This window comes from Microvirga sp., from assembly GCF_014699075.1.
In the GTDB taxonomy this organism is placed as follows: Bacteria; Pseudomonadota; Alphaproteobacteria; order Rhizobiales; family Beijerinckiaceae; genus Microvirga.
This window is the reverse complement of record NZ_JACXAB010000015.1, coordinates 1-55,706: the sequence shown is the minus strand read 5'-3', so window position 1 is coordinate 55,706 and position 55,706 is coordinate 1. Positions and strand designations below refer to the sequence as shown.

Genomic DNA, 55,706 nt, shown 5'->3' with positions numbered 1-55,706 from the left:
CGGAATAAGCCGCACTGCAACATTGGGACGATTGGTCACGTGGACCATGGCAAGACGTCTCTGACGGCGGCGATCACGAAGGTTCTGGCGGAGTCGGGCGGAGCGACGTTTACGGCGTACGACCAGATCGACAAGGCACCGGAAGAGAAGGCGCGCGGCATCACGATCTCGACGGCTCACGTGGAGTACGAGACGAAGAACCGGCACTATGCCCACGTGGACTGCCCCGGCCACGCCGACTACGTGAAGAACATGATCACGGGTGCGGCCCAGATGGACGGCGCGATCCTGGTGGTGTCGTCGGCTGACGGCCCGATGCCGCAGACCCGCGAGCACATCCTGCTGGCCCGCCAGGTGGGCGTGCCCGCCCTGGTGGTGTTCATGAACAAGGTCGACATGGTCGACGACGCCGAGCTGCTCGACCTGGTTGAGCTCGAGGTGCGCGAGCTTCTGTCGAAGTACGACTTCCCCGGCGACGACATTCCGATCGTGAAGGGCTCGGCTCTTTGCGCCCTGGAGGACCGTCAGCCTGAGATCGGCCGCGATGCGGTGCTCAAGCTGATGGCGGAAGTCGATGCCTACATCCCGCAGCCGGAGCGTCCGATCGACCAGCCGTTCCTGATGCCGATCGAGGACGTGTTCTCGATCTCGGGCCGCGGCACGGTGGTGACGGGTCGCGTGGAGCGCGGCGTGGTCAAGGTTGGTGAGGAAGTTGAGATCGTGGGCCTGAAGGCCACGGTCAAGACGACGGTCACGGGCGTTGAGATGTTCCGCAAGCTGCTCGACCAGGGCCAGGCGGGCGACAACGTGGGCGTGCTGCTTCGTGGTACGAAGCGCGAGGACGTGGAGCGCGGCCAGGTGCTGTGCAAGCCGGGCTCGATCAAGCCGCACACGAAGTTCAAGGCCGAGGCCTACATCCTGACGAAGGAAGAGGGCGGCCGTCATACGCCGTTCTTCGGCAACTACCGTCCGCAGTTCTACTTCCGCACGACGGACGTGACGGGCGTGGTGACGCTGCCTGAGGGCACCGAGATGGTGATGCCGGGCGACAACATCACCATGGAGGTGACGCTGATTGCGCCGATCGCCATGGAAGAGAAGCTGCGCTTCGCCATCCGTGAGGGCGGCCGCACCGTCGGCGCCGGCGTCGTCGCCGCCGTGATGGATTGATTTTTAGAGGATCAAAGGACAGCGGCCGGGTCACGGCTCGGTCGCTTCCCTTGTTGAATGGATAAGCCATGAACGGTCAAAACATTCGTATTCGCCTTAAGGCGTTCGACCATCGGATCCTCGACGCTTCGACACGGGAAATCGTGTCGACTGCGAAGCGGACCGGCGCTCAGGTTCGCGGGCCCATCCCGCTGCCGACGCGCATCGAGCGCTTTACGGTGCTTCGCTCGCCGCACATCGACAAGAAGTCGCGCGAGCAGTTCGAGATGCGCACTCACAAGCGTGTTCTCGATATCGTGGACCCCACCCCGCAGACGGTTGATGCCCTTATGAAGCTCGATCTTGCTGCTGGTGTGGACGTGGAAATCAAGCTCTAAGCCGTTGGGCTAGGAGCTTTCGGTAGACACGCCGAGAGGATACGCACATGCGCTCAGGCGTCATTGCACAGAAACTCGGGATGACCCGCATCTTCACGGATGCCGGCGAACACATCCCCGTCACGGTTCTGAAGGTCGACAGCTGCCAGGTTGTCGCCCACCGGACCAAGGAAAAGAACGGCTACACCGCGCTGCAGGTCGGCGTCGGAAAGGCCAAGGTGAAGAACGTTTCGAAGGCCGAGCGCGGCAATTTTGCCATTGCCAAGGTCGAGCCGAAGCGCAAGCTCGCGGAGTTCCGCGTCTCCGAGGATGCTGTCATCCCGGTCGGCGCCGAGATCACCGCTGATCACTTCATTGCCGGTCAGTTCGTGGACGTCACGGGCATCACCACCGGTAAGGGCTTCGCCGGCGGCATGAAGCGCTGGAACTTCGGCGGACTGCGCGCCACGCACGGCGTGTCGGTCTCCCACCGCTCGATCGGTTCGACCGGCGGACGCCAGGATCCGGGCAAGACGTTCAAGAACAAGAAGATGCCAGGTCACCTGGGTGTCGAGCGCGTCACCACGCAGAACCTGCGTGTGGTGTCGACCGACGTCGAGCGCGGTCTGATCCTCGTCGAAGGCGCCGTTCCCGGCGTTGCCGGCGGCTGGATCTTCGTCCGCGACGCGGTGAAGCGCAAGCTGCCTGCAGAAGTGCCGATGCCCGGCAAGTTCCGCACGGCCAACGATGCTGCGCCGGCCGCCCTGGCTGAGCAGGCCCAAGAGGAGAATGCGTGATGAAACTTGATGTCACCACGCTTGAGGGCAACACCGCTGGTTCGGTCGACCTGAACGAGGCCATCTTCGGTCTCGAGCCGCGCGCCGATCTTCTGGCCCGTTGCGTCCGCTGGCAGCTCGCAAAGCGCCAGGCCGGCACGCACGCCGTGAAGAACCGCTCGCTGATCGATCGGACCACGAAGAAGGTCTACAAGCAGAAGGGCACCGGCAGCGCCCGCCACGGCGCCGCGAGCGCTCCCCAGTTCCGGGGCGGCGGTCGTGCCTTCGGCCCGCAGGTCCGCAGCCATGCTCACGACCTGCCCAAGAAGGTTCGCGCTCTCGCTCTGAGGCACGCGCTCTCGTCCAAGGCCAAGGACGCTTCCCTTATCGTCATCGATGATGTGAAGCTCTCCGAGGCGAAGACGAAGGCTCTCGTCGAGCGCTTCGGCAAGCTCGGCCTCGGCAACGCCCTGATCATCGGCGGCGCTGAGATCGAGACGAACTTCCAGCGGGCTGCTCGCAACATCCCGAACATCGACGTCCTGCCGGTGCAGGGCATCAACGTCTATGACATCCTGCGTCGCGAGAAGCTCGTTCTCACGAAGGCGGCTGTCGATGCGCTGGAGGCGCGCTTCAAATGAGCCTGGACCCGCGCCATTACGATGTAATCGTGAGCCCGGTCATTACCGAGAAGGCCACGGCCCTGTCCGAACAGAACAAGGTCGTCTTCAAGGTTCGACTGGATGCGACGAAGCCGCAGATCAAGGAAGCGGTTGAGAAGCTGTTCGATGTCAAGGTGAAGAGCGTCAATACGATCCTCACTAAAGGCAAAGTGAAGATGTTCCGCGGCACCCGCGGCCAGCGGTCGGACGTGAAGAAGGCGGTTGTAACCCTCGCTGAGGGCCAGACCATCGACGTCACGACGGGCCTCTGATCGGTTGAGAGAGTGATCCGATGGCTTTGAAAACATTCAAACCAATCACCCCCGGCCTGCGCCAGCTGGTGATCGTGGACCGCAGCGAGCTCTACAAGGGCAAGCCGGTCAAGAAGCTGACGGAGGGCAAGAGCTCCTCCGGCGGCCGTAACAACCTGGGTCGCGTGACCGTCCGCTTCCGTGGCGGTGGTCACAAGCGCACCCTGCGTCTGGTCGACTTCAAGCGTCGTGCCCGTCTGGGCGATGTGGCGACCGTGGAGCGGATCGAGTACGATCCGAACCGCACCGCCTTCATCGCGCTCATCGGCTACGCTGACGGCGAGCAGGCCTACATCCTGGCCCCGCAGCGTCTCGCTGTCGGCGATCAGGTGTCGGCCGGCGAGCAGGTCGACATCAAGCCGGGCAACGCGATGCCGATCGGCAACATGCCGGTGGGAACGATCATCCACAATGTGGAGCTGAAGGTCGGCAAGGGTGGCGCACTCGCCCGCTCCGCCGGCACCTATGCCCAGATCGTGGGTCGTGACCAGGGCTACGTGACGGTCCGCCTGAACTCCGGCGAGCAGCGCCTGGTTCATGGCCAGTGCTTCGCCAGCGTCGGTGCGGTGTCGAACCCGGACCACATGAACACCTCGATCGGTAAGGCTGGTCGTAACCGCTGGCTTGGCAAGCGTCCGCATAACCGCGGTGTTTCCATGAACCCGATCGACCACCCGCACGGTGGTGGTGAGGGCCGTACCTCCGGTGGTCGCCATCCGGTGTCCCCATGGGGCGTTCCGACCAAGGGCAAGAAAACCCGTTCGAACAAGCGGACCGACAAGTTCATCGTGTCGAGCCGTCACGCTCGGAAGAAGTAAGGATAGAGGCACGTCATGGCACGTTCGCTTTGGAAGGGTCCGTTCGTCGACGGCTACCTCCTCAAGAAGGCCGAGGCTGCCCGTTCCTCGGGCCGCAACGAGGTTATCAAGATCTGGAGCCGCCGCTCCACGATCCTCCCGCAGTTTGTGGGCCTCACGTTCGGGGTCTACAACGGTCAGAAGCACATTCCCGTCAACGTGAGCGAGGAAATGGTGGGTCACAAGTTCGGCGAGTTCTCGCCGACCCGCACCTTCCACGGCCACGCGGCGGACAAGAAGGCGAAGAGGAAGTAAGATGGGTAAGGCCGCGACTCCTCGCGCACTGAGTGACACAGAGGCACAAGCCGTCGCTCGCATGCTGCGCGTCAGCCCCCAGAAGCTCAACCTTGTTGCGGCCCTTATCCGCGGCAAGAAGGTTTCTGCGGCTCTCGCCGATCTCGAGTTCTCCCGCAAGCGCATCGCTCGCGACGTGAAGAAGTGCCTCGAGAGCGCCATTGCCAATGCCGAGAACAACCACAATCTCGATGTGGACGATCTCGTCGTGAGCCAGGCCTTCGTCGGCAAGGCGCTTGTCATGAAGCGCTTCCACGCCCGGGCCCGTGGCCGGGGTGCTCGTATCGAAAAGCCGTTCTCGAACCTCACTATCGTGGTTCGGGAAGTTGCCGAACAGGCATAAAGGAGAACCAGATGGGTCAGAAAGTTAACCCGATCGGTCTTCGGCTCGGCATCAACCGGACCTGGGACTCGCGCTGGTTCGCCGGCAAGGGCGAGTACGCCAAGCTGATGCACGAGGATATGGCGATCCGCGAAGCGCTGATGAAGCAGCTGAAGCAGGCCGCCGTTTCGAAGATTGTGATCGAGCGTCCGCACAAGAAGTGCCGCGTCACCATTCACTCGGGTCGTCCGGGCGTGGTGATCGGCAAGAAGGGTGCCGACATCGAGAAGCTCCGCAAGCTCGTCGCTAAGATGACCGACGCGGATGTGGCGATCAACATCGTCGAAGTCCGCAAGCCGGAAGTTGACGCGACGCTGGTGGCCGATTCCATCGCCCAGCAGCTCGAGCGCCGCGTTGCGTTCCGCCGCGCCATGAAGCGCGCCGTTCAATCGGCGATGCGTCTGGGCGCCGAGGGCATCCGTATCAACTGCTCAGGCCGTCTGGGTGGCGCTGAAATCGCCCGCCTGGAATGGTACCGCGAGGGCCGCGTTCCGCTGCACACCCTGCGTGCGGACGTGGATTACGGAACGTCCACGGCTTTCACGACCTATGGCACCTGCGGCATCAAGGTCTGGATCTTCAAGGGTGAAATCCTTGAGCACGATCCGATGGCCCAGGACAAGCGGATGAACGACGAAGGAGGCCGCTCCGGTGGCCGCCGCGAGCAAGCGGCGTAACCGAGAGGTCAGGAGAGGTTTGCCATGTTGCAACCGAAGAAAACCAAGTTCCGTAAGCAATTCAAGGGCCGCATTTCCGGCACTGCGAAGGGCGGCACGGACCTCAACTTCGGCCAGTTCGGCCTGAAGGCGATGGAACCCGAGCGTGTCAACGCTCGCCAGATCGAGGCGGCTCGCCGCGCCATCACCCGCGCCATGAAGCGCGCGGGCCGGGTGTGGATCCGCATCTTCCCGGACGTGCCGGTGTCGTCGAAGCCGACCGAAGTGCGTATGGGTAAGGGTAAGGGCGCTCCCGAATTCTGGGCGGCCAAGGTGAAGCCTGGCCGTATCATGTTCGAGATCGACGGCGTGCCGGAGGATATCGCTCGTGAGGCCTTGCGCCTCGGCGCTGCGAAGCTTCCGATCAAGACGCGCTTCATCCAGCGCATCGCCGAGTAAGGAGGGGATCATGAAAACGAAGCAGAGATTCTCTGACCTTAAGGCAATGTCCGCCGACCAGCTGTCGGATGAGCTGCTGAACCTGAAGAAGGAGCAGTTCAACCTCCGCTTCCAGCGCGCCACGGGCCAGCTTGAGAACACCGGACGCGTCCGTGAGGTCCGTCGGGATGTCGCCCGCGTCAAGACACTGCAGCGCCAGAAGGCCGCTGCGGCCAAGGCTTAAGAGGAAATCAAGATGCCAAAGCGCGTTTTGCAGGGCGTCGTTGTCAGCGATAAGCAGGACAAGACGGTCGTTGTGAAGGTGGAGCGTCGCTTTACGCACCCGGTTCTGAAGAAGACCGTGCGTAAGACGAAGAACTACCATGCTCATGACGAGAACAACAATGCCAAGGTGGGCGACCAGGTCTTCATCGAAGAAACCAAGCCGTTCTCCAAGCTCAAGACCTGGGTGCTCGTCGACCAAGCGAAGGCCTAAAAAGCTTTCTTTTGGGGTTGTCCGATAGGGGCGGTTCGTGTAATACGACCGCCTCTCTCGACATTTGAAGGGCAGGGGACATCAGATCCCCGTCAGGCGTAGTCCGGGGGGCAATCGTGCCTATGCCCGGAAACCTGTCTGAAACAAAGGAAAGGATCAAAGCCATGATCCAGATGCAGACGAATCTTGACGTCGCCGACAATTCCGGCGCCCGTCGCGTGATGTGCATCAAGGTTCTCGGCGGTTCGAAGCGTAAGTACGCTTCCGTGGGCGATATCATCGTCGTATCCGTGAAAGAAGCTATCCCGCGCGGTCGCGTGAAGAAGGGCGACGTCATGAAGGCGGTCGTCGTGCGCACCGCCAAGGACATCCGCCGCGCTGACGGTTCGGTCATCCGTTTCGACCGCAATGCCGCCGTTCTGATCAACAATCAGAAAGAGCCGGTCGGCACCCGTATCTTCGGCCCCGTTCCGCGTGAGCTGCGTGCCAAGAACCACATGAAAATCATTTCGCTTGCGCCGGAGGTGCTCTAATGGCCGCGAAGATCAAGAAGGGCGACAAGGTCGTCGTCCTGACCGGTCGCGACAAGGGCAAGACCGGTGAAGTTGTCCAGGTGCTCCCGAAGGAAGAACGCGCGGTTGTCCGTGGCGTGAACGTCGTGAAGCGCCACCAGCGTCAGACGGCAAGCTCGGAAGCCGGCATCATCTCGAAAGAGGCCGCCATCCACCTGTCGAACCTGGCCTACGCAGACCCCAAGGACGGCAAGCCGACCCGGGTTGGTTTCAAAGTTCTCGAAGACGGCCGCAAGGTCCGTTTCGCCAAGCGTTCGGGGGACCTGATCGATGGCTAAGGCTCAGGTGGACGGCTACACGCCGCGGATGAAGAAGCACTACGAGGAAGTGGTGCGTCCGAAGCTGATTGAAGAATTCGGCTACAAGAACCCCATGGAAGTGCCGGCGATCGAGAAGATCGTCCTCAACATGGGCGTTGGCGAGTCGACTGCGGACTCGAAGAAGGCTTCGGTCGCCGCTGCCGATCTCGCTCTCATCGCCGGCCAGAAGCCGGTGATCACAAAGGCCCGCAAGGCTATCTCGCAGTTCAAGGTTCGCGAGAACATGCCGATCGGTGCCAAGGTTACGCTGCGCAAGGCTCGCATGTACGAGTTCCTTGATCGCTTCGTGACCATCGCGCTCCCGCGCGTCCGCGACTTCCGGGGCCTGAACCCGAAGTCGTTCGACGGCCGCGGCAACTACGCAATGGGCATCAAGGAGCACCTGGTGTTCCCTGAGATCAATTACGACAGGGTCGAGCAGGTTTGGGGCATGGACGTCATCATCACCACTACGGCGAAGACTGACGACGAAGCCCGCGCCCTGCTGCGTCACTTCAACTTCCCGTTCCGGCAGTGAGGATAACTGTCCTCAAACGCGGACACTGGAGATAAAAGCATGGCTAAGAAAAGCGCTATTGAGAAGAACAAGCACCGTCGTGAGCTGGTGAAGAAGTTCGCCGGCCGCCGTGAGCGCCTCCTGGCGGTCGCCAACGACGAGTCGAAGTCCATGGAGGAGCGCTTCGAGGCGCGCCTCAAGCTGGCCGAGCTGCCGCGCAACGCGAGCCCGACCCGCATCCGCAACCGTTGCGAGATCACGGGCCGTCCCCGCGCTTACTACCGCAAGCTCGGCATGTCCCGTATCGCTCTGCGCGAGCTCGGCAACAAGGGCCTGATTCCAGGCCTCGTGAAGTCCAGCTGGTAGGGGGGAGGGCATCATATGATCAACGATCCGTTGGGCGATATGCTCACCCGTATCCGCAACGCGCAGATGCGCCGTCGCGGTACCGTCTCCACCCCTGGCTCGAAGCTGCGCGCTCGCGTTCTTGAGGTTCTCAAGTCCGAGGGCTACATCCGCGACTACTCGCAGACAGAGTTCGGCAACGGCCGGACCGAGTTCTCGATCGAGCTCAAGTACTATGACGGCCAGCCGGTGATCCGCTCCATCGAGCGCGTCTCCAAGCCCGGCCGCCGCGTGTATGCCTCCGTCGATACCATGCCTCGCGTGGCCGACGGCCTGGGCATCACCATTCTCTCGACGCCCCAGGGCGTGATGGCCGATCACGAGGCCCGGGAGAAGAACGTGGGCGGCGAAGTGCTCTGCAAGGTCTTCTAAGGCCAAGCACCCGCACAGAACCACGAGGATTCGAAAATGTCACGAGTAGGCAAGAAGCCCGTTCCGGTTCCGTCAGGTGTGACGGCGACCGTTGACGGTCAGATGGTGAAGGTTAAGGGCTCGAAGGGCGAACTCTCGTTCCTCGTTCCCGAAGAAGTCTTGGTTGCTTTCGAGGACGGCGCCGTGTCGGTGAACCCGCGCGATGAGTCCAAGACGGCCCGTGCGAAGTGGGGTATGTCCCGCGCCCAGGTGGCGAACCTGGTCGAAGGCGTGTCCAAAGGCTTCGAGAAGCGCCTTGAGATCAACGGCGTCGGCTACAAGGCCGCCGTTGCCGGCAAGGTGCTGAAGCTGTCGCTGGGCTACAGCCACGACATCGACTATGCGATTCCGGCCGGCGTGACGATCACGACGCCGAAGCCGACGGAAGTCGTTGTGGCCGGCATCGACAAGCAGGTCGTTGGTCAGACTGCCGCCGAGATCCGCGAATACCGCGGTCCGGAGCCCTACAAGGGCAAGGGCGTCAAGTATGCCAACGAGTTCATCTTCCGCAAGGAAGGCAAGAAGAAGTAAGGACGACGTATCATGGCTGAGAAGAAAGGCGCTGAAGATCGCCGCAAGGCTCGTGTGCGCCGTGCGATCAAGAAAGCAGCGAACGGTCGTCCGCGTTTGTCGGTCTTCCGTTCGTCCAAGCAGATCTATGCCCAGATCATCGACGACGTGCGCGGCCATACGGTCGCTGCGGCTTCGACCCTCGAGACTGACCTGAAGGGCAAGCTCAAGACCGGCGCCACTGTCGATGCGGCGAAGGAAGTGGGCAAGCTCGTCGCTGAGCGCGCGGTTGCGGCCGGCGTCAAGCAGGTCATTTTCGACCGCTCGGGCTACCTCTATCACGGTCGCGTCAAGGCCCTGGCTGACGCTGCCCGTGAAGGCGGTCTGGATTTCTAACGGCGGGTTTAATCCAAGCAACCCTTAGCGAGCGGGCCCGCCGCCCGCGCAAGTGAGAGGTCTCATGGCTAGAGAACCAAGAGAACGTGCTGATCGCGAAGAGCGCGACAGCGAATTCGTGGACCGCCTGGTCCACATCAACCGCGTCGCCAAGGTGGTGAAGGGCGGCCGTCGGTTCGGCTTTGCTGCTCTCGTCGTCGTCGGCGACCAGAAGGGCCGCGTCGGCTTCGGTCACGGCAAGGCCCGTGAAGTGCCGGAAGCCATCCGCAAGGCCACGGACGCTGCCAAGCGCTCCATGATCCGCGTTGCCCTTCGCGAAGGCCGCACCCTGCATCACGACGTGAACGGCCGCCACGGCGCCGGCAAGGTTGTGCTCCGTGCTGCTCCCCAGGGTACCGGCATCATCGCCGGCGGCCCAATGCGCGCCGTCTTCGAGGTGGTGGGCATGCAGGACGTGGTTGCCAAGTCGCTCGGCTCGTCGAACCCGTACAATCTCGTCCGCGCAACCTTCGATGCGCTCAAGAACGAGGATAGCCCGCGTTCGGTCGCCGCTCGCCGTGGCCTGAAGGTCTCGACGCTGCAGGCTCGCCGCCGCGATGCTGATGTCAGCGAAGCCGCTGGCGCTGAAGCGTAAGGAAGGCTGTAACCATGGCACAGAGGCCTGCTGCTGCAGCATCCACCGTCACCGTTGAGCAGATCGGTTCGCCGATCCGCCGCGAGTCCAAGCAGCGCCAGACGCTGATCGGCCTCAAGCTCAACAAGCTTCACCGTACTTCGACCTTGGAAGACACGCCGGCAATTCGCGGTATGATCGAAAAGGTCAAGCACCTCGTGCGCGTTGTCGACGGGCAGTGAGGAGAGCGTCATGAAACTTAATGAAATTCGTGACAACGAAGGTTCTACCAAGAACCGCATGCGTGTCGGCCGTGGTATCGGCTCCGGCAAGGGCAAGACCGGTGGTCGCGGCGTGAAGGGACAGAAGTCCCGTACCGGCGTGTCCATCAAGGGCTTCGAAGGCGGCCAGATGCCTCTGCATCGCCGTCTGCCGAAGCGCGGCTTCAACAAGCCGAACCAGATTGACCTCAACGAGGTCAATGTCGGCCGCATCCAGCAGGCGATCGAAGCCGGCAAGCTCGACACGGGCGCTGCCATCACGGTCGAGACTCTGGTGGCTGCCGGTGTGGTCTCCAAGCCGCGCGACGGCGTGAAGATCCTCGGCGTCGGCGAGCTCAAGACGAAGCTCTCCTTCCAGGTCCACGGCGCCTCGAAGTCGGCCGTCGAAGCGATCGAGAAGGCTGGTGGCTCTGTCACCCTGCTGGGTGGCGTTGCGCAGGCGTGAGCCAGCGCCCACATTGACTAAGATCCAAGCGGCGGCCCGCGTTATGATCGCGTGGCCGCCGTTTGCGTGATACTGTCACGGTTCAAGTATTTCGGGGACACCATTATGGCCTCAGCAGCCGAGCAACTTGCGGCAAATATCAATTTCGGCGCCATTGCCAAGGCCGATGAGCTGAAGAAGCGCATCTGGTTCACCTTGGGCGCCCTGATCGTCTATCGTCTCGGCACCTACATCCCGCTGCCCGGCATCAACCCGGAAGCCCTGGCGCAGAGCTTCCAGAACGCCAGCGGCGGCGTGCTTGGCCTCTTCAACATGTTCTCGGGCGGCGCCGTGGAGCGCATGGCGATCTTCGCCCTGAACATCATGCCGTACATTTCAGCCTCGATCATTGTTCAGCTCCTGACCTCCGTTCTTCCTTCTCTTGAAGCGCTCAAGAAGGAAGGGGAGGCCGGCCGCAAGATCCTGAACCAGTACACCCGCTATCTCACGGTGATGCTGGCTGTGTTCCAGTCGTGGGGCATTGCCGTGGGCCTGCAAAGCTCCGGCACGATCGTGGATGCACCCGGTCCGTTCTTCCTGATCTCGTCCGTGATCACCCTGACGGGCGGCACCATGTTCCTCATGTGGCTGGGCGAGCAGATCACGTCCCGCGGCATCGGCAACGGCACGTCGCTGATCATCTTCGCCGGTATCGTGGCCAATCTCCCATCGGCGATCGCCGGTACCCTCGAGCTCGGCCGTCAGGGGGCTATCTCCACGGGCCTGATCATCGGCGTGATCGTGATGGCTGTCGCCATCATCTACTTCGTGGTGTTCATGGAGCGCGCCCAGCGCCGCCTCCTCATCAACTATCCGAAGCGTCAGGTCGGCAACCGCATGTACGAGGGCCAGACCTCGTTCCTGCCGCTCAAGCTGAACACCTCGGGCGTGATCCCGCCGATCTTCGCCTCCTCGCTTCTGCTGCTGCCGGCGACCATTGCCAGCTTCCAGAGCAACGCGGACGGGACGGGGTTCATTGCCACGCTAACAGCCTATCTCGCCCACGGACGTCCTGCCTACATGTTCCTGTATGCGGCCCTGATCGTGTTCTTCGCGTTCTTCTACACGGCTATCGTCTTCAATCCCACGGAGACAGCGGACAACCTGAAGAAGCAGGGCGGCTTCATTCCTGGCATCCGTCCTGGTGAGCGGACAGCGGACTTCATCGACCAGGTTCTGACCCGCATCACGGTGCTCGGTGCGATTTACCTGGTGATCATCTGCCTTATTCCCGAACTGCTGGTGTCTTATGCGGCTTTGCCATTCTACTTTGGCGGGACTTCGCTTCTGATCGTCGTGTCTGTTACCATGGACACGGTTGCTCAGGTGCACGGTCACCTGCTCGCCCACCAGTATGAGGGCCTCGTCAAGAAGGCGAAGCTCAAGGGTGCACGCAGACGCTAACAACAGATATCTCGCCCGAAGGCGAGCATTCTCGACGAAGTCAGGGGGGCGTCGATGAGGATCATCCTGCTGGGGCCGCCGGGGGCCGGTAAAGGCACTCAGGCTGTACGTCTGGTCGAGAGGCTGGGGATTCCCCAGCTTTCGACGGGCGATATGCTCCGCGCAGCCGTGGCGGCCGGCACGCCGGTCGGCCTCAAGGCCAAGGCCGTCATGGACCGGGGTGAGTTGGTGTCTGACGACATTGTCGTCGGCATCATCGCCGATCGGATCGAGGAGCATGACGCCAAGACCGGCTTCATCCTCGACGGCTTTCCCAGGACTGTTGCCCAGGCCGAGGCTTTCGACCGGATGTTGGCGGACAAGGGCCTGAAGCTCGACGCTGTCATCGAGTTCAAGGTCAACGAGACTGAACTGGTTGAGCGGATCGTCAAGCGGGCCAAGGAAACCGAGGCCCGTGGTGAACCTGTCCGTAAGGATGACAACCCGGAGGTCTTCAAGACCCGGCTTGACGCCTACAGAAATCAGACGGCTCCGCTCTCGGCCTACTACGAGCGTACGGGCATGCTGAAGACCGTCGATGGCATGAAACCCATCGACGATGTGACCCAGGCGATCAGGGAAATCCTCGGCCGCTGAAGGGCAGGGGCTTGACGGACGGGTTAATTTCCGTTAGGGGCAAGCTCTTGCACAAGAACCTGCATATCCAGAGGGCTTCATGAGAGGCCGCTCTGGATTGTTGTGTTTTTCGCATAAGGAACCCGCGCAGGGGCCGGCCTCCACCGGACGCGCGATAATCATAACCCGAAGCTTTTGCTTCTTATATGGAGACGGACGATGGCCCGTATAGCAGGCGTCAACATCCCGACTGCCAAGCGCGTTGTAATCGCGCTTCAGTACATCCACGGCATTGGGCCCAAAAAGGCCCAGGAGATCGTCGAGAAGGTCAACATCCCGGCCGAGCGCCGCGTGAACCAGCTGACCGACGCCGAGGTTCTGGCCATCCGCGAGACCATCGACCGCGACTACATCGTCGAGGGCGACCTGCGCCGCGAAGTGTCCATGAACATCAAGCGCCTGATGGACCTCGCTGCCTACCGTGGCCTGCGCCACCGACGCAGCCTGCCGGTCCGCGGCCAGCGCACGCACACGAATGCCCGCACCCGCAAGGGCAAGTCGAAGCCGATCGCCGGCAAGAAGAAGTAAGGTTTTGCGGCCACCCCTGGCGGGTGGCCCTTTCTCCCGAGCGCCTGGCATGACGGGCGCGCTTGAAGGATCTTTGGAATGGCTAAAGAAGCTACCCGCGTCCGCCGCCGCGAACGCAAGAACATCGTTTCCGGCGTGGCGCATGTGAACGCCTCGTTCAACAACACCATGATCACCATCACCGACGCCCAGGGCAACACGATCTCGTGGTCCTCGGCCGGCGCGATGGGTTTCAAGGGTTCGCGTAAGTCGACCCCTTATGCGGCTCAGATCGCCGCTGAAGACGCTGCCCGCAAGGCTTCCGAGCACGGCATGCGCACCCTTGAGGTCGAGGTGTCGGGTCCCGGCTCCGGCCGCGAGTCCGCCCTGCGCGCCCTTCAGTCGGCCGGTTTTACCGTCACCTCGATCCGTGACGTGACGCCGATCCCGCACAATGGCTGCCGCCCGCGCAAGCGTCGCCGCGTCTAAGGTTATCCTGCGCGTGGGGCACCCCCACGCGCGTTCCGGTTTCAAGGGCTGGCCCCGAGGCCTTCCCTTCAAGCCGTACCTCGAGAGGTGTGGTTGTGATCCAAAAGAACTGGCAAGAGCTGATTAAGCCGAACAAGCTCGAAGTCTCCCCAGGCGACGATCCGAAGCGTATTGCGACGGTTGTTGCGGAGCCGCTCGAGCGTGGCTTCGGCACGACGCTCGGAAACTCCCTGCGCCGTGTCCTGCTGTCGTCCCTCCAGGGCGCCGCCGTGACGGCCGTCCATATCGACGGCGTGCTGCACGAGTTCTCGTCCATTCCGGGTGTCCGCGAGGACGTGACGGACATCGTCCTCAACGTGAAGACGATCGCCATCAAGATGCAGAGCGAAGGCGCCAAGCGCATGACGCTCCGCAAGACCGGCCCTGGCGCCGTGACGGCTGGCGACATCAACACGGTCGGCGATGTGCAGATCCTGAACCCCGAGCTCGTGCTCTGCACCCTCGACGAGGGCGCCGAGATCCGCATGGAGTTCACGGTCGACACCGGCAAGGGCTACGTTCCCGCCGAGCGCAACCGCACCGAGGACGCGCCGATTGGCCTGATCCCGGTCGACTCGCTCTACAGCCCGGTGAAGAAGGTCTCCTATCGTATCGAGAACACCCGTGAGGGCCAGATCCTCGACTACGACAAGCTGATCATGACGGTGGAGACCAACGGCGCTGTGACGCCTGAGGATGCCGTGGCCTATGCCGCCCGCATTCTGCAGGACCAGCTCCAGGTCTTCGTCAACTTCGAAGAGCCCCGCAAGGAAGAGGCTGCCGCCGCTGCGCCGCAGCTGCCTTTCAACCCGGCGCTCCTCAAGAAGGTGGACGAGCTCGAACTGTCGGTCCGTTCGGCAAACTGCCTGAAGAACGACAACATCGTCTACATTGGCGACCTGATCCAGAAGTCCGAGGCGGAAATGCTCCGCACCCCGAACTTCGGCCGCAAGTCGCTCAACGAGATCAAGGAAGTTCTGGCCGGCATGGGCCTGCACCTGGGCATGGACGTGCCGGGCTGGCCGCCGGAGAACATCGAAGATCTCGCGAAGCGCTTCGAAGAGCACTACTAAGAATCCCGAAGCCGCTCCTCATTCGTGATGGGCGGCTTCGATACAACCCCGTCGGAAACCGGCGGATCAAAAGAGAGACGGTCCGTCCCTTGGCACGGCGGCCGGAAAACCAAGGAGAAAGCCAATGCGTCACGGATTCCGTGGTCGTCGCTTCAACCGCACGACCGAACACCGCAAGGCCATGTTCGCCAATATGGCGGCTGCCCTGATCAAGCACGAGCAGATCGTCACGACGCTCCCGAAGGCCAAGGACCTGCGTCCGGTCGTGGAGAAGCTGATCACCCTCGGCAAGCGCGGTGACATGCATGCCCGCCGCCTCGCCATGTCGAAGCTGCGCGACGAAACCATGGTCAAGAAGCTCTTCGACGTGCTCGGCAAGCGCTACGGCGACCGCAACGGCGGCTACACCCGCGTCCTAAAGGCCGGCTTCCGCTACGGCGACAACGCCCCGCTGGCCGTGATCGAGTTCGTAGACCGCGACGTGGATGCGCGCGGCCAGGATTCGGGCCCGACCATGAAGGAAGAGATCATCGAGGCCGCCGAGTAACTCTTGGTGCAGGCGATCTATCAAGGGCGGCTTTCGAGCCGCCCTTTTTGTTTGCGCGCCTGTGTCCCCAGGTGCCCGGTGGAGCTTGGACTTTCGCGCCCGGCGTTCTATCGAAGGGCATCGCTGAATGAGGGATTCCTGGCCATGCGCTTCTCGCTGCTTCGCCTTGCTGTGACTTTTGCCGCGCTCGCTCTCGGAGCAGGCGGAGCTCAGGCCCAGACGCAACGGGTCGTGCCCGAGAGCAAGGCCCAGGTCCAGCTCTCCTTCGCGCCCATTGTGCGGCAGACCGCGGGTGCGGTGGTCAACGTCTACGCCAAGCGGAACGATCGCCGGCAGAATGCCGCCATCGAGGAGTATTTCCGCCGCTTCTTCGGCGACAACGCACCTGGCGTTCCCCGGGGTCGATCCCAGAGCTCCCTCGGCTCGGGGGTCATTGTCGATGCTTCGGGCCTCGTGATCACGAACAACCACGTGATCGAGAACATGACCGAGGTGAAGGTGGCGCTTGCCGACCGCCGGGAGTTCGAAGCCGATATCCTGCTGCGTGACTCACGCACGGATATCGCCGTGCTCAAGCTGAAGGACGCCACCAACCTTCAGGCGGTGGAACTGGGCGACTCCGAGGCCCTGCAGGTGGGCGACATCGTGCTCGCGATCGGCAATCCTTTCGGTGTGGGCCAGACGGTAACGCAGGGCATCGTCTCGGCCTTGGCACGAACCCAGGTCGGGATCTCCGACTACCAGTTCTTCATCCAGACGGATGCGGCTATCAACCCGGGTAACTCAGGCGGCGCCCTCATCGACATGAACGGCCGGGTGGTGGGCATCAATACGGCCATTTATTCGCGCTCCGGCGGCAGCATCGGCATCGGCTTTGCCGTGCCGTCCAGCATGGTCCGGGTGGTGCTCAATTCCGCCAGGGGCGGCGCCAAGAACGTGGTGCGGCCCTGGCTCGGAGCGCGCCTCCAGCCCGTCGACGGCGATATCGCCACTGGATTGGGCCTGGAGCGCCCGACCGGCGTTCTGGTGACCGCCGTCTATGACAAGGGGCCGGCGGCCGAAGCCGGGCTTAAGCGGGGCGATGCCATCCTGGAGGTCGACGGGCAGCCGGTCGATAATCCTGATTCCTTCGGCTACCGATTCACCCTCAAGGGAACACAAGGGCAAGCGCCTCTGACCGTCCTGCGCGGCGGAAAGCAGAGTACGATCCAAGTGCGGCTCATGCCGCCGCCCGAAAACCCGCTGCGGGATCCGGTGCGCAGCCGCGGACGGACGCCATTCACTGGTGCGACTCTCGTCAACATGTCGCCGGCGGTCGCCGACGAGCTGCAGATCGATGTGGCCGATGACGGTGTCGTCGTGGCCGAACTGGAGGAGCGCAGCGTCGCCGCGAGCGTCGGTTTCGAGAAGGGCGACCAGATCGTCGCCATCAACGGCGAACGTGTGGCCAATACCCGTGACGCGGATCGCCTGATCAACCGGAACGGCGGCTATTGGGAGATCACCGTCAGCCGTGGCGGGCGGACCTTCACGACGGTGCTGGGCCGCTAAGCGCGACGGCGGCGTCCGGATCGGCTATGGATGACGGGTCAATTTGAGTCCCTGTTCATCATGAGCGACCTGTTCTCCTCCGCCGGCCTTGACCAGAACGCACCCCGCCCGCTGGCGGACAGGATGCGGCCGACAAAGCTCTCCGAAGTGGTCGGCCAGGATCATCTCGTGGGGCCGGATGGCATCCTCACCCGGCTCATCGCCTCGAAGTCTCTTGGCTCGCTGATCTTCTGGGGACCGCCCGGCACAGGCAAGACCACGGTCGCCCGGCTGATGGCGCATGAGACGGATCTGCATTTCGACCAGATATCAGCAATCTTCTCCGGCGTGGCGGATCTCAAGAAGGTCTTCGAGGCCGCCCGGCATCGCCGGTCCATGGGCACGGGCACGCTGCTCTTCGTCGACGAGATCCACCGCTTCAACCGGGCCCAGCTCGATGCCTTTCTCCCTGTCATGGAGGACGGCACAATCACCCTGGTCGGCGCCACCACGGAAAACCCGTCCTTCGAGCTGAACGCCGCGCTTCTCTCCCGCGCCCGGGTGCTCCTGTTCAAGTCCCTTGACGAGGATGCCATCGGAAAGATCCTGGTGCGCGCCGAGGAGATCACGGGCAAGAGCCTTCCGCTCGACGAGGAGGCAAGGGCATCCCTCGTGCGCATGGCGGACGGCGACGGCCGGGCCGTGCTGACGCTGGCGGAGGAAGTCTGGCGCTCGGCCAAGCCCGGCGAGGTCTTCGACGCGGAGCAACTGCAGGAGATCATCCAGCGCCGCGCGCCCATCTATGACAAGGGGCAGGAGGGGCACTACAACCTCATCTCGGCCCTGCATAAGACCATCCGCGGCTCCGACCCGGACGCCGCGCTTTATTATCTGGCCCGGATGCTCGACGCGGGCGAGGACAGGCTCTTCATCGCCCGCCGTCTGGTGCGGGCGGCGGTGGAGGATATCGGCATGGCCGATCCGCAGGCCTTGGTTATTGCGAACGCGGCCAAGGATGCCTTCGATTTCCTCGGCTCGCCGGAAGGGGAGCTGGCGCTCGCCCAGGCGGCGGTCTACCTCGCCACCGCGCCGAAATCGAATGCGCTCTACACGGCCTACAAGGCGTCCATGCGAGTGGCGAAGGAGCACGGCTCCCTCATGCCGCCGAAGACAATCCTGAATGCTCCGACCAAGCTCATGAAGCAGATCGGCTACGGCGAGAGCTATGCTTACGACCATGACGAGCCGGATGCCTTCTCAGGCCAGGATTACTGGCCGGACAAGCTCGGGCGGCAATCGTTCTACGCACCCGTGGATCGTGGCTTCGAGCGGGAGATCCGCAAGCGGCTGGACTGGTGGGAGAGGCTGCGCCGAAATCGGTGGGGCGAAGGTGGCGAGGACTAGCCCATGAAAGCCTATCTCCTCGTTTTCCTCGGCGCCGGCATCGGCGGAGCTCTGCGTCATGGGGTGAATGTCGGCTGCGCCCGTCTGGGCGGAATGGCGTTTCAATGGGGTACGCTGACGGTGAACGTCGTCGGCTCCTTCCTCATGGGCGCCATCGCTGCATGGCTCGTCCTCAAGGCGGGGGAGGAGTGGAGCCAGCCGTTGCGGCTCTTCCTCACCACCGGCATTCTCGGCGGCTTCACCACCTTTTCGGCCTTTTCCCTGGATGCGGTGCTGATCTGGGAGCGGGGACAGATGGGGCTCGCTATGGCTTACGTGGGCGCTTCGGTGGTGCTTTCGATTGCCGGACTGCTCGCCGGTCTGGCGTTGGTCCGGACGTTCACGGCTTAAACCTCGATTGCCGCCCGCGCGGCGCTCTGGTACCCACAGATCATGAGAAAAAGTGGTTCAGGACAGAATGGTGCCCACGGCGGGCGGAAGGAATCTCGGCAGGGCTTTCGCTCGCGCGAGGACAAGCCCGCGCGCAAGGCAGCCCCGGCGAAGCCGCGCGGCGTGAAATCGGCTGCGGCCAAGACGCGGGCGCCCTCAGCGGTGCGAGAAAAACCCGTCGCGGCACGGCCGCAAGCAAAGCCTGCGATCACGGAGGCTCCGCGCCAGACCCGCGCGCAAGCCAGGGCGGACGCCCAGGAGGTTCTGGCGACCGGCGTGCAGACCCTCGTGGTCGAGCCCGATGAAGCTGACATGCGCGTCGACCGCTTCCTGGTCGCGCGGTTCCCGCAGTTGGCCTTCACGCATATTCAGCGCATCGTCCGTAAAGGCGAGCTGCGCATCGACGGCAAGCGGGCGCAGCCCAACGAGCGGCTTGTGGCTGGCCAGAAGGTCAGGGTGCCGCCGCTCAAGCTCGACCAGCAGCGCCCGGTCTCCCGCAGCCCAGCCAAGGATCAGGACGAGCGCGATTTCCTGAAGTCGATCACGCTCTATGAGGACAAGGACGTCCTCATCATCAACAAGCCGATGGGGCTTGCCGTTCAGGGCGGCTCGGGCACCAAGCGGCATGTGGACGGGATGCTTGATTCCCTCGCCGGCGAAGATGGGCAGAAGCCGCGTCTCGTGCATCGCCTCGACAAGGATACGGCGGGCTGCCTCGTGATCGCGAAGACCCGCTTTGCCGCCTCCACCATGGCGAAGTCCTTCCGCGCCCGCACCACGCGCAAGATCTATTGGGCGCTGGTTGCCGGCGTGCCGCGCGTCCGGCAGGGCAGGGTCTCCACCTATCTCGCCAAGGAAGGCGAGGAGGGCGACGCACGCATGAAGGTGGCCCAGCACGGCGACGAGGGGGCAAGCCACGCGCTGACCTATTACGCCGTGATCGACACGGCGGCGCAGAAGCTCGCCTGGCTGTCTCTGAAGCCAGTGACGGGGCGCACGCATCAGCTACGCGCGCACGCGGCACATATCGGCCATCCCATCGTCGGCGATCCGAAGTACTTCGACATCGAGAATTGGGAGCTGCCCGGCGGCATCCAGAACAAGCTGCATCTTCTGGCGCGCCGCATCGTCATCGCCCATCCACGAACGGGCAAGCCTATCGATGTAACGGCGCCTCTGCCGCCGCACATGCAGCAGAGCTTCAACCTGCTCGGTCTCGACACGAGCCAGTACGATCCCATCGTCGAGGCGCCCGAAGACTAGGGCATCTTGTCGACAATCCGAGCCTACGGCGCGGCGCCTGCGGAAGCGGGCTCCCGTGCGGCTCTCCGGAACAGCCAGGCCGATAGGAGCCACAGGGCGGAAAAGAACCCGGTCAGGACCACGATCACGCGCGGCCAGTTCTCCCCGGTGGAGCCTAGCCCGGCACTCAGAGCGATGACCCCAACCAGTGCTTGAGCAAGCGCCGTCGCGACCAAGACGTGTGCCATGCGGCGAGGGTCGAAACGCACGATGAGGCCACCGAGAACCGCGACGGCGAGCACGCCGGCGTACATCAGGTTGGCCGGGTTATTCTCGGACCCAATGATGCCGACGGCAAGGTTCATCCAGATGAGGATGAAGGCGGCCACGAAAGCAACACCGACGGCGGCTCGGTAGGCGGTGTTTCCCGTCATCCTGGCCGCCAGCTCGTAGGCACCGCATGCGCCGAAAAGCATGGCGCCGAACACGATGAAGTCCGTCTCGTCCCAGTTCACCTCATCGGTGAACCGCATCGCCGCCAAGGGAAAAGCCAGGAGGAGCGCTGTGACCATCCAGGGTGCCAGCCGCCACACATGCCAGCGCTGTCCGCTGCTGTTTTCCGAGCTTCCTGCCATGGCCCGCTCCCGTATGCGCGTGGGACCCTCAAATTAGCTCAAGGCTGGTCGATTTCCCATCCTGTCGCACTTTCGCCGCGCGGCCAGCGCAGCATCGGTCATCTCACTCAGCCATCCGGTTGTCTGAGCATTGAGCATCGGATGGATCCGGAACGTGCAAGTCCACATTCCGGTTCGATGCTCGGCAAGGAGGGAGATCGATGGAACACAAGCATCTTGATCAGCTCCGTAGCGTAGCCGACGTTCAGCCGAGACCTTTGTCCCGTGAGGAACGACTTCAGCGTTGGATCGCCCTGCTCGAAAGCGACCCGAAACGCTCCCTGAACTCCCTTGGTGAAATCGAGTACAAGCCACCGTCCGAGAGAGCATTGATCCGCGAGGACAATTCTCCGCTCACGGTCGCTTACGAGGATCCGGTCCTACGCGCCGATGGCCTTGCAAGCGACAGGCTCGGCGATGTCATGCGCTATTTCGCCCTCTCGGACGGTCAGGCTCATTACGCGCTCTGCTCATGCCTCAGCGGGCGCACGATGGATGCTTCGACCTGCGCACAGAGACTGCGGAATGCGACCGGCAATGTCGCCTGGGAATCGGCTTTGGGCGCCTGGGCGCTGGCCGCTCTCGCGGTGAGCCTGCCGGGCCTCGTATACCTGCTCGGCTGACGCAAATTGCATCACCTGCCGACCCATACATCAGGAGGCCCATCGTCTCCTGATGCTGCCTTGGCCGTTGCAGGCTCGCTCTGAATCAGGGACAAAGCAGCAGATCGGATAAAGGCACTTCCATCATGCTGCATATCGCGCCTGTGACCCTCTCGACGGACCGTCTGACCTTGCGTCCCTTAAGCCCCTCCGACATTCCGGCGCTGACAGAGGCTGCGAGCGATGGTGAACTCTGGGAGAAGAAGACCACGACCGTGCCACGGCCGGAGGGCTTTGATGCTTATGTGCAGAAGGCTTTGGAACTGCAGGAGGCCGGTCTTGCGCTGCCCTTCACCACGGTCGTGAACGAGGGGAGTCGGGTCATCGGCTCGACCCGGTTCATGAACATCGACGCTGCCAACCACCGGGTCGAGATCGGCACCACCTGGATCGCGAGATCCTGGCAGCGGACCTTCGTCAACACCCACGCGAAGTTCCTCATGCTGCGGCACGCCTTTGAGGTCCTGGGCTGCAACGCAGTGGAATTGCGGACTCATCGTCTCAATGATCAATCCCGCGCCGCCATCGAGCGCCTCGGCGCCAAGCTCGACGGCATCCTGCGCCAGCACATGGTCATGCCCGACGGGCATATTCGCGACACTGCGGTCTACAGCATTGTGCGGGACGAGTGGCCGACGGTGAAAGCCGGGCTTGAGCGGAAGATGGCCTTGAAGTGAGGTGGTATCGGTCTCAGATGAAGCTGTGTTCCCGCAGACTTCGGATGGAGGTGGCTGCATTCCTGTGGTGAATGAAGACGCCGCCCGCACCCTCCCAGAGGTGGCGGTACTTGTCGCGGTCGTCGACCAGCGCATCGCCGGGGCGGCAATGCTCGCGCTTCAGGGCCGCGGTCGTTGTGATCACCTCTGTGCCCGGGAAATGCCGCGTGGCCCAGCGGCGTTTCTGCGGCTCGGCCCAGTTGCCGCGGGGCAGGCCCGTCAGGATCACGGGATGGAGGTGCTTCACGGCCTCGAACAGCTCCATGGCATCGGGCAGGGGGGCCAGGCTGTTGAAGAAATCCTCGGCGGAGGCCAGTTCCGACCAGAACCGCTTCAGGCCGAACCGGCGCTCATATTCGGCGGGTGGCATGCCAAAGATCTGGGCTGCGCCCTTGTCGAAATCCGCCAAGACCCCGTCGCAGTCAAGGAACACGGTCGGCATGCTGGCTGGTCCTCCCTTCGATCCGCTAGGCCGAAACCCGGCCGGGATCCGGATTGTTCCTGGTCCCCATAAGCTCGATCCTGGCCGCTTTCGGAACGCTGCCTGGGGGATTACGTTGGAATTTCAAGCAGTGTTCATCAGATGAGTTGAGCCATGAGCAGCGACGTTCGTGACAATGTGGATCGGCATCGGTTCGAGCTGGAGCGCAATGGGCAGCTGGCCTTCGCGACCTATGAGCGGCGCGGGTCCGATCTCGTGATCCGGCATGTGGAGGCTGCCATTCCGCTACGGGGCACGGGTGCCGCCGGCGAACTGATGAAGGGTGTAGCCGAGATTGCCCGCTCCGAGGGGCGAAAGATTGCGCCTCTGTGCAGCTATGCCTTCACCTGGATGCGCCGGCACAAGGAATACAGCGACCTTCTGAACTGAGTGCTTGAACCCCCTCCATTCGACGGGTGTGCCCATTCGCCGTACTGCGGACTGCGTCAAAATAAACTACACAGCGGCTCCTCCAAAAAATTCAAACTGCGCTATGGGGGCGCCGCCGGTGACAAACGTTCTCGAAAAAGCAAGACAACTCTTGGCCAAAAGAAGCGTGGCCGTTTCGGCTGCCATCCTTGCCCTGATCATTGCCGCGGCTGTCTTCCTCGCGCCCCGTTATCTGACCCAGCCTGTGGCCGAGATCACCTATTCCGAGTTTACGCGTGAACTGGCGCAGAAGAAGGTTCAGAAGGTTCTGATCGAGAGCGGCGGCCTCTCCGTCTCCCTGGCAGATCGCAACGTCTTCGTCCGCATGCCGAATGGTCTCGTCAGTGCCGATTATATCGAGCGTGTCACCGCCTCCGGGGCCGAGGTCGATTTCAGGAAGCCCGGCTTCGATCCGGCCCATATGGCGAGCATCATCGTGCCCATCGTGCTGGTTCTGGCTGTGCTCGCCATGCTGGCGATCCAGACAGACTTCAAGCCGACCTCCCGCTGGCCCAAGGTGGTTCGCAGCATCCCGAATCGCTTCGACGACGTGGCAGGCCAGGAGGAGGCCAAGGCCGAACTGCAGGAGGTGATCGCCTTCCTGAAGGACTCGGATGCCTTCACCAAAGTCGGAGCCCGCATCCCCCGTGGGCTGCTGATGGTAGGCCCTCCGGGGACGGGAAAGACCCTGATCGCCAAGGCTCTGGCCGGTGAGGCGGGCGTCTCCTTCATGGCCGTATCGGGCAGCGATTTCTCGGCGCCGCTGATCGGCATCGCCAAGGGCCGCGTATCCAAGCTCTTCGAACAGGCCCGCAAGAAGGCTCCCTGCCTGATCTTCATCGATGAGATCGACGCCATCGGCCGCAAGCGTGGGGGCGGGGGATCGGCCGCCGACCGGGAGTTCGAGTCCACCCTGAACCAACTCCTGGTGGAGATGGACGGCTTCAACACCACGGCGGGTGTGATCGTCATCGGTGCTACGAATCGCGTCGACGTGCTCGATCCGGCGCTCCTGCGCCCCGGACGCTTCGACCGGCAGGTCCATATCGGGCTGCCTGACATCTCCGGCCGCGAGGCGATCCTCAACGTTCACGCCCGTAGCGTGAAGCTGGCCCAAGGAGTCAGCCTTGCCTCCATCGCCAAGGGGACGCCCGGCTTTTCGGGTGCCGATCTCAGTAACCTTCTGAACGAGGCTGCCATCTTCGCGGCCCGCGAAGGCGTCGCGGAGGTGACCCGCGAGCATCTGGAGGCCGCCCGCAACAAGATCATCATGGGGCTTGAGCGCCGCTCCCTCGTGATTACGGACGAGGAGCGCAGGCTCGTGGCGGTGCACGAGGCCGGACACGCCCTCTGCGCGACCCTGCTTCCAGCCTCCGACCAGGTACACAGCGCTACCATCATTCCCCATGGCCAGGCGCTCGGCCTCGTCATGCGTCTGCCGGAGCATGACCGTTTCTGCATCCCGGTGGAGCAGCTCGAGGCGGATCTCATCGTCGCCATGGGCGGCCGCGCAGCCGAGGAGGTCGTATTCGGGCCGAAGAAGGTTACGACGGGCGCCGCCAGCGATATTGCGCATGCCACCAACATCGTGACCCGGATGGTCACCGAGTGGGGCATGAGCCCGGCGATCGGCATGGTTCGCGTCACCCGCGCGGGTGACAATCTTCCGAGGGAAGTCGAGCAGGAGATTCGCCGTATTATCGACGAGATGTATGAGGCGGCGAAAGGCTGCATCGATGACAATCGCGATGCCCTTGATGCCCTGACGGAGGCGCTGCTGGAGCAAGAGACGCTCGAGGGCGACGAGGTCCGCCGGATCGTTCATAAGCAGCAGGCGAGATTGGCTGCCTGAACCGGCCACCTCCCAGCCTCATCTGGTTGCTGACAGTGCCCGCAATTCACTTGCTGGCAGCAGAGCGTGATTTTTCCTATGGTGCACCACAAGGGGCCTTCGCATGAAAAAACTCGTCCGCGCCGCTTGCGTCATCAGCATCGGTTTCCTCGTCACGGCCTGCGACAAGTGTGGCAACTGGAGTATCAATACCCCACAGGTTTGCCACGAGACCAAGCCGCAAGGGTGAAAGGCTGAACTTCAAGCGTCTTGCGGCAGGGTGTAATCTGACGTCGATGACGCGGCATTATCGCGCCCGCAACTCTCCATCGCCCCAAGTTTCGCGGGTGACTGTAAGGCCGAGTTGCTCCTCGAGCAGAGCCACGTAGAGATCCGGCCGCGACACATAGGGAAAGTGCCCGCCCGATTCAAAACGGTAGGCGACCGACGGTTTCAGGCGCGTTCTCACGACTTCGCGCATCGCTGGTGGAATGAGAGGGTCGTCGACGCTCTCGATTGTCGCAATCCGCTCCCGCGGCAGATCGAGGGGCGGCAGCTCCGGCCCTTGTTTCAGAGCGTTCAGCCGTGCGCGCAGTTCCGGCTCGGGAATTCTTCCGCCGACTTCCGCCATGAGCAGATTGACCAGTTCCGCCTGATCCGGATGAGCATCGCGCCACGCGTCAAGACCGCGACCGAACCCAGCGCGGAGTTCCTCGATCGGTGCATTGTCGAGATCGGAGGAGTAGGGCGGCCGGGCGGCGATTCCAGCAACCGAGTGCAGTGTGTTGGCTGCAATAAGCCTCTCGGTAATGTGCGGATACGCGGCGGCGAAATATTGCGCCAGATACCCTCCGAGGGAGGAGCCGAGCACCGTGACGCGGCCAAGGCCGAGCCTGTCGCACAACTCCGCGAGATCGCTCGCCCATTCGGCCACGCTGCCACTGCTGGGATAGGACACAGCGATGATGCGGGCGCGATCCTCCAAGGCCTCGATCTGCTGCCAGAAGATGTCGCCGCGGCCCAAGGTGCCGGGAATGAGCAACAGGGCTGGGCCAGTACCACCTGTCTGGAGATACCCCCACTCGCGGCTGCCGATGAGGATCCGCTGCTCAGGGTGGCGAGCCGCAAAACGGTCTCGGGCTGCGATCAGGCGATTGACCATGCGAACACCTCCTTCAACTCAGGCCGACGACAGGTTACGGCACGCACAGGCTGCCGTAGGTGACGTCCAAACACCAGGGGCGGAGCGCGGCTATACTGTTGAAGTGTCTATGGAGAAGTGGTGGCTCCAAAGGCCTGATCAGGTGCTCCGCCGTTCGATCAGAACATGGCCGGTGTCGATGATGCGGGAGGCGCCTGCAGGCTGTTCACCATGAATGCCGGCGAGGATCAGGCGTGCAACTTCCTTGCCAATCAAATCTCCGGAAGGGCGGATTGTTGTCAGGGAAGGAATGCATGAAGCGCTGAAATCGAGGTCCCCGAAGCCCACCACGGCGATTGTGTCCGGAATAGGGATGCCTTGGCGCTGGCACTCGAAGAGCGCGCCCAAGGCGATCAGGTCGTTTGAGCAGGCAATACCATCGAGGTCCGGGATCTGCTGGAGGGCACGGCTCAACAGGAGCGATCCGGCCTCGACCGTGGCGGCGCCTGGATGATTGATAACCTCGCAGGTTACGTGCTCCGCCGCACGCTTGGCTTCTTCGGCAAATCCGCTCGCCCGTTTGGCAGCGCGATGATCCTCCTGCATGCGGGCGCCCAGGAATGCGATTGAGCGGCGTCTCTTGGCCAGGAGATGGCGGGCGGCGGATGCGCCTACATGCGGGTGTGAAAAACCCACGGCCATATCAACTGGCTCTCCGCCGATCTCCCACATCTCGACAACGGGCACGCCGCTCGCCTGCAGAAGCTTGCGGGTCTCGGCGCTGTGTGACAGGCCCGTCAGAACGACGGCGGCCGGAGCCCAGGCGAGGGCCGTTCGAACAAGGGCCTCTTCCTGATCCTCTCCATACTCGCTATGGCCAAGGATGACCTGCAGGCCCTCCGCGGCCAGTTCGGCCTGAAGAGTGGACACCGTCTCGGCGAAGAAGGCGTTGCGAATCGACGGTACGATGATGCTGACCACTTTCGATGACGCGGCCGCGAGTCCCCCTGCGACCAGATTGGGAACATAGCCCAAGGTTGAAATGGCGCGGGCGATCTCCTGGCCTGCCGCCGGGGAAACAGCGGAGGGCTTGCGCAGGTAGAGCGACACCGTGGAAGGGGAGACCTGAGCGAGCCTTGCCACGTCCATCATCGTCACGCGCTGCATCTTGCGCCGCTTCCGCGGCACGCGATTCTGCAAGCTGCTGCCAGTGTCCATTCGTCTGTCTTTCGTAGCGCTCCGAGAGAATAGTTTCCGGCAGTATAAGGTTCAAGAGGTGATATCCCAAGCGAAAACGCCTTAGGTATGGCCAAAAATTCGCTTTCTCATTGCTCCTGGACTCGCCCGAAAGCTGCTTGCATCGAGTTCATCGTAGCGCTATGATAGATGCAATGAGCCTTACGCCTGGGACTTATCGCCAGGGGATTATGTGCAGGCGCGCCACCTTCGAGCACGCTGCAAAGCAACAGGGAGGGAGCATGTCGTCCGTCAGCTTCCGCAAGCTTGAGAAGAGTTACGGTGCTCTAAAGATCGTCAAGGGCATCGACTTGGAGATTGCCGACCGCGAGTTCGTGGTGCTGGTGGGCCCGTCGGGTTGCGGTAAGTCGACGACCCTTCGCATGCTGGCGGGCCTGGAGAGCATCAGCGGCGGCGAGATCCGCATCGGCGAGCGGGTGGTGAACAAGCTGCCGCCCCGGGAGCGCGACATCGCCATGGTGTTCCAGGATTACGCGCTCTACCCGCACAAAACCGTCTACGAGAATATGGCCTTCAGCCTGAAGGTGCGCGGGATTCCTTCCGCCGAGATCAAGCCGCGCATCACCCAGGCGGCCGAGATGCTCGGAATCACCCAACTCCTCGAGAGGAAGCCGAGCCAGCTTTCCGGCGGCCAGCGCCAGCGCGTTGCCATGGGCCGCGCGATCGTGCGCCGTCCCCAGGTCTTCCTGTTCGACGAACCGCTTTCCAACCTCGATGCCAAGCTGCGCGGTCAGGTTCGCACGGAAATCAAGCGCCTCCATCAGGCCATCGGCACCACCATCATCTATGTGACCCACGATCAGGTTGAGGCGATGACGCTCGCCGACCGCATCGTGATCCTCAAGGGTGGCGAGATTGAGCAGGTCGGCACCCCGGACGAGGTCTACAACTCGCCAGCCAGCGTCTTCGTCGGCGGCTTCATCGGATCGCCGGCCATGAATTTCGCCAAGGGTACGATCCGCGGCGGGCAGGTGATGTTCGACGGCGGGGCCAGCCTTCCGCTTCAAAGCCATGCCGCCGGGAAAGCCGGTGGCCTCGAAGGGCGCGATGTGATCGTCGGCATTCGTCCGGAGCATTTCGTGCCAGCCGGCGAGGGCCATGCCCTGTCGGGACGGGTGCAGGTCGTCGAGCCGCTTGGCTCCGATACGCTCATCCACTTCGTCCTCGGTTCGTCCACGCTGACGGCGCGTGGTGCGCCGGAGATGCGCCCGAACCCTGGCGAGGATCTCACCATCGGTGTCGATCCTTCGCGGATCCACCTTTTCGATGCGGCAACGGAACGGGCCATCGCCTGACAGGCGCAGGTCAATAAAGGATGTCGGCAAGGAACCGGCATCGTCAAACTTCCATGGAGGAAACGATGACTTTGAAAACAACCATGACACTGCTTCTCGCAGGTGCGGCCATGACCCTGTCCGCATCCGCCGCGACGGCGCAGACCAACCTGCGGGTTTTCGTGTCGAGCCAGCACCGCCCTGACGTGTGGCGCAAGGCCTTCGACATGTACGAGGCGAAGAACGCGAACGTGAAGGTGACGATCGAGACCGGCGGCAACACCTCCGAGCAGCAGGCGCAGTACCTCAACACCGTCATGACGGCGAAGGACCCCTCCCTCGACATCATGATCCTCGACGTGATCCGTCCGGCGCAATATGCAGCAGCCGGTTGGACTGTGCCGTTCAACGACGTGCTCGGCAACGATGCCGCCAGCGCGATGAAGCGTTATCTCCCGGCTTACGCCGAGGCCAACACGGTCGACGGCAAGGTCGTGGCGCTGCCGGCTTTCGCCGATGCCATGTTCCTCTACTACCGCAAGGATCTTTTGGAGAAGCACGGCATCCAGCCGCCGCAGACCTGGGGCGAACTCGCCGCGGCTGCCAAGAAGGTCACTGAGGCCGAGAAGGATCCGAACCTTCAGGGTCTGTCCTTCCAGGGCAAGGCGATTGAGGGCGCCGTGTGCACCTTCCTCCTGCCGTACTGGAGCATGGGCAAGCAGCTTGTCTCCGACGGTAAGCTCTCCTTCGACAAAGAAGCGGCCGTGAAGTCACTGAAGCTGTGGAAGGACTTCGTCGATCAGGGCGTCGCCAAGAAGAACATCGCGGAAGTGGCGACCGACGATACCCGTAAGGAGTTCCAGGCCGGCAACGTGCTCTTCGCGGTGAACTGGTCTTATGCCTGGGGTCAGTTCCAGGGCGCTGAGTCGGCCGTGAAGGATAAGGTTGGAGTCGTGAAGCTTCCGGCAGTGCAGGGCGGCCAGCCGGCCTCCTGCCTCGGCGGCTGGGAATGGGGCGTGTCCGCCTATTCCAACAACAAGACCGAGGCGCAGAAGTTCGTCCAGTACCTGTCGAGCCCGGAAGTCTCGGAGTTCATGGCGATCAATGCAGCCCTGCTCCCGCAGTTCCCCGAGGTCTACACGGACGCTGACGTGACCAAGGCCGTGCCGTGGTTCGCGAATGCCCGTCCTGTGGTCGAGACCGCCAAGGCTCGCCCCGTGACACCGCGCTACAACGAGGTGAGCGAGATCATCCGCACCACCGTCAATGGTGTTCTGGCCGGGCAGTCGACGCCCGAGGAAGGCGCCACGCAGATGGAGGGCCGCCTGCGTCGCGTGCTGCGCTAAGGCACACTACAATAGCTCTCCGACGGACGCCCACGGGCGTCCGTCACCCCAATGTTGCAAACGGGCAGGATGACACGATGGCAACGGTCAGCGAAACGACCCTAGTGGCCCCGCAAAACGAGAGCGGCACCAAGTGGTGGACGCGGTTCCTTGATCCGAGCGAGCGCACCCTGGCCGTGCTGCTGCTGATGCCGGCAGCCCTCCTCCTGACGCTCATCATCGTCTATCCCGTCTGCCGTTTGATCTGGACTAGCTTCCAGAACCTGTCGCTCACCTCCGGCTTGCCTGCGACCTTCGCCGGGCTTGAGAACTACAGCCTCATGCTGGATGACCCGGTGTTCTGGGAGACGACCCGGAACACGGTGCTCATCACGCTCATCACCGTTCCGGGGGCGTTGTTCGTCGGTCTGGCGCTCGCCCTGATGGCCAACCTGCCGTTCAACGTGAAATGGCCGGTCCGTCTCTCGCTTCTCATTCCCTGGGCGCTGCCGCTTTCGTTCGCCGGCCTCATCTTCGCATGGTTCTTCCATTCCGAATACGGCGTGGTGAACGACGTGCTCCGGCGCCTCGGCATCGAAGGGGTGATCTGGTTCAACTCCGCCAATTGGGCCTTCGCCGCGATCTGTCTCACGATCATCTGGAAGACCTCGTCCTTCATGGCGCTCATCATCCTCGCAGGCCTCCAGACGATCCCGCGCTCGCTCTATGAGGCAGCCGATGTGGATGGGGCAGGGCGCCTCAGGCAGTTCTTCGAGATCACCCTGCCGCTGCTCAAGCCTGCCATCGTTGTCGCCCTGATCTTCCGCACCATCACGGCGCTCCAGACGTTCGACATCCCGTTCACCATGACACGCGGCGGCCCTGGCACATCCACGGCGACGCTTGCCATGTACATCCACCAGAACACGGTCGACTTCCTCGATCTCGGCTACGGCTCGGCGCTCGCCGTCGTCATGTTCGCCCTCTCCATGGCCGTGACGGCAGTCTACCTGCGCATGATCCGGGCCAAGGGATGACAGCCATGAGCCACGATACGACTGCCAGCCGCTCGCTCTTCTCCGGCACGCCCCTGCGTATCCTGATCGGGTTCATCCTGGTCGTGAACGGTATGTTCCCGGCGCTGTGGATCCTGTTCACGTCGCTCAAGACGGAAGCCGAGCTGACCGTGAAACCAATCACCTGGCTGCCGCATGCGCCGACGGTTGCAAATTATCTGCGCGCCTTCACGGACCAGCCCCTGCTGCTGTTCCTGTTCAACAGCTTCATGGTGGCGATCCTCTCCACCGCGCTGACGCTCTTCATCTCCGTTCTCGCTGCGTATGCGCTGGCTCGGCTCCAGATCCGCGGACGGGATCTTATTCTCTCGGCCATCATCGCCGTTTCGACCTTCCCGCTCGTCACGCTGCTGGTGCCTCTCTTCGAGATCATGCGGGCGCTTGGCCTCCTCAATACCTGGGTGGCCCTGATCCTGCCCTACACGGTGCTGAGCCTGCCGGTCTGCACCCTGATCCTCGTGTCGTTCTTCGAGGGCATTCCGCGCGATCTGGAAAACTCCGCCATGATCGACGGCTGCACCCGCATTGGTGCCCTTTTCAAGGTCGTGGTGCCGCTCTCGGCGCCGGGTGTGTTTACGGCAGGAATTCTCGCCTTCGTGAACGCCTGGGACGAGTTCCTGCTTGCGCTATCTTTCAACTCCAACCCGGCCCTGCGCACGCTCCCCGTAGGCATCACGCTCTATCAGGGTGAGTTCGCTTTCCCCTGGCCGGTGATCTCGGCGGCGCTCGTCGTCGGCATCGTGCCGGTTGCGGTTCTGATCGTGATCTTCCAGGAGCGCGTCGTGTCCGGCCTGACCTCCGGCGGCATCAAGGGATAAGGATCGTTTCGAGATGACACGCCGAACAATCGGGGAATTGCGGAGCCAGCGCTGGTATGCCTCCGACGACATGCGCGGCTTCGCCCATCGGCAGCGCACGCAGCAGATGGGCCTGCGGCGGGAGGAATTCCTCGGAAAGCCCGTTGTTGCCATCGTCAACACTTGGAGCGAACTCAGCCCCTGCCACTCGCACCTGCGCGACCGCGCCGAGGCGGTGAAGCGCGGCGTCTGGCAGGCGGGCGGCTACCCGGTTGAGCTGCCGGCGCTGTCAGTCGGTGAGGTGATGGTGAAGCCAACCACCATGCTCTACCGCAACTTCCTTGCCATGGAAGTCGAGGAGCTTCTGCGCTCGCATCCCATCGACGGCGCCGTGCTGCTCGGCGGCTGCGACAAGTCTACGCCCGGCCTCCTCATGGGGGCGATCAGCATGGACATTCCGGTGATCTACTGCCCGGCAGGCCCCATGTCGAACGGACAGTGGCGCGGGCACAAGACGGGTGCGGGCACCCACACGAAAAAATACTGGGATGAGCTGCGTGCCGGCAATATCACCCAAGACGATTGGGTGGATCTCGAAAGCCGGATGACCCGCTCCATCGGCACCTGCAACACCATGGGCACGGCGTCCACCATGACCTCCATCGTGGACGCTATGGGTCTCACGCTCCCGGGCGCATCCTCGATCCCTGCCGCCGACAGCGGCCACCCGCGCATGGCATCGGCCTGTGGCGAGCACGTCATCGAGATGATCTGGGAGGACTGGAAGCCCTCCCGATTCCTTGATGCGAAGAGCTTCCGCAATGGCCTTGTCGCCTATATGGCCCTTGGCGGGTCGACCAACGCCGCCGTTCACCTGATCGCAATGGCACGCCGGGCGGGCGTTGATCTGACCCTTGACGACATGTCAGACATGGCCGGACGGGTGCCCGTCTGCGCGAACCTCTTTCCATCGGGCGAGTACCTGATGGAGGATTTCTACTTCGCCGGCGGAATTCTGGCGCAGCTCAAGAAGCTGGAGCGGCATCTCGACCGTGACGCCATGACGGTGAACGGTAAGACACTTGGCGAGAACATCGCCGGAGCCGAGTGCTGGAACGACGAGGTCATCCGGGGCGAGGACAACCCGGTCGTGCCGCTTTCCCGCGGCAAGACGCTGGCGGTGCTGCGCGGCAACCTCGCTCCCAACGGTGCCGTCATGAAGTCCTCGGCGGCCAACCCGAAATTTCTCAAGCATGTAGGCCCTGCGCTTGTCTTCGACAGCCCCGCCGAGATGAACCGCACCATTGACGATCCCGATCTCGACATTACGGAGGACACGGTCGTCGTGCTCCGCAATGCCGGTCCAGTTGGCGCACCCGGCATGCCGGAATGGGGCAATCTGCCGATCCCGAAGAAGCTGCTGAAACAGGGCGTGCGCGACATGGCGCGCATCTGCGACGGGCGCATGAGCGGAACCCACTACGGCACCTGCATCCTGCACGTGGCGCCGGAAGCCGCAATTGGTGGACCCCTCGGGCTTCTCAAGACAGGCGACCTCGTGGAAATCGACGTGGAAGCCGGGCGCCTGGACATGAAAGTTGATGACAAGGAGCTGGAGCGCCGCCGCGCCGAGTGGAAGCCCGGAGCCCTGCGCTACGAGCGATCCTTCGCGGCCCTCTACCAGCGCCACGTCTCTCAAGCCGATGAAGGCTGCGACTTCGACTTCCTGTCCACACGCGGCCTCGTGGCCGAGCCGTCGATTTTCTGAAAGTTCTGTCATGATCAGCATCGAGAACCGCTTCAAAAGCTGGCTGAAGGGGCAAGGACCCAAGCCGCCGCTCGGCACTTGGCTCATGGCGGCCGCTCCGGCGACCGCCGAGGCTATGGGCTATAGCGGCTTCGACTTCCTCGTGGTCGACATGGAGCACGTGCCGATCGAGGTGTCGGATCTGGCGCATATCCTGCGAGCCGTCGGCTGCACGCCGGCCGATGCTGTGGTGCGGCTTGCCTGGAACGATCAGGTGCTCGTGAAGCGCGTGCTCGATGCGGGCGCCCAAACGATCATGCTGCCTTTCGTGCAGACTGCCGAGGAAGCGCGTCTGGCCGTCTCGTTCGCGAAGTACCCGCCGCACGGCGTGCGTGGTGTCGCCGCCGTGCATCGTGGCTCGCGCTTCGGCCGCGCGGCGGATTATCTCAAACGAGCCAATGATCAGGTTGCTGTCATCGCCCAGCTCGAAACGCCGGAGGCGATTGAGCGGTTGCCGGAGATTGCGGCAGTTCCCGGAATCGACGCCCTATTCGTTGGGCCTGGTGATCTTGCGGCCGCCATGGGCCATATCGGCAACATCGCGCATCCTGATGTTCAGGCGCTGATCGAGAAGGCAGCCAGGATGGCGCAGGAAGCCGGTAAGCCGGTCGGCATCGTCGGGCCTAATCCAGACATGGTCAAGCGCTTCATCAGCTACGGCTACAGCTACGTAGCGGTGGCTTCAGATATCGCCATGATGACGAGCCGCGCCTCCGAATGGCTCGGCGCTCTCAGGGGCGAGGCTGCCCCGGCTCCCGCCGCGCCCGCCGCAGCTTATTAGAGACGTGAGGAGGCCATCCTGATCGTCACGCTCAGGAGCAGTGCGCTGAAGCTCGATCTGGCGCCAACCATCGGCGGCGCCATCGCGGGCTTCCGGCATGGCGACGTGGCGCTGATGCGCGAGACCCCCGAGCAGGTCTTGCGCGACGGGTTGGTGCGGCAGACCTGCTGCTACCCGCTCATCCCCTACAGCAACCGCATCGCTAAAGGACGTTTCACGTTCGAGGGCATTGAGCATCGGCTGGCGCTGAACTTCGGCGATCACCCACATTCCATTCACGGCAACGCCTGGCAGAGGCCCTGGCAGGTTGTGGAAGCCGATGATGCACGCTGCCGTCTTGCGCTCCTTCATCGGCCGGATGGAGATGCGGCGAAGGAGTGGCCCTTCGCCTACCGCGCCGAGCAGCTTTTCGAACTCTCTCCGGATGGATTGACGCTCACGTTGATGCTTGAGAACGAGGATCATCGCGCCATGCCGGCCGGCTTGGGATTGCACCCGTTCTTCCCCAAGCGCCCTGGCGTCCGCCTGCAGTTCGCGGCTGAGCGCGTCTACCCCAATCGCGAGGATTCGCTTCCGATGGACAGCATCCCTGTTCCGGATCTTTGGAGCTACCGAGCTATGCGCGAAGTGGGTGAGCCGCGTCTCGACAACTGCTTTGCCGGCTGGGATGGGAAGGCTCGTATTGTCTATCCTCAGGAGAACGTCGCCTTGAGCATCGAGGCCGATCCGCTTTTCGGCCACCTGGTGGTGTATGTCCCCACAGAGCGGAATTTCTTTGCAGTGGAGCCGGTGAGTCATATGAACAATGCCATCAGCCGGCGTGATCCATCACATCATGGGCTCACGGTGCTGAGGTCTGGCGAGCGCCTAACCGCGCGGGTGCGGTTCGGCGTGGAGGCCCTGTCATGAGCCTGAAAGTTGCGTTGGATGTTCGTGCCGAGCTCGGGGAGTGCCCGATCTGGTCCGTCGATGAGCAGGCGCTCTACTTCGTCAACATCAAGGGTAGGGCGCTCCACCGCTTTGAGCCCGCGAGGGGCGAGCACAGGACCTTCGTGATGCCGGAGGAAATCGGCTGCATCGGGTTCAGAAAAGGCGGCGGTTTCATCGCAGGCTTCCGCTCAGGGCTCTGGCTGCTGGCTGCTGACGGCAACCGCACGCGCAAGCTTGCGGACAATCCGGAGGACCAGCGCACGAGCCGGTTCAACGACGGGCGTGTCGATCCGGCAGGACGCTTCCTGGCCGGTACCATCGATGAGCCTAAGGACGGCGGCAAGGCGCATCTCTACCGCTACGACTCTCGCGGACTTGCAACACTTGCCGGCAATCTTCTGACCTCCAACGGCGTCGCCTTCTCGCCCGATGGGCGCACCCTCTACCACTCGGACACGCCAACCTTTACGGTGTGGCGCTACGCCTATGATCCCGCAACAGGCGAAGTCACGGACAGGACCCTGTTCGTGCGTCTTCATCCCACCGAAACGGATCGCGGACGTCCCGATGGCGCGGCCGTGGATGCGGAAGGCTGCTACTGGACGGCCTTGTTCGAAGGCGGGCGGATCCAGCGCTATTCGCCGGACGGGCGCCTGCTGGCTGAATATCTCGTCCCGGCTCGCTGCCCCACCATGGTCTGCCTCGGCGGTCCCGATCTGAAGACCCTGTACGTGACGTCCGCCCGCACCGGCCGTTCCGATGATGAACTGAAGACATATCCGCATTCCGGCAGTCTCTTCGCCATGCCGGTCGATGTGCCGGGCCTGCCGGAATACGAATTCGACTCTTTTCTTTAAGGCTACATTGCCATGTCGTTCGATTATGCAACCGCTCAATACCGCTCGCTTTCAGGCAGATCCGTCATCGTCACTGGCGGTGCATCCGGAATCGGAGAGGAGATGGTCAGGGCCTTTGTCGCACAGGGCGCGCGCGTCTCCTTCATCGATATTTCGAAGGGTGCAGGCGAAGCTCTGGCGGGCGAAACGGGCGCGGGCTTCCATGCCTGCGATGTCACCGACATTCCGGCCCTACGCGAGGCTCTGTCCCGGATCGAGGACGATCACGGCAGCGTGGATGTTCTCGTCAACAATGCGGGCAAGGACGACCGGCACGACCTGGGCGAAGTAGAGCCCGATTACTGGCGGCGCGCGCTGGCGCTCAACCTCGATCACCAGTTCTTCGCCACGCAGGCGGTCTCAAAAGGCATGGCCGCACGCGGTGCCGGCTCCATCATAATGCTGGGCTCCATCTCGTGGATGCGTGGGCGTCCCGGAATGGTGGGTTATACCACCGCCAAGGCGGCAATCAACGGGATGACGCGCACTCTTGCCCGCGAATTGGGCCCGGCCGGGATACGAGTGAACTGCATCGTGCCCGGTGCGATCCTCACGGAGCGGCAAAAGAAGCTCTGGTTGACGCCGGAGCTGAACCAGCAGTTCCTCGATCTCCAAGCCTTGAAGTTCCGCCTCGATGCCAGCCATGTGGCCAGGATGGCGCTATTCCTTGCTTCCGACGAGAGTGGCGGCTGCACAGGCGCGAACTTCATCGTCGATGCCGGCCTGACGCAGAATTGAGATTGCCATGAAGATCCAGACGACCTCCAACGGTTTTGACCTCGTCCTCGACGGCAGGCTGATCCTGCGCCACCGCAGCGATGCTCCATGCCTGTTCGTCGGTCAGGGCGATGCGCGCATGGACATGTATCGCGGCAACTTCGACATTGAGGATTATGTCGTCGAGCGCACGCCGCTGGCGCATGCCGTGGTGTCCGGCTCCGAAATCGCCTTCTCGGCGGCACCGGGGCAGCCGGATCGCCTGACGCTGCAGGTGTCGGGCGACGAGCGAAACGGTATCGTTGCGTTCCGAACCGACGATGCCGCCATCAACCGGCTCTGGATCCGCGTCGCGGCGGAGCAGGGCGAGCATGTCTGGGGCGGCGGCGAGCAGATGTCGTATTTCGATATGCGCGGCCGGCGCTTCCCTCTCTGGACGTCCGAGCCCGGGGTGGGCCGCGACAAGACCACAGAGATCACATTCAAGGCGGACGTCACCGGCAAGTCGGGCGGCGATTACTGGAACACGAACTATCCGCAGCCGACCTATCTCTCATCGCGGCGTTATGCGTTGCATGTGGAAACGACTGCTTATTCGGCTTTCGATTTCCGTCGCGACAGCTTTCACGAGATCGAAATCTGGGCCGTTCCGGAGCGCATCGAGCTGGCCGCTCGTTCCACTTACATCGCGCTCGTCGAAGCGATGGCCGATCGCTTCGGGCGCCAGCCGTCGCTGCCGGAATGGGTCTATGGCGGTGCGATCATCGGGCTCAAGGACGGAGCCGATTCCTTCGAGCGGCTCGAGCGCATCGTTGCGGCCGGCACTAAGGTCTCAGGCCTCTGGTGCGAGGATTGGGTGGGCCTGCGCCATACCTCCTTCGGCGCACGTCTGTTTTGGGACTGGAAGGCGAACGACGATCGCTATCCGGCGCTGCGCCAGCGCATCGCGGAGCTGGAGGATCGCGGCATCCGCTTCCTCGGCTATGTGAATCCCTACATTGCCGTTGACGGCTCCCTGTTCCCGGAGGCGGAGGCTGCGGGCTATTTCGCGACGGACGAGATCGGGAGCACGGCTCTCGTTGACTTCGGCGAGTTCGATTGCGGCGTCGTCGACTTCACGAATCCGGCAGCCGCCGACTGGTTTGCCGAACGCGTCATCGGCCAGAACATGATCGATTTTGGGCTATCCGGCTGGATGGCCGATTTCGGCGAGTACCTTCCCATCGACGCGAACCTTGCCAACGGCATCGACGCCAAGATCATGCACAATGCCTGGCCGACGCTCTGGGCCGAGGTCAATGCCCGCGCCGTCGAGAGCAGGGGCAAGACAGGCGAGATCCTGTTCTTCATGCGTGCCGGGTTCACGGGTGTGCAGCGGCATTGTCCGCTGCTTTGGGCTGGCGATCAGTCGGTGGACTTCACTCGCCACGACGGGCTCGTGACGGTCATCTCCGGGGCGCTCTCGTCCGGGCTCCTCGGCAATGCCTACCATCACTCGGATATCGGCGGCTATACAAGCCTCTTCGGCAACGTGCGCACGGCGGAACTCATCATGCGTTGGGCCGAGATGGGCGCCTTCACGCCAGTCATGCGCACCCACGAGGGCAACCGTCCGCGCGACAATCTTCAGATCGATCAGGATCCTGAGGTTCTCGCCCATTTCGCCCGAATGACGCAGGTTTATGTGCATCTGGTGCCGTATCTGAAATCCCTTGTGGCGGAGGCCTCTACGCAAGGGCTGCCGGTACAGCGACCGCTCTTCCTCCATTTCGAGGCTGACGCACGAACCTATGCCATTCAGGACGCCTACCTTTATGGTGCGGATATGCTTGTGGCTCCTGTCTCGCAGGCCGGTAAGACTGAGTGGAGCACCTATCTGCCGGCAGGCGCGGATTGGATCCATGTCTGGACGAACGAGACTTTTACAGGCGGAAGAGACGTGACTGTCACGGCACCCTTTGGCCAGCCCCCAGTGTTCTATCGCGCCGGCTCGCGTTTTTCCGATCTGTTCGCAAGCTTGAGAGCACTCTGAGCGATGTCGGTTGCGGAGCTTATTGGCTTTCTTCTGCTGGCGGGCGCCGCAGCCTATGCTCAGACTCTCACCGGTTTCGCCTTCGGGCTCATCACCATGGGCGGCGTCGGGTTGACAGGTCTTCTGTCGCTGCCTGATGCCGCCATGATCGTGAGCGTGCTGACCCTGGTCAACGCCACGCAGATGCTGCTGAAAGGCTGGCGCGATGTGGCGTGGCGGGAGTTCGGTTTCGTCATGGCGGCCAGCATTCCGATGCTCTTCGTCGGCTATTGGCTGCTGGAATGGCTTGCCGGGACCCGTGCCGATCTTCTGCGCCTCATCCTCGGATTGGTGATCATCATCTCAAGCCTGCAGCTGGCGCGAAAGCCGGAACCCCTTGCGAAGCAGTCACGTGACGGATCGTTCCTCTTCTTCGGCTCCATCGCCGGACTGATGGGAGGGATGTTCTCCACCGCAGGGCCGCCGCTGGTCTATCACTTCTACCGCCAGCCCATGACCTTGGTGAAGATCCGGGAAACCCTCGTGACCGTCTTTGCCCTCAATGCCGTTTTCCGCATCGGTCTGGTGGTGCTTTCCGGCGACTTGCCATCAGGTTCCAATCTCACCGGCCTTCTTGCCATTCCGGCGGTCATGGGTGCGACCTATGCGGCGCGCCGCTGGCCACCTCCGATTCCGGCTCCCACGATGCGCCGCATCGTGTTCATCCTTCTGTTCCTCTCAGGGGTGTCGCTTGCAGCGCCTGCCGTCGTCCACCTTGTGGATGCCGCATGATGATCGGGCGGCTCGATGCTGGGGGCTACAGCTCGGAACCATTCATCTGGAGAGCCATTGCTCTGTAAAGCTTGATGGAGGCTCCAATGCCCGATGCGAAGATCGACCAGAAGCGCCCCCTGGATGCGCAGAACGAGCACAAACCGGTCCAGCAACGGCATGTGGATGACACCGTCGACGACAGCTTTCCTGCAAGCGACCCGCCGGCCTAGACCACGTCAGCTTCGAAGAGTGTTGCGGCGGAATGCGAGCCCGACTCACTGAATGAAGCGCCTGTGCCGCCGGGACAGGGCCTCCAAGAGCAGTCGTCAACAACCCTTAGGGCCACGGCCGAGCAGGCGGCCGATACGGCCCGTGACCTTTACCAGCGAGGCCGAACCTATCTGGAGCAAGGCAGGCGCTATATGCCTGAGGCCGAGCGCTATTACCGGCATGGGGTTGAAGCTGTAGGCCGGTCCGTGCAGGAGCATCCGGTTGGCGCTCTGCTCGTCATTGGAGCGCTTGGCTGCGCACTGGGATGGATGCTGGGGCGGCGCACGTCCGGCGCTTCTGCTGCACGGCTTTGGCACGCGGGATCCAATCGGCGTCCCAGAGACACGCAGGCATGGCGCCCAGCGCCACGGTCAGCCTATGGAGAAAGCCGCTTCCCTGCTCGCGATGGCGTCGAGGCTGCGAGCCACACGAACAACAGCTTCTGATACACTCGGTTGCGTCCGATGCGGACATCATAGCGCTGAACATCTGATCGTGTTCTGGCATCAGAATGGTTCAGCGCTATCTCCGCATCCGGTCGCCCCGCTGCTCAGGCGTGCATTCACGCCTTCTTGAGTTCGCCCGGCTTGTGAGCCGCGATCTTTCCCGACTTGTCGCTTTTCACGATGTATTCGGGATTGTCTTTCGAAGCTGCAACCTTGTGTCCCTTGATCTGAGTAGGGCTAGTCTGCTTCTTCACGACCTTGCCGGTGCTGTGACCGCCTGAGGAGTCCCAGGATACCTTGTCGCCGGCCTTCAGTGACTTCGCCATGGAAATCTCCTCGCGTCAGATTGGCTCCATCGGCAACTCGGACCTGCAAGCTCTGTTCCACGGCATGCATGCGCGTAGAGGGCGCGTTGATCACTGAGGAGCGACAGAGTGTTGTCGCTGCTTGTGCATAGAGCGTGGGAGAAAGCCCTAGGCCTGCAAACTTGTGCGACCTGTTTGCGGCTAAGGGAGCCTGCTGGATTGGGCTCTCGTCTGCGAAACTTCCAGGGCTGTAAACCACAGACTTGGCTGGTGATCATCAGCGGCTTCGATCTGCGACTCACAGACGATACAGTCCACTCCGTTGCTCATGCCCTGAACCCAATACTGCGGTTCATAGGAGGTGAGAGGGAGTTGCTTCACGATGACATAGATGTTCCGGCTTGGCCGCAGAGGGCATGCCGGAACAACAGCTTGGCCGACTTCAAACTTGTGGATCATGGCAGGCTCCATGAGGCTACCAGTCAACACCCTCGTCCCGTGACGAGTGTTCGAGTCCTTAAGGTAGGATCAAGATCAAAGTTCCATGCTTGGCTGCCGGTCAGACAGGAACCTTCCAGATTTCATCGGCATACTCGCGGATCGTGCGATCGGATGAGAACCAGCCGACCCTGGAGGTGTTCAGCACGCTGGCGCGGCTCCACCCGGAAGGCTGCTGCCAAAGCTCATCGACTACGCGTTGGGTCGCCCAGTACGAATCGAAGTCAGCCGCCACCATGAACGCATCGTCGGACGACAGGGCATGCACCAGGGAATCAAACCGGTGCGGATCATCCGGTGAGAAAGTTCCGGACGCCATCAGGTTGATGGCTCTCTCCAAGCGAGGGGACCATCCTGACCGGTCACGGTGCAGCCCGGCTTTGCGGTATGTCTCGACCGCCTCGGCTGTCATTCCGAAGATGAAGATGTTGTCGGGACCAACGCATTCGCGGATCTCGATGTTCGCTCCGTCGAGGGTGCCGATCGTGAGAGCGCCGTTGAGGGCGAGTTTCATGTTGCCGGTGCCGGAGGCTTCCATGCCGGCCGTCGAGATCTGCTCGGACAGGTCTGCCGCAGGGATAATCGCCTCAGCCAGGCTGACGTTGTAGTTGGGAAGGAAAACAACCTTCAGGCGGCCGGCCACGATAGGATCGGAGTTGATGATCCTGGCAACGTCGTTCGCCAGCTTGATGATCAGCTTTGCGCGGTGGTAGCTGGCCGCCGCCTTGCCTGCGAAGATCTTGACCCGCGGCACCCAGTTCCGCTCCGGCTCCGACCGGATGGCGTCGTAGAGTGCGATCGCCTCCAGAATGTTGAGAAGCTGACGCTTATATTCGTGAATGCGTTTGATATGGACGTCGAACAGAGCGCCAGGGTCGATCTGCACCCCGGTCCGCTCGGCAACGATCTTGGCCAGGTTGACCTTCGATGCGTGGCGCTGGTTCCTGAACTGGTCCTGGAACGCGCTGTCGTCCGCCAGCCTCTCAAGTTTGATCAAGGCTCCTGGGTCGTCGAGAACCGCCTCGCCGAGTTCCTGCGTCAGAAGCTGCGTCAATTGCGGGTTCGCCTGATGCAGCCATCGGCGGAAGGTGATGCCGTTCGTCTTGTTGACGATGCGACCAGGGTAGAGAGCATTGAGATCGCGGAACACCGTCTGGCGCATGAGGCCGGTATGGAGCGCCGACACGCCATTGACCTTATGGGCACCGATGAACGCCAGATGGCCCATGCGTACATACCGGCCCTGGCTCTCGTCGATCACCGAGACGGCTTTGATGAGTTCGACATCGGCGGACCGGCGGATCAAGGGCTCCAAGTGCAGCCAATTGATATGATAGATAATCTGGAGATGGCGCGGGAGAAGCCGCTCCATCAACGACACGGGCCAACGCTCAAGAGCCTCGGGCATGAGAGTGTGGTTTGTGTAGTTCAGCGTCCTGGTCGTGATCGCCCAGGCATCGTCCCACGCAAGATGATGCTCATCAACCAGGAGGCGCATCAGCTCCGCTACGGCGAGAGCCGGGTGGGTATCGTTCATCTGGATCGCTGCGTGATCAGGCAGCGTGTGGAGATCCCCATGCAGCCGGGTGTGCCGGGCCAGGAGGTCCTGCAGGGAGGCCGAGGTGAAGAAGAACTCCTGGCGCAGGCGCAATTCCCGTCCGGCCTCCGTTTCGTCGCCGGGATAGAGCACGCGGGAAATCGCTTCGGCACGGGTCCGGTCGGCGAGGGCGCCCACATGGTCGCCTGAATTGAAGGCATCGAGCCGCAGCGGCTCGGCAGCCCGGGCGGACCAAAGCCTCAAGGTGTTGACGTGGCGTCCGCGCCAGCCGACCACAGGAGTGTCGAAGGCAGCAGCCTGAATAGCTTCGGCAGGCCTCCAGACAAAGCCTGCCCGCCCGTCCGATTCCGACATCTGCTCGATGTGGCCGCCAAACGGCACCCGATACACCAGATCCGAGCGTTCGAACTCCCACGGATTTCCCCGGACGAGCCAGTCTTCGGGGAGCTCCTGCTGCCATCCATCACGGAGGCCCTGGCGGAACAGGCCGTGCTCGTAGCGGATCCCGTAGCCGTAAGCCGGAAGCTCGAGGCTCGCCATGCTTTCCATGAAGCAGGCGGCAAGACGACCCAGGCCGCCGTTTCCGAGGGCGGCGTCCGGTTCGATTGCGCAGATACGATCCAGGTCTACGCCGAGCCCGGCGATGGCCTCCCTGGCGCAATCGGTCAGGCGAAGATTGTTGAGGGTATCGGACAGGAGCCGCCCAATCAGGAACTCGAGCGAGAAATAGCAGACATGCTTGTAACCAGCCTGGTTCTGCCCTTTTGACACCATCCAGCGGTCCATAGCGCGGTCGCGCACGGCCAGGGCCGTTGCGGTGAACCAGTCATGATCGGTCGCATGAGCCGGGTTCGTGCCGACATCATAAGTCAGCTTTGCCAGGATCGCCTGTTGAAATGCTTCCGTCTCGGTGCCCGTTGCCGGCTGCGCCGTCTGGCTTTCCGCATACGTGGTCTCAGCCTCGTCACGGTGAACGGAGGAGGGCAATAGGCTTTGGTCGAAACTCTCCACAGGCAACCCCTAGTCTGCAATTATCAAGCAAGAAACGATCTCGCCTGTATTGTGCTGGCATTCTTTTAACAGACCGATAGCAACTTCAGAATGATACTCAACAATAGTTATCAAATTACCCAGGGAGCGTGACGCCTCGTCGCAGTTCAGAGCGAAATTTTCTTTCACATCAAGGTTGTTGAGGGAAGATGTGACGGCTCAACAGCTTATTTCGCGACAGTGGGAACTGCCTCTGGTCCGAATGGATTAACCTTCACCATTCGATCAAGGTCAGGCCATGGCCGACATCCCAGACATCACGCGAGAAGCACAGGATCAGGCGACTCCGCCCCTGTTGGAAAGCCGAGTTGAAATGCCGGATTCCTCTCCGGGCAAAACCAAGAGGCTGTCCCGGACGGGTCGGAGCAGGAAACAAGTTTCTCCATCTCATCAGCAGCGTCTGGTCGTGGTCTCGAATCGGGTTCCTGTGCCCAAGGAAGGTACAAGCAAAGCCGGCGGTTTGACTGTTGCGCTTGAGGGAGCGCTGAAGCAGAGCGGCGGCCTGTGGTTCGGCTGGTCCGGCGAGACGGTCGAGAACCCCTCCGATCAGACGAAGGTCTCGCAGGCTGGCAACATCACCTTTGCGGTTCTGGACCTCTCCCAGCAGGATTATGACGAATATTATGCCGGCTTCGCCAATCGGGCGTTATGGCCTGTCTGCCACTACAGACTCGATCTCGTGCAAATCGAGCGGCAGGAGCTTGATGGGTATTTCCGAGTCAACCGAACCTTTGCGGCCTCTCTCGCTCCGCTTCTGCAGCCTGAGGACGTGATCTGGGTTCATGATTACCATTTCATCCCTCTGGCTGCGGAACTCCGGCGGCTGGGTTTCAAAAACCGCATCGGCTTCTTCCTGCATATTCCATGGCCGCCCTCCGATGTGGCCAGCGCCCTGCCAGCCTACCAGCAGCTCCTTCAAGGCTTCGGTGCCTATGATCTCGTCGGCTTTCACACGCCCCAGGACGCGGAGAACTTTCAGCGATGCCTGGTCCGCGAGAATATCGGGTCCGAGATCAGAACAGGAGAGCACGAGATCGATGGTCATAAGGTTCGGATCGGCGCCTTCCCGGTGGGGATCGATACGGAAACCTTCGTCCGTGCCGCCGCCAATGCCGAGCGGAACGCTCTCGTGCGCCGAACCAAGGCGAGTCTCGGAGATCGGGACTTGATCATCGGGGTCGACCGCCTCGACTACTCAAAGGGCTTGAAGCAGCGGATCGAGGCGTTCTCCTGCTTCATCAAGTCCAACCCGGACTTCCGCAACCGCGTTACCTATATCCAGATCACCCCAAAGTCGCGCTCGGACGTTCCCGAATACCAGCGCATGCAGCGCGAGATTGCAGAGCAGGCAGGGTGGACCAACGGGAGCCTCGGGGAGGTTGACTGGACCCCCGTTCGCTATGTCAACAGAACGGTCGGGCATGCAGCCCTTGCCGGGTTGTACCGCATGTCCCAGATCGGCCTCGTAACACCGTTGCGCGATGGAATGAACCTCGTTGCAAAGGAGTTTGTCGCGGCTCAGCAGCCAGACGATCCCGGCGTCCTGATCCTGTCGCGCTTTGCAGGCGCAGCGCACGAACTTGACGGCGCCATTCTCGTCAATCCCTATGACACGGAAGCCTGCGCTGCAGCGATTGCCCGGGCTCTCCGGATGCCGTTGGAGGAAAGGCGGGAGCGGTGGGACTCGATGATGACCCGGTTGCGGACCAACACCGTCGAAGCCTGGTGCCAGCACTTCCTCTCCAGCCTGAGCAATGTTTCGAACGAGAGCATGGAAGCGCATGCCTCTACAAACACAGAGAACGGACGGTATCCTTTCTCCGAAGCCGCGCCGGCTTAAGGTCCCCGGTCTTTCCCGCCAAAGGCCGTGATCGGTACGGGTCGCGTTAGGTGTGCAGCGAGCGATCTGGATTGGAACAGGAACCAAAGCCAAGGGGGCTTGTTTCTGACAGGGAGGCTCTGCCGGTCGTAACTCGGTCGTTCCGATGCCGGTGGTGGGCTCGCCCCAGGTTGATCCAATCGAATAGCGACAGGGCCGAACCGTGTCACCAGCAGACAGCCTCCTCGCCAGATCCCAGATTGCGCGGATGAAAGACGTGAGCCGCAAGGCTCCGCGGATCTACTACGTGCACCCGCTGCTGGCCGGCCCTCTGGACAACTGGGATGAAATCTTCGATCACGCCGCCGCCCTCGGCTTTGATACCATTTTGATGGCCCCGCCGTTCGAGCCGGGACACGGCGGCAGCATCTTCCTGCCTCGTGACATGACCCGGCTTCACCCGAACCTCGGTCATGGCGAGGCAGTCGATGGTCTTGCGCGACTTGCCGAAAGGGCCAGTGTCCGCAACCTCGCCCTGGCACTCGATGTCGTTGTCGATCGCGTCGCTGCCGATAGCGTCTTCGCTCGCGAGCTCGGCCTCGCCGCCTCAAGCGCGGACATCCTCGATCCACGTCAGGACCCTGCTGAAAGGGAGGCCGTGATCGTTCCGTTCGATGGCGGCGATCCAGACGATCATCCTTATCTGACAGGTCTGGCCGAGAACCTGCGTGCCCTCATCGCAGCGGGGACCGTCGGCTTTCGCTGCCTGCACTGGGACAGGGTTCCTGCGTCCACTATGAGGCGCCTCATAGCGGACGTCAGAGGAGACAAGCCCGAGATCCATCTTCTTGCCTGGACACCAGGCACGAACTTCCAATCAAGGCAGGCGCTCCGTGGTGCTGGCTTCAATGGGACGTTTTCTTCGCTGTGCTGGTGGGACCTGAAGGAAAGCTGGATTGCCGACGAGCACGAACAGCTGAGAGGCATAGGCTATGAAATAGCCTTTCCGGAGGTTCCCTTCGACAAGCGCATTACACACGAGGTTGAGCCTTTGGATGTGCTGCAGCGGCGCGCAACCCGCGCATTGCGGCTTGCTGCGTCGGTCGGTGACGGCCTTCTCGTTCCAATGGGCTTCGAGTTCGGTTGTCGGGAGAGGTTCGACCCGACCCGCGGCAATGGAACGGGCCTGAGAGGATTACGTGAACGCGGCAGCTTTGATCTTACGGGAGAGGTCCGCACGGCGAACCAGTTGCTCGCCCGCAATGATACGCACTTCGCTCGCAAGCCTGTGCATCTCGTCGTGGGGCACGCATCCCCTGTGACCGCTGTGCTGAGGACCGATGCGGAGGATGTGCGGCAAAGCAAGTCAGCGCGCCTTATCATTGCAAACACCGATCTTCGGCGCACCGCCCAGGCCACCGGTGCGTTCCTGGCATCGGAGAGCGGCGCTCAGTTCATGCCTTTTCGCGAAGTGGGTGAGGGGAGCCTCGAACTCACCCCGGCAACGACGATCAGGCTTGATCCCGGTGAGGTCCGGATCCTCGAGGGACATCCCCCGAGGCCGATCAGAGGAGCGGTATCCGTGCCGACGGTGAATCAGGCTCTCGTCGCACCGCGGCTCGTCATCGAGAATGTGACGCCCGCCGTTGATGGTGGCGAGTTCCCGGTGAAGCGGATCGTCGGCGAAGTCGTCAGGGTGGAGGCTGACATCTTCGGTGATGGTCACGATCCCTTGGCAGTTGCGTTAGTCTGGAGGGCGGGTGACGACGAAAAGTGGCGCGAAACCCGCATGACGCTCCTGGTCAATGATCGCTGGAGCGCGGAATTCCCGCTGGAGCGGCTCGGCCGGCATGAATTTGCCGTCCTGGCCTGGCGGGATCCCTTTGCGATCTTCCGGTCGGAGTTGGAGAAGAAGTACGCCGCCGGCCTCGACGTGACCCTGGAGCTCGAGGAGGGTCGCCTTCTGGTCGAGGAGGCGAGGGCCGAGGCCAAGGAAGACATCGCCAACAGCGTCCATGCTCTGGCCGACAGCCTCGTCCATGCGGATTACGACGCGCGCCTCGAAATCCTTCTGGCGCCGGAGACATCGGATATCATGACGGCAGCCGATCGGCGGCCTTTTATGGTGCGGTCCGATGCGATCCCGGTCGATGCCGAACGCACAGCGGCCGGGTTCGCGAACTGGTACGAGTTGTTCCCGCGCTCGATGAGCGACGATCCCAGTCGCCACGGCACGTTCGATGACGTGATCCGCAAGCTGCCCTACATTCGCGACATGGGGTTCGACGTTCTCTATATGACGCCGATCCACCCGATTGGGCGAACGCACCGCAAAGGGCGTAACAACAGCCTCACCGCCGGTCCGGACGATCCGGGCAGCCCCTACGCCATCGGTTCCGAGGCGGGCGGTCATGATGCCATCCATCCCGAGCTCGGCACCTTCGAGGATTTCCGGCGCCTTGTCGCGGCTGCGGCCGAACACGGGCTGGAGCTGGCACTGGATATCGCGGTTCAAGCCTCCCCGGATCATCCCTGGCTGAAGGAGCATCCGGACTGGTTCGACTGGCGCCCCGATGGAACGATCAAGTACGCCGAGAACCCGCCCAAGAAGTATGAGGACATCGTCAACGTCGACTTCTACGCCAAGGGCGCGATGCCGTCCCTGTGGCTTGAGCTGCGTGACACCATTCTGGTCTGGGTCGAGCAGGGCGTGAAGCTCTTCCGCATCGACAATCCTCATACGAAGCCCTTTCCCTTCTGGGAATGGTTGATCGGGGAGGTGCGCCGCGACCATCCGGATGTCGCCTTCCTGTCCGAGGCCTTCACACGGCCGAAGATCATGTACCGGCTCGCCAAGATCGGCTTCTCGCAATCCTACACCTACTTCACGTGGCGCAACGAGAAGGCGGAGATGGCAGAGTACCTGACCGAACTCTCGCAGACCGCACCGAAGGACTTCTTCCGTCCGCATTTCTTCGTGAACACGCCCGACATCAACCCGGATTTCCTGCAGAATGCGCCGCGCTCCGCTTACCTGATCCGTGCAGCGCTTGCGACGACGCTCTCCGGGCTCTGGGGAATGTACAGCGGGTTCGAACTCTGCGAAGGGCGGCCGGACGCCAAGAAGAAGGAATACGCTGACAGCGAGAAGTATGAGATCCGCGCCTGGGACTGGAATCGACCCGGCAATATCATCCGGGAGATCTCGATTCTGAATCGAATCCGTCACGCCAATCCAGCCCTGCATACGCACCTCAACGTCTCTTTCCTCAATGCCTCGAACGACAAGATCGTCTTCTATGAGAAGGCGACCCCTGGACGTGAGAACGTTCTGCTCGTGGCGGTCAGCTTCGATCCCCACAATGTGCAGGAGGCCGATGTGGAGCTGCCCCTGTGGAGGTTCGGCCTCCCGGATCATGGCGCCCTGGCGGTTGAGGATCTCGTGCGTCAACACCGCTTCACCTGGTCTGGCAAGTACCAGCGCATCCGCTGCGATCCGGGCGAGCTTCCTTTCTCGATCTGGCGCATTGCCCCTAAGGACTGACAAGAATGCTCAAGAAGAACGACGCATCTCTCAAGAGCGAAACCTCCCTTGGAACTGATCCGCTTTGGTACAAGGATGCGATCATCTATCAGCTGCATGTGAAGTCGTTCTTTGATGCCAACAACGACGGCATCGGCGACTTCGCGGGCCTGCTCGCCAAGCTGGATTACATCGCCTCCCTTGGCGTCAATACGATCTGGCTGCTGCCGTTTTATCCATCGCCGCGGCTCGATGACGGCTATGATATCGCCGAGTATCGCGACGTCAGTCCAGATTACGGCAGCCTGAAGGAGTTCAAGACCTTCGTGCGTGAAGCCCATGCCCGAGGGCTGCGCGTCATCACCGAACTGGTCATCAATCATACCTCGGACCAGCATCCCTGGTTCCAGCGTGCCCGTCATGCAAAGCCGGGCTCCCGCGAACGTGACTTCTATGTCTGGTCCGACACAGATCAGAAGTATCCAGAGACGCGGATCATCTTTCTCGACACGGAAAAGTCGAACTGGACCTGGGATCAGGCTGCAGGCGCCTATTTCTGGCACCGCTTCTATTCGCATCAACCGGATCTCAATTTCGACAATCCGCGTGTGCTCAAGGAAGTTCTGAGCGTCATGCGGTTCTGGCTCGACATGGGCATCGACGGGCTGCGCCTCGATGCCATCCCCTATCTTATCGAGCGTGAGGGTACCAACAACGAGAACCTGCCCGAAACCCATGTAGTCCTCAAGAAGATCCGGGCGGCCCTCGATGCCACCTATCCGGACCGAATGTTGCTGGCAGAGGCCAATCAGTGGCCCGAGGATACCCAGGAATATTTCGGCGACGGGGACGAATGCCACATGGCGTTCCATTTCCCGCTAATGCCGCGCATGTACATGGCCATTGCGAAGGAAGACCGCTTTCCCATCACGGATATCCTGCGCCAGACACCTGAAATCCCTGAGAAATGCCAATGGGCGATCTTCCTCCGCAACCATGACGAGCTGACGCTCGAGATGGTGACCGATGAGGAGCGCGATTATCTCTGGAATACCTATGCGGCCGACAAGCGGGCTCGCATCAATCTCGGTATTCGCCGCAGGCTGGCGCCTCTCATGCAGCGGGATCGCCGGCGCATCGAGCTGATGAACGCGCTCCTCCTTTCCATGCCCGGAACGCCTGTCGTTTATTATGGCGACGAGATCGGGATGGGCGACAACATCTATCTCGGCGACCGAGACGGCGTTCGCACGCCCATGCAATGGTCGCCTGACCGCAACGGCGGCTTCTCCAGGGCCGATCCGGCAAGCCTCGTGCTCCCGGCGATCATGGACCCGGTCTATGGCTTCGAGTCCGTCAACGTGGAGGCGCAGAGCCGCGACCAGCACTCCCTCCTGAATTGGATGCGCCGCATGCTGATGCTGCGCCGCAATCACCATGCGTTCGGCCGCGGCACGTTCCGGCTTCTGTATCCGGCCAACCGCAAGGTCCTGGCTTATCTGCGCGAACACGAGGGCGAGACCATCTTGTGTGTCGCGAACCTGTCACGGACACCGCAAGCGGTCGAGCTTGATCTGTCGGCGTTTGCCGGGAGGGTTCCTGTGGAGATGACCGGCCCGTCGCCGTTCCCGCCCATTGGACAGTTGACCTACCTGCTCACCCTCCCGCCGTACGGCTTCTATTGGTTCCAGCTCACGACGGAGGTCGAAAGCCCGCAATGGCGGACGGCGCCTCCGGAGCAGTTGACTGAGTTTGAGACCCTGGTTCTGCGAAGCGGTCTGCATGGCGGCCTTGACGAACGACAAATGCAATCGATCGCCCGCGATGTCCTGCCCACCTATCTGCCGATCAGGCGCTGGTTTGCCTCCAAGAACGAAACCTTGCACGAGGCGCGCATTCCATGGACGGTGCCGATGCCGTTCGCCGATGACGTCCTGATGGCCGAGGTCGAAGCGAGCGTCGGCAAGCGCACGGAACGCTACTTCATGCCTTTGGGTATTGCATGGGAAAGCGCTGGTGGGTTGCCGTTGCCTCAGCAGCTTGCCCTGGCCCGCGTTCGCAGAGGAGCCCGGGTGGGCTTCCTGACCGATGGCTTTGCGGTGGACCGGTGGGCGCATGCGGTCCTGCGGGCTTTGTGCGAGAGGTCAACGGTGGAGACGCCGGACGGAGAGATCCGGTTCGAGGGGACCCCCGAGCTCGATTGCATGCAGGTTACGTCGGAAGCTTCGATCCGCTGGCTTTCGGCCGAGCAGTCAAACAGTTCATTGATCGTCGGCGACCTTGCGATGATCAAGCTCGTACGCCGCGTATTTGCTGGGACTCATCCGGAAGCGGAGATGACGCAGTACCTGACGAAGGTGGGCTACCAGAACTCTGCTCCTCTCTTGGGCCAAGTCCTGCGGATCTCGGAGGACGGAACACCCCATACCCTTGCAATCGTCCAGGGTGCCATCCGCAACCAGGGCGATGCCTGGAACTGGATGCTTGAGAACCTCAAGCGCACTCTCGACGAGTATGAGTTGATCGAGAACGAAGCAATTCCAGAAGAGGGAATCTTCACCACCCTTGAGAACTTCGCCGAAGTCGTCGGTCAGCGCCTCGGTGAGCTGCATGTGGCACTGGCCGCACCGACTGACGATCAGGCCTTTGCGCCTGTCGAGGCTGGCACTGAAGACATCCAAGGCTGGAAGACAAGGGCTCAGGAGCAGCTCGTGTCCGCTCTTGATATACTCAATGGGGTTCGTGGAGATCTGGACCCTGAGACAGGTGTGCTTGCGGATAGCATCCTCAAACACCGCGATGAGCTTATCTCGGCGGTTGACCGGCTTGCAGAGGCCGGCCGTGGGACGCTGCTCACGCGAATCCACGGTGACTTCCACTTTGGTCAGGTTCTTGTCGCGCAGGGTGATGCCTACATCATCGACTTCGAGGGCGAGCCGGTGCGTGAGCTGGAGGAGAGGCGCGCGAAGACGAGCCCGCTTCGAGACGTGGCGGGATTGCTGCGCTCCCTTGACTACGTGGCCGTGACCGCGTCGATGCCCGAGGAGGATATCTCGTCTCCGCAGTTCCGCGACATCCGAGGCTCGCTGCTCAAGAACTTCTATGCAGGTGCGCAAAAGGCTTTCCTGGATGCCTATTGGGATGCTACTGCACAAGCTCCACAGCTCGGACTTTCGCCTGACAGGCACCGTTCGCTCCTTGATCTGTTCCTGCTTGAGAAGGCGGCCTACGAGGTCCAGTATGAGGCCTCCAATCGCCCAAAATGGTTGGCGATCCCCCTCCAGGGCTTGTCCGACATTGTGAATCGCCTCGCAGACGCGGGCCGCGGAGGACATGAATGACGCCCGGACGTGACGATCTCCTCGCTGGCATCGAGCCAAGCAGCGTTCAGGCTCTGGTCGAGGGGCGACATGGAGACCCGTTCTCGATCCTCGGCCAGCATCCTGCCGACGGCGGAAGCATCGTCCGCGTCTTCATGCCCGGCGCAAAATCGGTCGAGGTTCTGCGCCGAGAGACAGCTGGAGAACCTGACCGGCTCCATCTCGTGCATACGGATGGAGTGTTTGCCGGCAGGCTCCGCCATCGAGATGCCTACAGGTTGCGCGTTCACTGGCCCGACGCCGTTCAGGAACTGGAGGATCCTTACAGCTTCGGTCTACTCCTCGGGGACCTCGATCTGCATCTGATCGGGCAGGGCACCCATTACGAACTCGGCTCCGTGCTCGGTGCGCAGCCCATGACCATCGACGGCGTGTCCGGCGTTCGCTTTGCGGTCTGGGCTCCCAATGCGCAGCGTGTGTCTGTTGTGGGAGACTTCAACAGCTGGGATGGACGGCGCAATCCCATGCGCCTGCGCCGGGAGACAGGGATCTGGGAACTCTTCGTTCCGCGCCTTGGCCCCGGCGAGCGTTATAAATACGAGGTAGTCGGGCCGCACGGGCAATTGCTGCCGCAGAAAGCCGATCCTGTTGCACGCTCCGCCGAGGCTGCTCCCGGCTCGGCCTCCGTCGTCGCGCGGGCGGACGCTTTCCCATGGACCGACGCCGAGTGGATGAGGGCAAGAGCCGCCCGTCAGACGGAGACCTCGCCCATCTCGGTCTACGAGATTCATGCCGGCTCCTGGATGCGATTGGAGAGTGAAGGGAACCGCAGCCTCGACTGGACCGAACTGGCGGATCGCCTGATCCCTTATGTCACCGGGCTGGGATTCACCCATATCGAGCTCCTACCGATCACCGAATATCCGTTTGGAGGTTCCTGGGGTTATCAGCCGCTCGGCCTCTTCGCCCCCACCGGCCGCTATGGGACGCCGGAGGACTTTGCCGAATTCGTGAACCGTTGCCATGAAGCTGGCTTGGGCGTGATCCTCGACTGGGTTCCGGCTCATTTCCCGACCGACGTCTGGGGACTTGCGCAGTTTGATGGAACTCCCCTCTACGAGCATCAGGATCCCAGGGAAGGATTCCACCAGGATTGGAATACCTTGATCTACAACCTTGGCCGCAACGAGGTGAGAGGATTCCTGATCGCCAGCGCGCTGCACTGGCTGGAGCGCTTTCACATCGATGCACTGCGGGTCGATGCCGTCGCTTCGATGCTCTACCGCGACTACAGCCGGAAAGCGGGTGAGTGGATCCCGAATAAATATGGAGGCAGGGAGAACCTCGAATCCATCGAGTTCTTCAAGCATCTCAACAGCATCGTCGCGCATCGCTGCGGCGGTGCGATCACCATTGCGGAGGAATCCACTGCATTCCCGGGCGTTACCAAACCTGCAGAAGAGGGTGGGCTCGGCTTCACGTTCAAATGGAACATGGGCTGGATGCATGACACACTCCATTATGTGGAGCAGGACCCCGTCTACCGGAGCTACAATCACGGCGCCTTCACGTTTGGCATGGTCTATGCCTATTCCGAACGTTTCATTCTTCCGCTGTCGCATGATGAAGTCGTGCATGGAAAAGGATCGCTGATCCGGAAGATGCCGGGCGACGAGTGGCAGCGCTTTGCAAATTTCCGGGCCTATTTCGGATACATGTGGGCCCACCCTGGCAAGAAACTTCTCTTCATGGGCGGCGAGATTGCACAGGAGCGGGAGTGGAACCACGATGCCTCGATCTCGTGGGAGTTGCTGGACAACCCGCGGCACGCTGGAATTCAGCGGCTCATCAGGGATCTCAACCGCATCTATGCCGCCGAGCCGGCTCTTCACGGCACCGATGCCGACCCCGGCGGTTTCGAGTGGGCGGTTGTGGACGATTCCGGAAATTCCGTCTTTGCCATGCTGCGGCTGGCAGGGAATGGCAGCTCGATCATCCTTGCCGTCAGCAACATGACGCCAGTTCCAAGAATATCCTATCGCATCGGCGTACCGAGGGCAGGGCTCTGGCATGAGATCCTCAACACCGATGCGGGGATCTACGGCGGCGGCAACATGGGGAATGGAGGCGCTCTGCAGGCCGAAGAGGTTCCGTCGCACGGACGTCCCTTCTCCTTGAGCCTCGTGCTTCCTCCGTTGAGCACGATTCTGCTGCGGTGGGAGTAGACGATCCTTCGGCTCAGATCCTCAGAAGACATCGTCCTTCTTGAAGCATGGAACCGCTCCTTCGTGTTCATGGAACGAGAACGTGCAGCGGTGTTCGAGCGCGAAGTCGGCAATGCGCCTGAGTGTTTCTTGAGATTCGTATGAGAGTGTGACCTCCCCGAACATTTGCGCCAGCACATTGTCCAGAACCGTGAGGGTCGCTCCAGGGTCCATATGGTCAAGCTTCTGAGCCAGATCCTCTTTGGTCATGAAAGCCTCCATTCCTGCCCACCACAATACCAAACTTGTCGGGCGGGGAACGAAAAACCGGCTTGGGATGACGTCCGTTCCGTGCAGCTGGCCGTTTTGCACGAAGGTCGAGACCCAATGGTCAACGTTCATTGTGAAACATGTTCCGACACCCGGCATTGACCTCCCGTCTGAAGGAGAGGAGCCATCATGACCCAGGACAAAACCGGACCAGATGCGACGCCTCGCATCGGGCTCGATCTCGGCCGCCAGATATTCGATGACCCAAGCGGTCGCCAGAAGGATCAGCCATCAGGCGCCAGCGAGGAGAGCATCCGCCAGAGGGCTTACGAGATATGGGAGAACGAGGGACGAGCAGGTGACCCGCACGATCACTGGTACAGAGCGGAGCGTGAATTGAACGCAGGCCGGTCCGAGCAGTCTTTCGCAACGGTCGAGAATACACCTCCTGCCGCGGTGGCTAATGCCAAGGCAGCCGTGAGTGAACAGTCTGCTGATGGAGGTGCCCCGAAGAAGCCTCGGCGCAAGCGCACCTCTTAGATGTTTAGTCCCGGCATTTGGTGGAGCGGATCGAGCCTGAAGCGTTGCGGCTCGCTTGTAAAGATCTTGCAGATGTACTCGTAGGGGGTGAGGCCGCGC

The 55,706-nt window shown here is 62.2% G+C and carries 61 protein-coding genes and 1 pseudogene (1 of these 62 running past the window's edge); 54 read left to right on the top strand and 8 right to left on the bottom strand.

What is annotated here, in order from left to right; all coding sequences use genetic code 11:
- The 32 genes from tuf to IC232_RS18740 form a co-directional block, all read left to right on the top strand.
- Positions 1–1,170, top strand: the 3' portion of a protein-coding gene (gene tuf / locus IC232_RS18895) for an elongation factor Tu (protein WP_190846517.1). The gene continues 21 nt to the left of window position 1, outside the view; the window shows 1,170 of its 1,191 coding nt (coding positions 22–1,191); its start codon lies off the left edge, out of view; it ends in the stop codon at positions 1,168–1,170.
- Between the two features lie 68 nt (positions 1,171–1,238).
- Entirely contained in the window at positions 1,239–1,547 is a 309-nt protein-coding gene (gene rpsJ, locus IC232_RS18890) for a 30S ribosomal protein S10 (protein WP_009764298.1), read from the top strand.
- A gap of 47 nt (positions 1,548–1,594) precedes the next feature.
- On the top strand, positions 1,595–2,323 hold the full coding sequence (gene rplC, locus IC232_RS18885; RefSeq protein ID WP_190846516.1) for a 50S ribosomal protein L3: 729 nt from the start codon (positions 1,595–1,597) through the stop codon (positions 2,321–2,323).
- Positions 2,323–2,943, top strand: coding sequence for a 50S ribosomal protein L4 (gene rplD / locus IC232_RS18880; protein ID WP_036352955.1), 621 nt, complete (start codon positions 2,323–2,325; stop codon positions 2,941–2,943). The genes rplC and rplD overlap by 1 nt, the downstream gene beginning before the upstream one ends.
- On the top strand, positions 2,940–3,236 hold the full coding sequence (locus tag IC232_RS18875; protein ID WP_027317106.1) for a 50S ribosomal protein L23: 297 nt from the start codon (positions 2,940–2,942) through the stop codon (positions 3,234–3,236). The genes rplD and IC232_RS18875 overlap by 4 nt, the downstream gene beginning before the upstream one ends.
- 20 nt (positions 3,237–3,256) lie before the next feature.
- The gene (gene rplB / locus IC232_RS18870; protein WP_036352960.1) at positions 3,257–4,093 is read left to right on the top strand and encodes a 50S ribosomal protein L2; all 837 of its coding nucleotides are present in this window, start codon (positions 3,257–3,259) and stop codon (positions 4,091–4,093) included.
- A gap of 15 nt (positions 4,094–4,108) precedes the next feature.
- A complete protein-coding gene (gene rpsS / locus IC232_RS18865) occupies positions 4,109–4,387 on the top strand; it encodes a 30S ribosomal protein S19 (RefSeq protein ID WP_036352963.1) in 279 nt (92 codons plus the stop codon).
- Position 4,388: 1 nt separating this feature from the next.
- Positions 4,389–4,769: a 50S ribosomal protein L22 gene (gene rplV / locus IC232_RS18860; protein ID WP_036352967.1), complete on the top strand. Its 381-nt coding sequence runs from the start codon at positions 4,389–4,391 to the stop codon at positions 4,767–4,769.
- Positions 4,770–4,780: 11 nt separating this feature from the next.
- Positions 4,781–5,485 carry a 30S ribosomal protein S3 gene (gene rpsC, locus IC232_RS18855; RefSeq protein WP_036352970.1) on the top strand — a complete coding sequence of 235 codons (705 nt, stop codon included), beginning with the start codon at positions 4,781–4,783 and terminating at the stop codon, positions 5,483–5,485.
- 24 nt (positions 5,486–5,509) lie between these two features.
- The gene (gene rplP / locus IC232_RS18850) at positions 5,510–5,923 is read left to right on the top strand and encodes a 50S ribosomal protein L16 (RefSeq protein WP_036352973.1); all 414 of its coding nucleotides are present in this window, start codon (positions 5,510–5,512) and stop codon (positions 5,921–5,923) included.
- 10 nt (positions 5,924–5,933) lie between these two features.
- Positions 5,934–6,146: a 50S ribosomal protein L29 gene (gene rpmC / locus IC232_RS18845; RefSeq protein ID WP_190846515.1), complete on the top strand. Its 213-nt coding sequence runs from the start codon at positions 5,934–5,936 to the stop codon at positions 6,144–6,146.
- Positions 6,147–6,158: 12 nt separating this feature from the next.
- The gene (rpsQ, locus tag IC232_RS18840; RefSeq protein WP_036352979.1) at positions 6,159–6,398 is read left to right on the top strand and encodes a 30S ribosomal protein S17; all 240 of its coding nucleotides are present in this window, start codon (positions 6,159–6,161) and stop codon (positions 6,396–6,398) included.
- A gap of 164 nt (positions 6,399–6,562) precedes the next feature.
- The gene (gene rplN, locus IC232_RS18835) at positions 6,563–6,931 is read left to right on the top strand and encodes a 50S ribosomal protein L14 (RefSeq protein ID WP_009764309.1); all 369 of its coding nucleotides are present in this window, start codon (positions 6,563–6,565) and stop codon (positions 6,929–6,931) included.
- On the top strand, positions 6,931–7,248 hold the full coding sequence (gene rplX, locus IC232_RS18830; RefSeq protein ID WP_190846514.1) for a 50S ribosomal protein L24: 318 nt from the start codon (positions 6,931–6,933) through the stop codon (positions 7,246–7,248). The genes rplN and rplX overlap by 1 nt, the downstream gene beginning before the upstream one ends.
- On the top strand, positions 7,241–7,807 hold the full coding sequence (gene rplE / locus IC232_RS18825) for a 50S ribosomal protein L5 (protein WP_183450873.1): 567 nt from the start codon (positions 7,241–7,243) through the stop codon (positions 7,805–7,807). The genes rplX and rplE overlap by 8 nt, the downstream gene beginning before the upstream one ends.
- Before the next feature lie 39 nt (positions 7,808–7,846).
- Positions 7,847–8,152 (top strand): 30S ribosomal protein S14, encoded by a 306-nt coding sequence (gene rpsN / locus IC232_RS18820; RefSeq protein ID WP_036352989.1) that lies wholly within the window; start codon positions 7,847–7,849, stop codon positions 8,150–8,152.
- A gap of 15 nt (positions 8,153–8,167) precedes the next feature.
- Positions 8,168–8,563 (top strand): 30S ribosomal protein S8, encoded by a 396-nt coding sequence (rpsH, locus tag IC232_RS18815; RefSeq protein WP_036352993.1) that lies wholly within the window; start codon positions 8,168–8,170, stop codon positions 8,561–8,563.
- A 36-nt stretch (positions 8,564–8,599) separates the two neighbouring features.
- Positions 8,600–9,133, top strand: a complete 534-nt coding sequence (gene rplF / locus IC232_RS18810; RefSeq protein WP_190846513.1) for a 50S ribosomal protein L6 — start codon at positions 8,600–8,602, stop codon at positions 9,131–9,133.
- A gap of 12 nt (positions 9,134–9,145) precedes the next feature.
- On the top strand, positions 9,146–9,508 hold the full coding sequence (gene rplR, locus IC232_RS18805; RefSeq protein ID WP_190846512.1) for a 50S ribosomal protein L18: 363 nt from the start codon (positions 9,146–9,148) through the stop codon (positions 9,506–9,508).
- Between the two features lie 64 nt (positions 9,509–9,572).
- Positions 9,573–10,142 (top strand): 30S ribosomal protein S5, encoded by a 570-nt coding sequence (rpsE, locus tag IC232_RS18800; RefSeq protein WP_009764316.1) that lies wholly within the window; start codon positions 9,573–9,575, stop codon positions 10,140–10,142.
- A gap of 14 nt (positions 10,143–10,156) precedes the next feature.
- A complete protein-coding gene (gene rpmD, locus IC232_RS18795; RefSeq protein WP_190846511.1) occupies positions 10,157–10,363 on the top strand; it encodes a 50S ribosomal protein L30 in 207 nt (68 codons plus the stop codon).
- A 10-nt stretch (positions 10,364–10,373) separates the two neighbouring features.
- Complete coding sequence (rplO, locus tag IC232_RS18790) at positions 10,374–10,847, top strand: 50S ribosomal protein L15 (protein WP_190846510.1); 474 nt, start codon at positions 10,374–10,376, stop codon at positions 10,845–10,847.
- Between the two features lie 105 nt (positions 10,848–10,952).
- Positions 10,953–12,290 carry a preprotein translocase subunit SecY gene (secY, locus tag IC232_RS18785; protein ID WP_190846509.1) on the top strand — a complete coding sequence of 446 codons (1,338 nt, stop codon included), beginning with the start codon at positions 10,953–10,955 and terminating at the stop codon, positions 12,288–12,290.
- Positions 12,291–12,344: 54 nt separating this feature from the next.
- On the top strand, positions 12,345–12,926 hold the full coding sequence (locus IC232_RS18780; RefSeq protein WP_190846508.1) for an adenylate kinase: 582 nt from the start codon (positions 12,345–12,347) through the stop codon (positions 12,924–12,926).
- Positions 12,927–13,124: 198 nt separating this feature from the next.
- Positions 13,125–13,493, top strand: coding sequence for a 30S ribosomal protein S13 (gene rpsM / locus IC232_RS18775; protein ID WP_036353015.1), 369 nt, complete (start codon positions 13,125–13,127; stop codon positions 13,491–13,493).
- Between the two features lie 78 nt (positions 13,494–13,571).
- Positions 13,572–13,961 (top strand): 30S ribosomal protein S11, encoded by a 390-nt coding sequence (rpsK, locus tag IC232_RS18770; protein WP_036353018.1) that lies wholly within the window; start codon positions 13,572–13,574, stop codon positions 13,959–13,961.
- A gap of 89 nt (positions 13,962–14,050) precedes the next feature.
- Positions 14,051–15,073 (top strand): DNA-directed RNA polymerase subunit alpha, encoded by a 1,023-nt coding sequence (locus IC232_RS18765; RefSeq protein WP_376771030.1) that lies wholly within the window; start codon positions 14,051–14,053, stop codon positions 15,071–15,073.
- Between the two features lie 124 nt (positions 15,074–15,197).
- Positions 15,198–15,620, top strand: a complete 423-nt coding sequence (rplQ, locus tag IC232_RS18760) for a 50S ribosomal protein L17 (RefSeq protein ID WP_036353021.1) — start codon at positions 15,198–15,200, stop codon at positions 15,618–15,620.
- A 144-nt stretch (positions 15,621–15,764) separates the two neighbouring features.
- Positions 15,765–17,171: a Do family serine endopeptidase gene (locus IC232_RS18755; RefSeq protein ID WP_190846506.1), complete on the top strand. Its 1,407-nt coding sequence runs from the start codon at positions 15,765–15,767 to the stop codon at positions 17,169–17,171.
- 60 nt (positions 17,172–17,231) lie between these two features.
- Positions 17,232–18,554: a replication-associated recombination protein A gene (locus tag IC232_RS18750; RefSeq protein ID WP_190846536.1), complete on the top strand. Its 1,323-nt coding sequence runs from the start codon at positions 17,232–17,234 to the stop codon at positions 18,552–18,554.
- Positions 18,555–18,557: 3 nt separating this feature from the next.
- Positions 18,558–18,944, top strand: a complete 387-nt coding sequence (gene crcB, locus IC232_RS18745) for a fluoride efflux transporter CrcB (RefSeq protein WP_190846505.1) — start codon at positions 18,558–18,560, stop codon at positions 18,942–18,944.
- Positions 18,945–18,986: 42 nt separating this feature from the next.
- A complete protein-coding gene (locus IC232_RS18740) occupies positions 18,987–20,246 on the top strand; it encodes an RluA family pseudouridine synthase (protein ID WP_190846504.1) in 1,260 nt (419 codons plus the stop codon).
- Between the two features lie 23 nt (positions 20,247–20,269).
- Here IC232_RS18740 and IC232_RS18735 read toward each other — a convergent pair whose 3' ends face one another.
- A complete protein-coding gene (locus tag IC232_RS18735; RefSeq protein ID WP_190846503.1) occupies positions 20,270–20,860 on the bottom strand; it encodes a hypothetical protein in 591 nt (196 codons plus the stop codon).
- Between the two features lie 200 nt (positions 20,861–21,060).
- On the opposite strand from IC232_RS18735, the gene IC232_RS18730 reads away from it, so the two are divergent.
- Both IC232_RS18730 and IC232_RS18725 read left to right on the top strand, forming a co-directional pair.
- The gene (locus IC232_RS18730) at positions 21,061–21,522 is read left to right on the top strand and encodes a hypothetical protein (protein WP_190846502.1); all 462 of its coding nucleotides are present in this window, start codon (positions 21,061–21,063) and stop codon (positions 21,520–21,522) included.
- Between the two features lie 125 nt (positions 21,523–21,647).
- Complete coding sequence (locus tag IC232_RS18725; protein ID WP_190846501.1) at positions 21,648–22,238, top strand: GNAT family N-acetyltransferase; 591 nt, start codon at positions 21,648–21,650, stop codon at positions 22,236–22,238.
- Between the two features lie 13 nt (positions 22,239–22,251).
- Here the strand turns inward: IC232_RS18725 and IC232_RS18720 are convergent, their stop codons facing one another.
- Entirely contained in the window at positions 22,252–22,719 is a 468-nt protein-coding gene (locus IC232_RS18720; protein WP_190846500.1) for a 5' nucleotidase, NT5C type, read from the bottom strand.
- 153 nt (positions 22,720–22,872) lie between these two features.
- Between IC232_RS18720 and IC232_RS18715 the strand changes: the two genes are divergently transcribed.
- The 3 genes from IC232_RS18715 (at position 22,873) to IC232_RS32930 (ending at position 25,268) form a co-directional block, all read left to right on the top strand.
- Positions 22,873–23,148 (top strand): GNAT family N-acetyltransferase, encoded by a 276-nt coding sequence (locus IC232_RS18715; protein ID WP_190846499.1) that lies wholly within the window; start codon positions 22,873–22,875, stop codon positions 23,146–23,148.
- Between the two features lie 151 nt (positions 23,149–23,299).
- Positions 23,300–25,039 carry an ATP-dependent zinc metalloprotease FtsH gene (ftsH, locus tag IC232_RS18710; protein WP_246812287.1) on the top strand — a complete coding sequence of 580 codons (1,740 nt, stop codon included), beginning with the start codon at positions 23,300–23,302 and terminating at the stop codon, positions 25,037–25,039.
- Between the two features lie 103 nt (positions 25,040–25,142).
- Positions 25,143–25,268, top strand: coding sequence for a hypothetical protein (locus IC232_RS32930; protein ID WP_281413402.1), 126 nt, complete (start codon positions 25,143–25,145; stop codon positions 25,266–25,268).
- 57 nt (positions 25,269–25,325) lie between these two features.
- On the opposite strand, the gene IC232_RS18705 is transcribed toward IC232_RS32930, so the two are convergent.
- Together IC232_RS18705 and IC232_RS18700 are read right to left on the bottom strand one after the other, a co-directional pair.
- A complete protein-coding gene (locus IC232_RS18705; RefSeq protein ID WP_190846497.1) occupies positions 25,326–26,180 on the bottom strand; it encodes an alpha/beta fold hydrolase in 855 nt (284 codons plus the stop codon).
- A 138-nt stretch (positions 26,181–26,318) separates the two neighbouring features.
- Positions 26,319–27,377 (bottom strand): LacI family DNA-binding transcriptional regulator, encoded by a 1,059-nt coding sequence (locus tag IC232_RS18700; RefSeq protein ID WP_190846496.1) that lies wholly within the window; start codon positions 27,375–27,377, stop codon positions 26,319–26,321.
- Between the two features lie 260 nt (positions 27,378–27,637).
- On the opposite strand from IC232_RS18700, the gene IC232_RS18695 reads away from it, so the two are divergent.
- The 12 genes from IC232_RS18695 to IC232_RS32925 all read left to right on the top strand — a co-directional run bounded on the left by IC232_RS18695 (position 27,638) and on the right by IC232_RS32925 (position 40,034).
- Complete coding sequence (locus tag IC232_RS18695) at positions 27,638–28,711, top strand: ABC transporter ATP-binding protein (protein WP_190846495.1); 1,074 nt, start codon at positions 27,638–27,640, stop codon at positions 28,709–28,711.
- A gap of 65 nt (positions 28,712–28,776) precedes the next feature.
- On the top strand, positions 28,777–30,036 hold the full coding sequence (locus tag IC232_RS18690; RefSeq protein ID WP_409564941.1) for an ABC transporter substrate-binding protein: 1,260 nt from the start codon (positions 28,777–28,779) through the stop codon (positions 30,034–30,036).
- Between the two features lie 77 nt (positions 30,037–30,113).
- Positions 30,114–31,052, top strand: a complete 939-nt coding sequence (locus IC232_RS18685) for a carbohydrate ABC transporter permease (protein WP_190846494.1) — start codon at positions 30,114–30,116, stop codon at positions 31,050–31,052.
- Between the two features lie 5 nt (positions 31,053–31,057).
- Positions 31,058–31,909: a carbohydrate ABC transporter permease gene (locus tag IC232_RS18680; protein WP_409564940.1), complete on the top strand. Its 852-nt coding sequence runs from the start codon at positions 31,058–31,060 to the stop codon at positions 31,907–31,909.
- A gap of 13 nt (positions 31,910–31,922) precedes the next feature.
- The gene (gene araD, locus IC232_RS18675) at positions 31,923–33,656 is read left to right on the top strand and encodes an L-arabinonate dehydratase (RefSeq protein ID WP_190846492.1); all 1,734 of its coding nucleotides are present in this window, start codon (positions 31,923–31,925) and stop codon (positions 33,654–33,656) included.
- 10 nt (positions 33,657–33,666) lie between these two features.
- Positions 33,667–34,476, top strand: a complete 810-nt coding sequence (locus IC232_RS18670) for an HpcH/HpaI aldolase family protein (protein WP_190846491.1) — start codon at positions 33,667–33,669, stop codon at positions 34,474–34,476.
- A gap of 15 nt (positions 34,477–34,491) precedes the next feature.
- Positions 34,492–35,385, top strand: a complete 894-nt coding sequence (locus tag IC232_RS18665) for an aldose 1-epimerase (protein WP_190846534.1) — start codon at positions 34,492–34,494, stop codon at positions 35,383–35,385.
- Complete coding sequence (locus tag IC232_RS18660; RefSeq protein ID WP_190846490.1) at positions 35,382–36,263, top strand: SMP-30/gluconolactonase/LRE family protein; 882 nt, start codon at positions 35,382–35,384, stop codon at positions 36,261–36,263. The genes IC232_RS18665 and IC232_RS18660 overlap by 4 nt, the downstream gene beginning before the upstream one ends.
- 12 nt (positions 36,264–36,275) lie before the next feature.
- Positions 36,276–37,040: an SDR family NAD(P)-dependent oxidoreductase gene (locus IC232_RS18655; RefSeq protein WP_190846489.1), complete on the top strand. Its 765-nt coding sequence runs from the start codon at positions 36,276–36,278 to the stop codon at positions 37,038–37,040.
- A 7-nt stretch (positions 37,041–37,047) separates the two neighbouring features.
- Entirely contained in the window at positions 37,048–39,051 is a 2,004-nt protein-coding gene (locus IC232_RS18650) for an alpha-glucosidase (protein WP_190846488.1), read from the top strand.
- A gap of 3 nt (positions 39,052–39,054) precedes the next feature.
- Entirely contained in the window at positions 39,055–39,822 is a 768-nt protein-coding gene (locus IC232_RS18645) for a sulfite exporter TauE/SafE family protein (protein WP_190846487.1), read from the top strand.
- An 86-nt stretch (positions 39,823–39,908) separates the two neighbouring features.
- The gene (locus IC232_RS32925; protein WP_281413401.1) at positions 39,909–40,034 is read left to right on the top strand and encodes a hypothetical protein; all 126 of its coding nucleotides are present in this window, start codon (positions 39,909–39,911) and stop codon (positions 40,032–40,034) included.
- Positions 40,035–40,636: 602 nt separating this feature from the next.
- Here the strand turns inward: IC232_RS32925 and IC232_RS18640 are convergent.
- Both IC232_RS18640 and IC232_RS18635 read right to left on the bottom strand, forming a co-directional pair.
- Positions 40,637–40,846 carry a DUF2945 domain-containing protein gene (locus tag IC232_RS18640; protein ID WP_190846486.1) on the bottom strand — a complete coding sequence of 70 codons (210 nt, stop codon included), beginning with the start codon at positions 40,844–40,846 and terminating at the stop codon, positions 40,637–40,639.
- 538 nt (positions 40,847–41,384) lie between these two features.
- Positions 41,385–43,892 (bottom strand): glycogen/starch/alpha-glucan phosphorylase, encoded by a 2,508-nt coding sequence (locus IC232_RS18635; protein WP_312895200.1) that lies wholly within the window; start codon positions 43,890–43,892, stop codon positions 41,385–41,387.
- A 445-nt stretch (positions 43,893–44,337) separates the two neighbouring features.
- Here IC232_RS18635 and otsA point away from each other — a divergent pair, with 445 nt between their 5' ends.
- From otsA to glgB, 4 genes are all read left to right on the top strand, one after another.
- On the top strand, positions 44,338–45,771 hold the full coding sequence (otsA, locus tag IC232_RS18630; protein WP_312895199.1) for an alpha,alpha-trehalose-phosphate synthase (UDP-forming): 1,434 nt from the start codon (positions 44,338–44,340) through the stop codon (positions 45,769–45,771).
- 256 nt (positions 45,772–46,027) lie between these two features.
- Positions 46,028–49,294: a maltotransferase domain-containing protein gene (locus IC232_RS18625; protein WP_312895198.1), complete on the top strand. Its 3,267-nt coding sequence runs from the start codon at positions 46,028–46,030 to the stop codon at positions 49,292–49,294.
- A gap of 5 nt (positions 49,295–49,299) precedes the next feature.
- A complete protein-coding gene (gene treS, locus IC232_RS18620) occupies positions 49,300–52,614 on the top strand; it encodes a maltose alpha-D-glucosyltransferase (RefSeq protein ID WP_190846484.1) in 3,315 nt (1,104 codons plus the stop codon).
- A complete protein-coding gene (gene glgB / locus IC232_RS18615) occupies positions 52,611–54,818 on the top strand; it encodes a 1,4-alpha-glucan branching protein GlgB (RefSeq protein WP_190846483.1) in 2,208 nt (735 codons plus the stop codon). Before treS ends, glgB begins: the two co-directional genes overlap by 4 nt.
- A gap of 21 nt (positions 54,819–54,839) precedes the next feature.
- On the opposite strand, the gene IC232_RS18610 is transcribed toward glgB, so the two are convergent.
- Entirely contained in the window at positions 54,840–55,067 is a 228-nt protein-coding gene (locus IC232_RS18610) for a hypothetical protein (RefSeq protein WP_190846482.1), read from the bottom strand.
- Between the two features lie 189 nt (positions 55,068–55,256).
- Here IC232_RS18610 and IC232_RS18605 point away from each other — a divergent pair, with 189 nt between their 5' ends.
- Entirely contained in the window at positions 55,257–55,607 is a 351-nt protein-coding gene (locus IC232_RS18605) for a DUF2934 domain-containing protein (RefSeq protein ID WP_190846481.1), read from the top strand.
- Here IC232_RS18605 and IC232_RS18600 read toward each other — a convergent pair.
- Positions 55,604–55,706, bottom strand: a pseudogene (locus IC232_RS18600) (IS481 family transposase); the annotation flags it as partial. The gene IC232_RS18605 and the pseudogene IC232_RS18600 sit on opposite strands and share 4 nt — an antisense overlap.

Bases quoted from the DNA above. Each gene is read 5' to 3' on its own strand.
- rpsJ (WP_009764298.1), top strand. From the start codon at position 1,239: ATGAACGGTCAAAACATTCGTATTCGCCTTAAGGCGTTCGACCATCGG.
- rplC (WP_190846516.1), top strand. From the start codon at position 1,595: ATGCGCTCAGGCGTCATTGCACAGAAACTCGGGATGACCCGCATCTTC.
- rplD (WP_036352955.1), top strand. From the start codon at position 2,323: ATGAAACTTGATGTCACCACGCTTGAGGGCAACACCGCTGGTTCGGTC.
- IC232_RS18875 (WP_027317106.1), top strand. From the start codon at position 2,940: ATGAGCCTGGACCCGCGCCATTACGATGTAATCGTGAGCCCGGTCATT.
- rplB (WP_036352960.1), top strand. From the start codon at position 3,257: ATGGCTTTGAAAACATTCAAACCAATCACCCCCGGCCTGCGCCAGCTG.
- rpsS (WP_036352963.1), top strand. From the start codon at position 4,109: ATGGCACGTTCGCTTTGGAAGGGTCCGTTCGTCGACGGCTACCTCCTC.
- rplV (WP_036352967.1), top strand. From the start codon at position 4,389: ATGGGTAAGGCCGCGACTCCTCGCGCACTGAGTGACACAGAGGCACAA.
- rpsC (WP_036352970.1), top strand. From the start codon at position 4,781: ATGGGTCAGAAAGTTAACCCGATCGGTCTTCGGCTCGGCATCAACCGG.
- rplP (WP_036352973.1), top strand. From the start codon at position 5,510: ATGTTGCAACCGAAGAAAACCAAGTTCCGTAAGCAATTCAAGGGCCGC.
- rpmC (WP_190846515.1), top strand. From the start codon at position 5,934: ATGAAAACGAAGCAGAGATTCTCTGACCTTAAGGCAATGTCCGCCGAC.
- rpsQ (WP_036352979.1), top strand. From the start codon at position 6,159: ATGCCAAAGCGCGTTTTGCAGGGCGTCGTTGTCAGCGATAAGCAGGAC.
- rplN (WP_009764309.1), top strand. From the start codon at position 6,563: ATGATCCAGATGCAGACGAATCTTGACGTCGCCGACAATTCCGGCGCC.
- rplX (WP_190846514.1), top strand. From the start codon at position 6,931: ATGGCCGCGAAGATCAAGAAGGGCGACAAGGTCGTCGTCCTGACCGGT.
- rplE (WP_183450873.1), top strand. From the start codon at position 7,241: ATGGCTAAGGCTCAGGTGGACGGCTACACGCCGCGGATGAAGAAGCAC.
- rpsN (WP_036352989.1), top strand. From the start codon at position 7,847: ATGGCTAAGAAAAGCGCTATTGAGAAGAACAAGCACCGTCGTGAGCTG.
- rpsH (WP_036352993.1), top strand. From the start codon at position 8,168: ATGATCAACGATCCGTTGGGCGATATGCTCACCCGTATCCGCAACGCG.
- rplF (WP_190846513.1), top strand. From the start codon at position 8,600: ATGTCACGAGTAGGCAAGAAGCCCGTTCCGGTTCCGTCAGGTGTGACG.
- rplR (WP_190846512.1), top strand. From the start codon at position 9,146: ATGGCTGAGAAGAAAGGCGCTGAAGATCGCCGCAAGGCTCGTGTGCGC.
- rpsE (WP_009764316.1), top strand. From the start codon at position 9,573: ATGGCTAGAGAACCAAGAGAACGTGCTGATCGCGAAGAGCGCGACAGC.
- rpmD (WP_190846511.1), top strand. From the start codon at position 10,157: ATGGCACAGAGGCCTGCTGCTGCAGCATCCACCGTCACCGTTGAGCAG.
- rplO (WP_190846510.1), top strand. From the start codon at position 10,374: ATGAAACTTAATGAAATTCGTGACAACGAAGGTTCTACCAAGAACCGC.
- secY (WP_190846509.1), top strand. From the start codon at position 10,953: ATGGCCTCAGCAGCCGAGCAACTTGCGGCAAATATCAATTTCGGCGCC.
- IC232_RS18780 (WP_190846508.1), top strand. From the start codon at position 12,345: ATGAGGATCATCCTGCTGGGGCCGCCGGGGGCCGGTAAAGGCACTCAG.
- rpsM (WP_036353015.1), top strand. From the start codon at position 13,125: ATGGCCCGTATAGCAGGCGTCAACATCCCGACTGCCAAGCGCGTTGTA.
- rpsK (WP_036353018.1), top strand. From the start codon at position 13,572: ATGGCTAAAGAAGCTACCCGCGTCCGCCGCCGCGAACGCAAGAACATC.
- rplQ (WP_036353021.1), top strand. From the start codon at position 15,198: ATGCGTCACGGATTCCGTGGTCGTCGCTTCAACCGCACGACCGAACAC.
- IC232_RS18755 (WP_190846506.1), top strand. From the start codon at position 15,765: ATGCGCTTCTCGCTGCTTCGCCTTGCTGTGACTTTTGCCGCGCTCGCT.
- IC232_RS18750 (WP_190846536.1), top strand. From the start codon at position 17,232: ATGAGCGACCTGTTCTCCTCCGCCGGCCTTGACCAGAACGCACCCCGC.
- crcB (WP_190846505.1), top strand. From the start codon at position 18,558: ATGAAAGCCTATCTCCTCGTTTTCCTCGGCGCCGGCATCGGCGGAGCT.
- IC232_RS18740 (WP_190846504.1), top strand. From the start codon at position 18,987: ATGAGAAAAAGTGGTTCAGGACAGAATGGTGCCCACGGCGGGCGGAAG.
- IC232_RS18735 (WP_190846503.1), bottom strand. From the start codon at position 20,860: ATGGCAGGAAGCTCGGAAAACAGCAGCGGACAGCGCTGGCATGTGTGG.
- IC232_RS18730 (WP_190846502.1), top strand. From the start codon at position 21,061: ATGGAACACAAGCATCTTGATCAGCTCCGTAGCGTAGCCGACGTTCAG.
- IC232_RS18725 (WP_190846501.1), top strand. From the start codon at position 21,648: ATGCTGCATATCGCGCCTGTGACCCTCTCGACGGACCGTCTGACCTTG.
- IC232_RS18720 (WP_190846500.1), bottom strand. From the start codon at position 22,719: ATGCCGACCGTGTTCCTTGACTGCGACGGGGTCTTGGCGGATTTCGAC.
- IC232_RS18715 (WP_190846499.1), top strand. From the start codon at position 22,873: ATGAGCAGCGACGTTCGTGACAATGTGGATCGGCATCGGTTCGAGCTG.
- IC232_RS32930 (WP_281413402.1), top strand. From the start codon at position 25,143: ATGAAAAAACTCGTCCGCGCCGCTTGCGTCATCAGCATCGGTTTCCTC.
- IC232_RS18705 (WP_190846497.1), bottom strand. From the start codon at position 26,180: ATGGTCAATCGCCTGATCGCAGCCCGAGACCGTTTTGCGGCTCGCCAC.
- IC232_RS18700 (WP_190846496.1), bottom strand. From the start codon at position 27,377: ATGGACACTGGCAGCAGCTTGCAGAATCGCGTGCCGCGGAAGCGGCGC.
- IC232_RS18695 (WP_190846495.1), top strand. From the start codon at position 27,638: ATGTCGTCCGTCAGCTTCCGCAAGCTTGAGAAGAGTTACGGTGCTCTA.
- IC232_RS18690 (WP_409564941.1), top strand. From the start codon at position 28,777: ATGACTTTGAAAACAACCATGACACTGCTTCTCGCAGGTGCGGCCATG.
- IC232_RS18685 (WP_190846494.1), top strand. From the start codon at position 30,114: ATGGCAACGGTCAGCGAAACGACCCTAGTGGCCCCGCAAAACGAGAGC.
- IC232_RS18680 (WP_409564940.1), top strand. From the start codon at position 31,058: ATGAGCCACGATACGACTGCCAGCCGCTCGCTCTTCTCCGGCACGCCC.
- araD (WP_190846492.1), top strand. From the start codon at position 31,923: ATGACACGCCGAACAATCGGGGAATTGCGGAGCCAGCGCTGGTATGCC.
- IC232_RS18670 (WP_190846491.1), top strand. From the start codon at position 33,667: ATGATCAGCATCGAGAACCGCTTCAAAAGCTGGCTGAAGGGGCAAGGA.
- IC232_RS18660 (WP_190846490.1), top strand. From the start codon at position 35,382: ATGAGCCTGAAAGTTGCGTTGGATGTTCGTGCCGAGCTCGGGGAGTGC.
- IC232_RS18655 (WP_190846489.1), top strand. From the start codon at position 36,276: ATGTCGTTCGATTATGCAACCGCTCAATACCGCTCGCTTTCAGGCAGA.
- IC232_RS18650 (WP_190846488.1), top strand. From the start codon at position 37,048: ATGAAGATCCAGACGACCTCCAACGGTTTTGACCTCGTCCTCGACGGC.
- IC232_RS18645 (WP_190846487.1), top strand. From the start codon at position 39,055: ATGTCGGTTGCGGAGCTTATTGGCTTTCTTCTGCTGGCGGGCGCCGCA.
- IC232_RS32925 (WP_281413401.1), top strand. From the start codon at position 39,909: ATGCCCGATGCGAAGATCGACCAGAAGCGCCCCCTGGATGCGCAGAAC.
- IC232_RS18640 (WP_190846486.1), bottom strand. From the start codon at position 40,846: ATGGCGAAGTCACTGAAGGCCGGCGACAAGGTATCCTGGGACTCCTCA.
- treS (WP_190846484.1), top strand. From the start codon at position 49,300: ATGCTCAAGAAGAACGACGCATCTCTCAAGAGCGAAACCTCCCTTGGA.
- glgB (WP_190846483.1), top strand. From the start codon at position 52,611: ATGACGCCCGGACGTGACGATCTCCTCGCTGGCATCGAGCCAAGCAGC.
- IC232_RS18610 (WP_190846482.1), bottom strand. From the start codon at position 55,067: ATGACCAAAGAGGATCTGGCTCAGAAGCTTGACCATATGGACCCTGGA.
- IC232_RS18605 (WP_190846481.1), top strand. From the start codon at position 55,257: ATGACCCAGGACAAAACCGGACCAGATGCGACGCCTCGCATCGGGCTC.